This window comes from Aeromonas sp. QDB11 (assembly GCF_027705265.1).
Lineage (GTDB): Bacteria > Pseudomonadota > Gammaproteobacteria > Enterobacterales > Aeromonadaceae > Aeromonas > Aeromonas allosaccharophila.
On the sequence record NZ_JAPDBM010000043.1, the window covers coordinates 1 to 42,633 of the forward strand.

The window sequence follows — 42,633 nt, forward strand, 5'->3', positions numbered from 1 at the left end:
CTCCTGCATGGAGACGCGATTAGATCACAGACGATCTGCCTGTTCAAATTTCATTAACAAAGTGCGATCCCGCCCTGTCATAACCATGGGGGCTATAAACCAACTCGGGCACCACCCGCAGCCGGTTGGCTTGATAGCGAGCCAGCAGTTCTGGATTCAAGTCATGATCAGGCTTGAAGCTGGCGACCTTGAGTCGATGGCCGCGATCTTCAATCTGGTTACGCAGCAACCACAGGGTTCCCCCTTCGCTGCGTTTCAACTGACGTACCGCACCATCCAGCAGGTGGCGTTCCGGCTGCTCGCCGTAGGTCTTGCAGAATTTCTGCCACCCATCAGGCTGGCTATCTTGCACAAAGGCGATCAAGTCTTCCGGATAGAGTGCTCGCTCTTTGTCGTAGTGAGACGACTCACCCACCAGCCAGCCCGAAGCAGCCAGCTGTTCGATAATATGGTCTTGAAATGCCTTTTCCCGTGCTTTGTTATCCATTGTTATTCCAGTCATAAATAAAGATGGTCAACCAATATCGCTTAATCGTTCCTTCCCCAAGCGTCGTATTCCATGTTTGACAAACCATAAGTGCCGTGCCGAATTTTGGCTTGTGGTTTACCAAATCGGCCGATCTCTTCAGGTGCAGCGGTACGTGCCAAATAAGCGGCAATATCGGGATCGTGACAGGTATTTGGCAGCTTCACACCTGATGCACCCACAGGCCTTTTCGGGCAGCGTTGTTCCAGATGCTGTTTGTATTTCTTTTTACCAACGCTGACTTTGCAGTAAGGACAGATACATTGGCCCGGTGCAGCCTGGGACAACGAAGGGGCTGCCACCTCTTTCTGACTTTGGGTTGCGATAGAGGGATGCATCTTTTTGATATGTTTGTTGAGGTTCTTTTTGCCGACCTCAGTTTTGCAGTGCGGGCAAAGCATTCGGTCATTCGCAATAGGTGCCAAACTCTTGCTTTTTCTCGCTGCTGCTTTCGCCTTTTGGCTCTTTTCGCACTCCACTAGATGCTGCACTAACTGGGCGGGATCTACCGGTCTTTGGCAAAACTTACACTTTTTCGGAACAAACGCAGCAGAGCTAATGCTGGGTTTCATCGGCCCTAATCGGGGGGCAAACGTCCGCGGCTCACGAGTGGTGAGTGGTATTGGTTCGTTATGACTGGGAGAAAGCTCTCGGCGAGCGGCTTTCCAATTGTGTTTGGTCACCAAGTGGACAAACAACTCATCCTCGCGAACAACCTGTTGGCATTGATTGCAAACCAGCTCCCGTATCATCGCATCCCTCTCTACTCAACTAATCAACTCGTATGCCCATCACGACAACGTCTCAATCGCCTTGTCCATGGTCACTTTCAGCAAGGGCCAGTCGTGTGACCAAAAATGCTGTAGCTTCTTGCTGATCTGCTTTGTGCATTCCTCCTCGTCAGGGTCATCGCCAAGGTACTTTTTATCGAGCAAAGGCAGTGAATAAACTTGGCTCCATTGTTGGCTGTGTCGTAGTTTTCTCTTCGCCAGAGAAGCAACCTCGCTCTGCTCTACGCAGTTAAACAGATGCTCTCGTAATGCCGCATCACTGCTTGGGCCAATCAGCAGTTTCAGCACCAATTTGTCGGTATCGCTAAAAATCTCAAACAACACCACACGACCACTCTTGGTCCAGCCAGATGACAGCATTCCTTTACCATCATCCCAAGGTAAGTAGGCGTAGCGTACTAATGACCGGGTCTCACTATCGATCTCCCAACCGTGCTGCTCTGCAACAAGAGCGATAACATCTTTCGCCCAATCCCGGCGCTCGGTTCGGCCATCGCCATCAGCAGGTCTGTGCTCAAAAATCAGATCCAGGGCTTTCTGGTGCTTCTTGTAAATGCGGCGGCAGAGCTCCGCAATCTCGGTATCTTCCATAAAATATCGCTTGAATAGGGTGATGTAGTGCTCAATGCCGATACGGGCTGATGGCGGGATCTGGTGGCCATAATCGGTGACCAGTTCGCTCAGGCATTCAATTACCTGGGCATAGCTCAGGTTTAACCAGCCATTACGACTGGCCTCGCTGCCGTCAAGAGTCAAGAAGACAAAGACCTTGCGATGCTCGGGATAGCGGCGATGTACGGTCTGCTCATAACGTTCCAGCTGATTGCCATGCTCACCGGCATCAATCTTGTTCTCGATAACAAAGACCTGACGGTTTTGCTCGCTCACCAGCAGTAGATCGATACGATCTTGCTCGCGAAATACCTGCAGGTCGTCGTAATCGCAGAGATCGATATCTAGCAGAGAGACTTCGCCACCACGCCGATCCGGCAAGTCATAGAGCAACCTTGAAAGCAGCGACTCAAAGAAGTGAGAGCCCAAACCATGAGGCTCGCGGGGATTGAAGAGAGTGCCGAGAAAATGGGAGTGGCGGATCTCCTGACGCACCATCCCCATCGCTTCAAACAGATTGAACTCGGAGACCATCCCCCCCAGCTTATCGAGCTCCTTGCTATCGAAGATCAGCTCGGTCAGCCAGCGGTACTGCTCGTCATTGCTGGCTGGAGCAATGGCATCAGTCGCCTCGGTTGGCGGCATTGAACTCACGCTGCAGCCTCTTCTGCTGGCGGTGTCCAGCCCCGCAGATCGATCTTGCCGGTCACAGCGGCGGAGATCAGGGCGATGCGGCGTTCTTTTAGTAACTCAACTTGCCTGAAGGCAATATCCTGCCCTTTATCATAAAGACATAGTTGCCCAGATACATATATCTCCACTTTTCTCTGTTCATCTAGTGGGGGCACAGGAATAAACATCTCCCTTATGTGGTCTTGACCAATATTAGGATCTTTTCTAGTACCTTCAGCTGAAGCCATCCAAAAGGGTCGATAATATTCAGCAAACAAATTTAAATATTCAGGTAACAATCTGGAGTTTGGCAACACAGCACAAACTGCTTGGTTTGTTGTTGCAAGAGTTTTCAACAATGCATGTTTCCCAATACTTCCTGCGCCACCATACATTGAGATAAGCACACTTCCTATTGGTAGAAGTGTACAAGCAGTGTCTTTAATTGCCCTTTCGGTTATTTTCACTGGAACATCAATCAGTGTGCCATTGTTTAAGTCCGTAGTTCTAACCCACGGATACTCACCACCATCATAATACTTTTCTGGTTCAGAGGTATTCGGTGTTGACCCACTTGTAGTTTGAGCCACCCACTTCAACTTTGTTAGTTGCCAATGCTTCGGTACTTGGCCGAGCCACTCGATGCCGGAGTCTTTCATGGGGGCATCGGGGTTCAGTCCCTTGGTGACGGCGTGGGAGATCACCGCCTGCTGCTTCTCTTTCAGCAGTTCGATCAGCCGCTGCTGCTTGGCAATAAGTTGATCAATCCGAGCGGTTTCGTAGTCAAGGAATTCAAAAATCTTACTCTGCTCCTGTTTGCTGGGTAGCAGTAGTTCAATCAACTTAAATTCATCAGGATCTAAATCCCACTGATTTACTCTAATCCCCTTTGAACGACTCATATACTGAGTGATATAAATTGGGTTTCTCAGCAGGTAATGAACATATCTCGGGTGTGCCAACTCAAATAATTTATTGTTTGGCTCGTAGACAAAGTATGCAGGGCTAATGATCCCCTCATACTCCGAGATTGCGATGGAACCTTGCCAGGCCTTCATCTTATTCATAACCAAGTCGTTAGGACGAACCAGTTGATATGGCGCAAGATCATCCGATTCTTTATTATTATTGTCATCTCGGCTGGATTTTGGAATAACACCATAATCTCGATATACGGAGAGCAACTCTTTCTCGCTATGCCCCGTTCTCTTGATACGTGAAAACAACCGGCCCACCGGAATAGTGAGCCACTCGTTCGGAATATATTCCAACCACTCCACTCCCGAATCCTTATATTTCGGATAAGGATGATACTTGCCAGCCAACTCTTTCTGCTGGGTTTCCACTGCCTGACTCATGAATGCACCTCCGCCAGCAGCTGCATAATCTCTTTGGCAACAGCATCGAGATCTGCATCGATAGCCGCCAAATCGCGGGGCGGCTGATACTGGTAGAAGTGGCGGTTAAAGGGGATCTCGTAGCCAACGATACCTACCTGCCCGTCCAGCGGGTCGGTCTTACTAGTGTCGATCCAGGCATCCGGCACATGGGGCAGCACCTCACGCTGCAGATATTCGTAAATGTCTTCCCCCAGCGGCACATTTTCGTTATCCCGCAGATCCGGGTTGGCTTCAGGCTCACCTTTGCTTTTACACACTTCGGCGGCGTCATCCTGCTCAGCCAGATGGTTCACCAGCAGCTTAAAGGCCGGTGCTGGCAGCTTGGCCTCACCCAGCAGCTTGGTCAGCTGCTTTTTGAACTTGTCGCGGGAGAGCAACTTGGCTTCTGGGAACTGGCCCAAGGCAGTCACGATGGCGGACTGCAAAGTGCCATCGAGCTTGGCCCATCCTTTGTCGGCAGTGAGGCTGGCAAGGCGCTCGGCATCCTGCGGATAGAACGCCAGTTTCAGCGGCCGCTCGATGGTCAGGCGGCGATAGCCAAAGGCCGTGGTGGGGAAGATTTTGGCGATCGTACTCTCTTCGTAGCGGCTGTAGAGGCTAACGATCTCGCTTAACGCCTCATCGCTCAGCTGCTTGCGTTTGGAACCCAACGATTTACGCATCGGGCTGTGCATATCGCTGGCATTGATCAGCAGCACCTTGCCCTTACGCTCGGCCGGTTTGTGGTTGGAGAGCACCCAGATATAGGTGGCGATGCCGGTGTTGTAGAACATATCGGTGGGCAGGGCCACCAGCGCATCCAGCAGGTCGTGCTCGAGGATATAACGGCGGATCTCGCTCTCGCCACTGCCTGCCCCACCGGTAAAGAGCGGTGAGCCGTTGAGGATAATTCCGATCTTGGAGCCCACACACTCGGCCGAGGGTTGCTGCATCTTGGCGATAAGGTGCATCAGGAACAGTAAGGAGCCGTCAGATACCCGTGGCAAGCCTGGGCCAAAGCGGCCGTTAAAGCCCAGCTTGGTCGATTCATCCCGCACCTGTTTTTCGACCTTTTTCCAGTCCACCCCGAATGGCGGGTTAGAGAGGCAGTAATCGAAGGTCTTGAAGGGCAGCTGATCATCGGAGAGGGTATTGCCCAGCTTGATGTTGCTGATCTCCTGCCCCTTGATCAGCATGTCGGCCTTGCAGATGGCGTAGGACTCGGGGTTGAGCTCCTGACCGAAGGTGGCCAGCCGTGCGGCGGGGTTCAGTTCGTGCAGATACTCCATGCCGCAAGAGAGAAAGCCACCGGTCCCCGCGGTGGGGTCATAGATGGAACGCACAATGCCCGGCTTGCCGAGAGCCTCATCATCACCGGCAAACACCAAGGAGGTGGTGAGCCGCACGATATCGCGAGGGGTAAAGTGCTCACCGGCTGTCTCGTTGGAGCTTTCCGCAAAGCGGCGGATCAGCTCTTCAAACACCAGACCCATGTGGTAGTTGTCCACCGCTTCCGGGGAGAGATCCACGTTGGCAAAGGAGCGAACCACCTTGTAGAGCAGGTCGGCATCTTCCAGCAGGTTGATGCTGGCATCGAAGTTGAAGTGCTCGAAGATCTCACGAGCATCCTTGGAGAAAGCCCGCACGTAGGCATCTAGGTTATCACCCACATGGGTTTCACCCAGCTTGGCCAGTTCCAGCGGGGAGCTGTTGTAGAAGGCGTGGCCGCTGGCATTGAGCAGCAGCTTCTCTTTGGCCAGCTCCGGCATGGCTTTGGTGGTATCTACCATGGCCAGCACCTGGGCCTTGCTTGGTGCAAGCACACACTCAAGACGACGCAGTACGGTAAAGGGCAGGATGATGCGGCCATACTGGGACTGTTTGAAATCACCGCGAAGCAGGTCGGCAACCGACCAGATCAGGCTAGCCAGGGAAGAGATATTGGTGGTCATTGGGATTCTCAAAACATGGGGAACTGCCGAGGCATATTCAGGACCAAACGGAAATGCGGGCAGTTTACCACAGGGGACTGGCTATGGGCGTGATCCCAACCGTTATCCTCAACCCTTTCTTCCCCACTTTGGTCACCAAACCGAATACCCTGCCGTATTTTCATACTGACACGCCGATTTTGTGCTGACCTACATCCCCATTAACAAAGCGAAATCAGCCTTAAAAGACATACCCTCTGCCGATTTTTGGGCTGATTAAGAGAACCTTTCATTTAGTTAACCACATGAAAAAGTTAAGAAATATGCTTAAAAACTGGCACATAAACCTGAGGGCTTACATCTCGTTTTGGCACGGGGAGAGTGTCGAATACATGGATAAAGCAGAAGGGACTCATAGGTGTAAGTTGAGGGGCTTCTACGGCTAAACCCTTACCCTAACTAGAACGCTGCATCTCGTTTTTGTATATGCAGCTTTTTTGAAGCCGAGCGAAGAAGGCTAGGATTATCAAATCTGACCTCAAATTGCAAACCCTCCGTTTCGGAGGTTTGATCTCAAAAACAGTATAAAGGCAGCAAAAGCAATGCTTTCACTCTTGTTGTGTATCCATCCCTGAGTATATTTCGACCTTGTGTTGGGTAATTTACGTCCCCGTGGCCATGAAGCCAGCTCCCATGATGGATTCCTGGTGGCCACTACCTCAGCATCTGGCAACCCTTTGTTCGAACGTAGACGGACCGCCGATCAGCCTTTGAGATGGCAGATCTAGCCAGTCAAACAATGAGTTATTAATTGATTGTCAAACTGGAGAGAAATCATGTCTCAACATACAAATTGCGATCTCGAGTTCGCTTTGGCCGAAGCTGGCTACCCGCTCAACTTCGAACTTGCCGATATCAAGGCTAAATTCTCTATTCTTGATGTCACTTCAGCCCTTACAGGGCAAGACGTAGAACAACTTGGTGAGATCTATCGACTGGATGATCGCAGTTGCCCACTGTGCGGACATAACGATTGTTTCACCTTATATCCTGAAACAAATAGCTTTCACTGTTTTAGCTGTGAAGAGAATGGTGATGTCCTCGACCTCATCGTCAAATACAAGCAAGCCCCAAATGTCTACGATGCTGCTCGCCTGCTGCTACTGGGAGAACTGGAGGCTAGTCCCACTACACCCAAGGTCGTACCTTTGGAACAACCGGTCTACACAGCTCCACCAGCTCGCCTGCAGGAGCTATTCAATCTGGCTGCCCGCCACTATCAAACTCGTCTGGACATTGAGGAGCTGGTGGAACTCCGTGGCCATTCTGAGGAGGTGCTAGTAGGGCTGGACATCGGTTTCTCCGGTGGCCTGAACAAAGCGTTGCGGGATGCTGGCTTTTCCCAAGAAGAAAGGCTGGCATCCGGTCTGGTCAAGCCCCGCAAGAATGCCCCTGACCAACTTCATGACTTCTTTCCGAGCGGTGTCTATGTGTTCCCGCACTTCGACCGCAACGGACAAGTCAGTCGCTTCACCTTCAAGGACCCAAACAAGCAGCACCAGTTCCAACTGCCGAGCCGAAACTGGCTTAACGGGGTTCAGTTCTACGGGGAAGAGAGTCTAAATGCCCCCGGCCCTGTCGCCCTGGTCGAGGGAGAGAATGACCGGCTGTCGCTGGTGGATGCCGGTTGGCCAGGTCCCGCACTAGCAACCATCGGGACACTGTCACAGGCCCAGTTGGAATGGCTTGGACGTGAACTGGCCGACCGAGATGTCATGACCTTCTTCGACACTGACGAAGCTGGCGACAAGTACCGCACCAAGGTGGCTCGGCTCGGCCTCAAACTGACTCAGGTCAAACTGCCAGATAGTGTGAAGGACATCGACGAGTATCTGCACGGCGACAATCCACTCCCTCTGCAGGAGCTGGTAGCAGCATTTACTCTGAGAGAACCTGTAGTTGAAGCCACGGGTACACAAGATGATGATCTGCAACCAGAATCCGTCACTATTGTCCCCCGTCAGTCCATCTTGGCAGTCGAGTTCCACGACAGCCGAAACGCTGAACGGCTTGTTGAACTATGCGGCCATGACCTCAAGTATGTGCCCGAGTTTGGCAGTTTCCTCTGTTTCAATGGGACCTACTGGGAACTAGACAACCAAACCCCTTTGCTCATGGCCAAACAAGTAGGAGAAGAACTCCACCAGATTGCAAAGCAGCTACTCGATACAGCCAAAGAGAAGGATGACGAGAAGGCTATGGAATGGGGCAAGATGGTTCGCAGCTATGGCACCCGTTGCCTCAGTCGGGCGAGCATCCAGAACATGCTGGAGTTAGCCAAACCGATGCTGCAGATAAAACTCGCCGAGCTCAACGCCAACCCCATGCTACTTGGTGTCGGTAACGGGGTTATCGATCTGAACTCTGGATGTTTCCTTGCTGCTCGCCGAGCCCATTTGCTGACCAGTGCCAGCCCTGCTGTCTATATCTCGGGGGCTACTTGTCCACGCTGGGAGCAATTCATCAGTGAAATCACCTGTGGAGATACCGAACTGGCCACCTTCCTGCAACGCTGTGTGGGCTACTGGATAACGGGCCGTACCGACGAGCAATTGTTGTTCTTCCTCTATGGTAATGGCTGTAATGGTAAGAGCACCTTCATGTCGGTCATCCAGCAACTGCTCGGGGACTATAGTCGGCAGATCAACAGTAACGTCTTGCTATTTAACCGCAATGCCAGCACCGGCCCGAACCCATCGTTGACCAAGCTGGTGGACGCCCGACTGGTAGTAGCTAATGAGCTACCAGAGGGCTCTCGCATGGATGAGAACCTAGTGAAAGCCATGACGGGTGACGACATCATTGTCGCTCGGGCCCCTTATGCCAAGAGCGAGATGGAGTTCCGTCCCCGCTTCTCACTTGTAATGGTGGGGAACCACAAGCCTGTGATCCGGGATACCAGTCCCGGCATGTGGCGACGGATGATGATGATCCCCTTCAATGCAGCATTTACGGGAGAGCAATTAGACCCGTACTTGATGCAGAAGCTTCAGGATGAACTGCCAGGTATCTTGAACTGGGCCATCCAAGGCACCCAGATGTGGCTGGCACAAGGGCTGAAACGGTCGATGCCAGCAAGCATCAAGGCCGATGTCGAGAGCTACCGTGCCGAATCCGATCTGGTGGGAAGCTTTTTGGAAGAGTGCACTCAGCCAAGCAGTGACTACAAGTGCACAATGGACGAGATCTACGCTTCTTTTAGCCGCTGGGCTCAGCAGAACGGAGAGTGGACCATGAGTAAAATCATCCTCAAGAAAAAACTTGTGGATAAGGGGTTCGAAGCAACACGCTACCGTAACAAGGCTGCAATTATTGGGATTGTGTTACGGGATGATGCATTTGATGCTTATCCAAGTGCATCCCCCACGCTCCGTCTTGCATCAAATCAATAATATTTTCGGGGCCTGCGGGCCCCTTTTCGTTGTCGGTTATGGTCCACATCACTACCCCATACTGAGGCGGTACTCCGTGATCCTTCACCGTCATAACGTAAGCTATGGAAATCTGTATCGATGGGATGATTGTTGCTAAACCATCATTGCTATATCAATTTAGGTTCGGCGTGTGCGATACCAAGTCACTCCACCTGTGGGAGATAGCCGCTTGTCTACTTCGAAGAGCTGGGAACAATGAATGACCTCCCGCCAACTACTACATCCGTACAGCTTTGGAGATAAGTCTGGCCACCGTTGACCAATGCTATAAATGGCTTCGTTTAACTGTACCCAGCCGTTCTTGGCTAAGGAATGCTCTGCAAATTTTAGCTGTTGGATAATGGTGGTATTTTCCCAATTCTCGACAGGTTCACCCGGGATGATGCCGTACAAATAGAGACTCTCTCCGACAGGTGAGTTAATAAATTCAAGCAGTCTCTTCTTACTTTCTTCAAAAGCGATCAGGAGGGATTGTAGCGTATCCCTATTGCTCTTGATGGTGCTTGCTGCAGTAGACAGATAACTGATTGCCTCTTGGCAACTGGCCTCCGAGTTCAACGTAAAGCGTGACAGGAAATGATGCACCAGCTCATTTCGCAACTCGACCAATTGTTTGAGCTTTTCGCTCATCCATTCCCCGTCTTCCAGACCAACGCTGATGCTGATGTACGCTCGGTTGTGTAGGGCATCATCAATTTCTTGCTCATCGCCCAGCGTAATTCTCTGGCTCCACTGACCAACCAAATGCCCCAGCGTCTTTCCAACTAAAAACTGGCGATAGCGTTCAATGTTGCCAACCAGCTCATCCGAAAATCCGCTCACCTTCATAGTGGGCAGGGCTGCTTTGAGCATCAATTCAAACTGCTGTAGCTGGAGGAGACATCGCCCGTACTCCAACGCAATTTGCTCTTTCAAGTCATTCAAATCAGATTGTGCCGTGTCAGGCCTATTGTGTTCCAACGGAGCTCTTCCTTGTGCTCATTAGCATCCAGCTAATAGTGGCTATTTGAGTTGAAGTACCTATTAGATGTTCACCAATGTAACGCGTTCATAGTGCAGCTTCGATAGCGGCTTGTAACTTCTCAACTGCTACCCCACCACCATATCGGTCATAACTGATCGCTCCGTTGGTATGACCCAAGATCGCGGCAGCAAATTGAAGAGGAATACCTTTATCTTTCAGAATTGTCGCTACCGTATGTCTCAAACTGTGGAAATCTTTAGGCACCGGCCGGTTGCGGCTGAACCACTGCCCCCAAAGGTGGCTGTAGCCGTCTTGGCGATGGGGCAGTTCGACGAAGAGCCTTCCCCCCACCCTCTCTTGCACAAATGCTAGGAAGCCAGCCTCCAGCACCGCCGAATGGATCGGAATGAGCCGTTTGCTGTTGTCTGTCTTGAGCTTCTGGTCTGGTCTACCTGCCTGCACTTTGATACACCAGATGTTATCCACCAGCACAACATCATCGGCATAGAGCTGGCAGATCTCGTTGGCTCGTGCCCCCGTGTAGAGCCCCAACAGGGCTATCCAGCGGCGATAGGGCTCCTGCCTTTTCGCCCATTGGACGAACCTCTGCCTCTCCTCCATCGTGTAACCACTTCTGGCCTTGGTCTCTTTGACCCGCTGCAACTTGAGCCCAGCGAAATGGTTGACGATCCCCTCCTGATGGTTAGCCAGCCAGCTAAACAACAGGGAGAGCTTCTGGAGGTACTTGTTGATGGTGGCCGGACTCTTACCCGAGTTCAGTAGCCCATCCTTGAACATGACCACGTCAGCCTTGCTGTAGCCGGTCACAGGGCGATCCCCCAGTGCCTCGATAAAGGAGCCGAGATAGTTTTTCTGGTTCTTTCGCTCTTTGGGAGCCCAGGATAGGGCCTTCTCCTTCTGATAGCGGTCACTCAGGACTGACAGGAGCGAAGCAAGCGGTTTAACCGCCCGAGCTACCGGCTTGGTGCTCGATTGATTTGGTGGGGTCTCTGATGCCTCAGCAGGCTCAACGCCAGATTTCGGTCTGGAACGCACGCAGGCAAGCAACTGGGCAACCTTGCTTCGTGCACAAAGCTTGTCTCGGGTATGGAGGGATTTTTTGATCTCTTTACGACGACCACAGGGGAGCGTGGTGACTTTCCGGTAATACCAGATGCCGTGGGGACTGAGCCAGAGATTCATCGATGAGCTCCTCGTCGTCCACACAAAGTGGATGACCAAGGGCTTTAGGAAGCTAACTTATTGAATTGCAGAAACAAGTGGTGGCCCTACCAGCCACATCCCGGCACTCGAGTCCCCCGCCTTGGCTGCTACCTTCCGGTCCTGACCAGGTTGACGAGTTATCAATGCGAGAGGACCAATAGGACCACCGGCGAGGAGAATAGGCAAACTAGCCTCTCAATGCAATGGCTTTCTGCCCTCCAACAGTTCGTTTGCCTTATTTTTCAACAATCTGCCGAATGAATCAGCTAAACAGCATAAATTTGGCACCGACCAGCAGCATCAGCAGGGCAAATGCCTGCTTGAGGCGTTTTGGTGACAGGCGGTGTGCCAGCTTGGCGCCAATGCGGGCGAACTGGGTACTGGTCAGCACAATGCCCAGCAGAGCGGGCAGATAGATGTAGCCAACACTCCACTCGGGCAGATCGGCATGATCCCACCCCGCATAGAGGTAGCTCAGGCTCCCCGCCAGGGCGATAGGCATGCTGCAAGCCGCAGAGGCCGCCACCGCATTGCGCATCGGCACCGAGTTCCAGCTCAGATAAGGGACGGTGAGCGAGCCACCGCCAATGCCAAACAGCGCCGACATCCAGCCGATAAGGGTGCCGGCGATGCCTGTGCCGAGCGGCCCCGGCATATGGCGCTCCGCTTTGGGCTTGAGGTTGAGCCCCATCTGCAGCGCCATGCTCCAGGCGAAACAACCGATGATGACATTAAGGGTGCTGGTACTGAGCAGATTGGCAGTCATGCCACCAAGCCAACCCCCGATCAGCATGCCAGCGCCGAGTCGGCGGATCATCACCCAGTCGACGGCGCCCGCCTCCTGATGGGCTCGCAACGAGCTGAAACCGGTGAAAATCATGGTGGGCAGCGAGGTGCCGAGAGCCAGATGGGTGATGATGTCCGGGTCGACGCCCTGGGCGTGAAAGGTCATGACCAGCACGGGCACAATGATGAGACCGCCGCCGATCCCGAACAGTCCCGCCAGCATTCCGGCGAATGCCCCCAGCAGGAGGTAACCCATAAACAGCATAAAAATTCCTGTCTTAAACGGAAAATGGCCACACCGGCCAGATAACAGATCAATATCAGCATGAAAAAAAAGAGATGGCGCGAGGGCCATCTCTTCATTGTGCCGGTTAGTGCAGTGGAATGGTACCGTCCATCACCTTGTAGAAGGCCAGCACGGCGCAGCCGAGCAGGGCCGCCGTCATCCCCTGCTCCAGCCGGTTAAGGCCGCGCAGACCGTGATGCTGACGCGCCTTCCAGTAGATGAAGATGCCCGGGCTATAGAGCAGCGCCACCAGCAGCAGGTATTCGGCACCGGCAGCATAGACCAGCCAGCAGCCGTAGACGGTTGCCAGCAGGGCCAATAGCAGATCACGCTTGCGCTGATGGGGTTGACCCTCATAGGTCTCCCCTTTCAGTGCTAGCTTCAGGCCATAAGCGCCGGAGAAGACATAAGGCACCAGCGCCGCCGAGGTGGCGATGTTGACCAGCGCCAGATAGGTGCTGTTCTGGAAGTAAATGATGATGAGGAAGGTCTGCACCAGACAGGTGGAGCACCACAGCGACACCTGCGGCGAGCCGTTCTTGTTCTCCTTGGCAAACCAGCCCGGGAACACGCCGGTCTTGCCTGCGATGTAGGGCACTTCCGCGGCCAGCACGGTCCAGCTCAGCAAGGCGCCCATCACCGACACTACCAGACCGATGTTGATAAGCCAGGCGCCCCAGGGGCCGACCACGGCTTCGAGGATCATGGCAGTCGAAGGGTTCTTGAGCGCCGCCAGTTGCGGCTGACTCATGACACCCAGAGAGAACAGGGTCACCATCACATAGAGCGTCAAGGCGCCGAGCAGCGCCAGCACGGTAGCGCGGCCCACATCCTTGCGATGACGGGCTCGGGCGGAGACCACCACGGCCCCTTCAATCCCGATAAAGACCCAGAGGGTCACCTTCATGGTGGACTTGACCTGATCCATCACGGAGCCCAGCTCCATGTTGTTCTGGCCCCAGATATCCAGGGTGAAGGTATCCATGTTGAAGGCCAGCAGGATCGCGACACAGAAGACGATGAGCGGCACCATCTTGGCGATGGTGGTGACGATGTTCACCAGCGCAGCGACCTGTACCCCGCGCAGCACCAGCGCATGCACCGACCAGATCAGGATGGACGCGAGAGTGATGGCGACCGGCGTATTGCCATCGCCGAAGATGATGTTGTCCGGCGTATCGAAGAAGTAGCTCAGGGCGCTGAACACCACGATGGCGTAGGAGACGTTGGCCAGCAACTGGCAGAGCCAATAACCCCAGGCGGCGTTGAAACCGATGAAATCGCCGAAACCGGCTTTGGCATAGCTGAAGATACCGCCATCGAGATCAGGGCGGCGCATGGAGAGGTTCTGGTAAACCAGTGCGAGACAGATCATGCCAAGGCCGGTGATGGCCCAACCCAGGGCGACCGCCCCGGCACTGGCATGCGCAGCAATGTTTTGTGGCAGACTGAAGACCCCGGCGCCGACCATAGAGCCGATCACCAGCGAAATGAGGGCGCCCAGCCCTAGTTTCTTGTCCATCTCAATCCTGTTTATTTAGGCGGCGGCAGAGCGTCCGTATTCATACTGCACGCAATATGGGAGGGGCTAGAAATCCTGACCCCGTGAAAAAGGCGGCAACTATATTGCATGACTATTCCGACCGCAATCCCTCGTCCCGTCAATCATGCACCGCCTTGACCGCGCGCAATTTTACAGCACTGACCCACATGGCCTGTGAGCTGGCTCAAATTAACCAAGACCCGTTGATATTTCTCATTTTTCTGCCAACGAGACCTGACTCGCATGGTCCCCATGCATCCCCATTCAGCCCCTTGCTGTATAAATAATCTGCATAAAAAAGCCCCGGTGGAAACACCGGGGCCCATGGTGTAAATCTCTATAAACGCAAACCGCCATCCAGTTCTATCATCCGTCCCGACAGATAGTCGTTGCCAAAAATAAAGCTCACCGTCTCGGCCAGCTGCTGCGCCTCGCCAAGGGTGCCGACCGGGATGGCCTGCTGCATCCGCGCCATCGCCTCCGGCTTCATCGCCGCCGTCATGTCGGTGGCAAATACCCCGGGGGCGATCCCCATCACCCGAATACCGTGACGGGCCAGCTCCCGCGCCCAGGTCACCACCAGCGAGGCAACCCCCGCCTTGCTGGCGGCATAGTTGCTCTGGCCGATATTGCCGGCGCGGGCGATGGAGGAGATGTTGATGATAACGCCCCCCTGCCCCCCATGCGCCATCAGCGCCGCCCCTTCACGACCGCAGAGGAAAGTTCCGGTGAGGTTGACGTCAATCACGCTCTGCCACTGGGCCAGCGTCATCTTCTCCACCAGCTCACCCTCTTTCACCTTGATCAGCATGCCGTCGCGCAAAATACCGGCGCAGTTGATGAGGCCATGCAGCACGCCAAAGCGCCCCTTGATGGCGGCAAAAACCGACTCAACCTCGACTTCGCTCGCCACATTGCAGACAAACAGCTCGCACTGGCTATCTTGATCGCACTGATCATTCTGACTGCGCACCATGGCGGCGGTCGCCTCCAGATCGGCGCGATTGATGTCGAGCAGCGCCAGCGTCGCCCCCTGTGCGCCCAGGGCCAACGCAATGGCCCGTCCCAAGCCACGTCCGGCGCCGGTAATAACGATGACCTTATCTTTGATATCCATCAATGCTCCTGTAGCTGGTCGAGGGGAGATGCTTTGAAGAGAGGTGGCCCGTCAGGCGGGATCCTGTTTATCGAGATAGAGTTCGACGATGCTGGAGAAATCCCGACTCCCCTGCCCCTGGGCGGCATGCAGGTTGAACAGGTTGCGCGCCAGCGCCCCCATGGGCACCGCACTGTGGCCATGCTCGGCCAGCGCCATGGCCAGCCCCAAATCTTTCACCATCAGGCGGGTCATAAAGCCCCCCTGATAGTTACGGGCGGCGGGCACATTCTCCATCACCCCGGGCCAGGGGTTGTAGCGCTCCAGACTCCAGTTGTTGCCCGAGCTCTTGCCCATGATGGTGGAGAGCACGGCGGGATCCAGCCCCTCCTTCACCCCGAGGGCCAGCGCCTCGGCGGTGCCCGCCATATGGATCGCAAGCAGCATGTTGTTGCACATCTTGGCGATCTGCCCTGCCCCCAGCGCCCCGGCGTGAAACAGGTTCTGCCCCATACAGGCGAGCAGAGGTTTTGCTGCCTCGAAATCCGCCCTATCGCCGCCGACGATAAAGGTGAGCGTCCCGGCGGCAGCACCGCTAACACCACCCGACACGGGAGCGTCGATAAAGCGCAAACCACGCGCGCGGGCCACCTCCCCGACCTGACGGGCAGAATCGACATCGATGGTGGAGCAGTCGATCACCAGTGCGCCAACCGGCAGGGCAGCCAGCAGATCCTGCCCGCCTCGCTCACCGGCGCTCTCGCCCAGCCAGAGGGCGCGCACATGCTCCCCCGCAGGCAGCATGCTGATCACCACCTCGCAGCCGGTCAGCGCCTCGCGGGCATCCCCCGCGGCGATGCAGCCAGCAGCAATGGCACGATCAATGTTTTCGGCAACCAGATCAAATACCTGCACCGTATGCCCGGCCTTGGCCAGATTGGCCGCCATGGGGCCCCCCATGTTGCCGAGCCCGATAAATCCTATCCTTGTCATCCCGCTTGCTCCTTGCGTTGCTGATGGCGGTGTGCGCCAGTTGCCAACCTGTTATTCCTTGCAGGTCAACGGATTGCTCCCCTGCGGCCAGCGGTAGAACTCGTCCAGCCACTCCCCCTCCGGTGGTAGCTGCTGCCAGCGGGGATCTTTATCCTTGTCGATCAGCAGTGCTCGCACCCCTTCCACAAAATCGCCCTTGAGCACGCAGTTGACCGAGAGGGTCAGCTCCTCGGCAAATACCTCGGCCAGGGAGTGGCGGCGAGCCTGCCAATATTGGCGCCACAAAATGGCGCGGCTGATGGGGCTGCCGGTGCGGCAGATCTGCTGCGCCTGCTGGAGCACAGCTTCATGTTCATCGAACTGGGCATCGAACAGTCGATCCAATACCCCTTGCAGCGCGCGCCCCGCCAGCAGGGCATCGATCCTCTGTTGATGGGGCAACAGCACTGGCGCTGGCAAGCGGGCCACCACCTCACGGTGCAACCCCCTCAGCAGCAGATCGATCTGCTCACGGGGATCACCATTGCCAGCCCAGTCGAGCACGGCGAGCCGTGACAGCAGCGCACTGCGCTCGCCACTGGCGATGGCGTGATCCGCCAGCCCAACCCCAAGGGCATCTGCGCCATTGAAGCGGGCACCAGTCAGACCGAGCCAGAGCCCGAGCCGCCTCGGCATCCGGCTTAAAAACCAGCTCGCCCCCACGTCGGGGTAGAGGCCGATGGTCACCTCCGGCATGGCGAACAGGCTTCGTTCGGTCACCACCCGAAAATCGGCTCCGGCAAACAGGCCAATGCCGCCCCCCATGCAGATACCGTCCGCCACGCAGATCAGGGGTTTGCGATAACTGTGGATGTGGTGGTCGAGCCGGTACTCCTGCTCGAAAAAGTCGCGGGCATAACCAAACAGTTCCGCCTCGCTCGCCTCCTGCTTGCGGTAATAGAAGGAGCGGATATCACCACCGGCACAAAATGCCTTTTCACCCGCCCCCTGCAGCAGCACACTGACGATGGCGGGATCCTGCTCCCAACAAGTCAGCGTCTGTTGCAGGATCTGGATCATCGGCAGGCTCAATGCGTTGAGAGACGCAGGGCTGTCGAGGGTCAACACCCCGATATGATGACCATCTTCGGTGGGATAGTAGCTAACCTTGACCAGCTCACTCATAAACGGCTCCGTATGGATTTATTCTGTTGGGCCATATTGCCAGCGTGGTGAGCGCTTCTCCAGGAAGGCAGCCACCCCTTCACGCTGGTTGGCATCGGTAAAGAGATCGAGAAACAGCGCCTGTTCAAGGGGCAGGGCCGCATCGCGCGGGCCACTGCGGCCCTGATTGATCAGGGTCTTGCAGGCGCGCAGGGCGCTCGGGCTCTGACGCTCCACCAGATGGGCCATCTGGTGCGCCGCCTCCCACGCCTGACCAGTTTTCACCACCTCCTCCACCAGCCCCATCTCGTAGGCCAGCGAGGCACTCACCTTCTCGCCGCAGAGGATCATCCGCTTGGCCCAGCCTGGCCCCACCAGCTCGGTCAGGCGCTGGGTGCCACCGGCACAGGGGAGCAAGCCGACCGATGCCTCCGGCAGTCCCAGCAGCGCCTGCTGCTCGGCGATGCGGATATCACAGGCCAGCGCCACTTCCAGCCCGCCCCCCATGGCATAGCCATTGATGGCGGCGATGCTGACCCCGTGAAAACGGGTCAGCGCCTCGAAGGCCTTGCCAAAGGCGTCGACCACCTGACGCGCCCGCTCGAGATCCCCCTCGACAAACATATTGAGGTCAGCACCGGCGCAGAAAAATTTGTCGCCCGCGCCGCGGATCACCAGCGCCACCACGTCGGGGCGGCTGTCGAGCTCCACCATCATCTGCAAAAAGGCCTGCAGGCTGGCGAGGGTCCAGGTGTTGGCAGGGGGATGGTCGAGGGTGATATAGGCAACGTGGCCATGATATTCGAGTCTGATCCTTGTCATAACATTGTCCTTGTCGATGAAGCTGCAGCCATGATGACAGGCTTGAATGACACCAACCTGTGGCTGGCTCACAAAGCCGAAACCGGCATGGTGCAAATCGGGTGGCAGGCAACACACCCTTGATGCGACCACCGGTTAGCCCAGCGACAAACCGGGCTCGGTCAGCAGACGGCGCGCGATGATGAGGCGCATCACCTCGTTGGTGCCCTCCAGAATGCGGTGTACCCGGGTATCGCGCAGATAGCGCTCGAGCGGATACTCGCGGATATAACCATAGCCGCCAAAGAGTTGCAGAGCCTCATCGCAGACTCGATAACCCACATCGGTGGCAAAACGCTTGGCCATGGCGCACCAGGCACTCTTGTCGGGCGCCCCACGATCCAGCTTGTCGGCGGCCTGACGTACCATCAGGCGAGCCGCCGCCAGCTCGGTCGCCATGTCGGCCAGGCGAAACTGCACACTCTGGAATTCGCTGATCGGGCGACCAAATTGCTGACGCTGCTGCACATAGGCCAGCGCATCATCCAGCGCCTGCTGGGCGGTGCCCACCGAACAGGTGGCGATATTGATGCGCCCCCCATCGAGGGCCTGCATGGCAAATTTGAACCCTTCCCCCTCCTCACCCAGCCGGTAGCTGGCGGGAATACGCACCCCGTTGAATACCACTTCCCGGGTCGGCTGACTGTTCCAGCCCAGCTTCTCTTCTGCCTTGCCATAACTCACGCCGAGGGTATCTGCCGGTACCATAAAGGCAGAGATACCTTTCGCACCTTCACCACCGGTGCGGGCCATCACCACCAGCACGTCGGTACTGCCCGCTCCCGAGATAAAGACCTTGGTTCCCTCGACAAGATAATTGTCGCCCTCACGCACCGCCCGGGTCTTGAGGGCCGCCGCATCAGAGCCCGCCCCGGGCTCGGTGAGGCAATAGGAGCCCAGCAATTCGCCGCTGGCCAGTTTGGGCACCCACACCTTGGCAACCTCGATGGGCAGCCAGCTACCCAGCATCCAGCTCACCATGTTGTGGATGGTCAGATACGCCGTGGTCGAGGTACAGCCCATAGCGAGGCGCTCGAAGATGAGGCTCGCATCGAGACGAGGCAGCCCCAATCCGCCAAACTGCTCCGGGGTATAGAGACTGCAAAAACCGAGTTCGGCCGCCTGCTTGATGGTCGGAATAGGAAACTCGTGCTCCTTGTCCCAGCGCGCAGCATGGGGTTTGAGCGCGTCGTCGGCAAAGGCGGCGGCCGCCTCCACATACGCCTGTTGATCATCGGTCAGGGTAAAATCCATCTTGTCGTTCGCTCCCTTGTTGCCCCGCGCTTATTGTCCCGCGCTTATTTTCCTGAGTTCGTGCTTTATGACGCGGCGCCCACACACTGGTCATTCGGATCTGCCACTATGGCGCTGTTGTCGTGGTAGCTGATGACACTCTCACTACCATCTCTCTATCGACACACAACAGATTAACAATTGATTTACGTTTACGCTAACGTAAACTTAAGGCAGAAGTGAAGTACAACAATGGACCGACCACTGCCAGCCGTGACGCCGAGTCAGCAGGTCGAGTCAACCTCCTACCCGACTGTCATATCCGCAAGGAGAGCATGGATGCAGATGGATGAGACCCTGAATGCCCTGACCGAACAGGTTGCGGCCTTCTGCCAGAAAGTGATCGCCCCGCGCGCCAGCGAGATCGATCAGAGCAACGCCTTCCCCCGTGATCTCTGGCCCCGGATGGGTGAGCTGGGTCTGCACGGCATCATGGTGGCAGAGGAGTATGACGGGGTGAACCTCGGCTATCTGGCCCACGTGCTGGTGATGGAGCAGGTAAGCCGCGCCAGCGCTTCGGTTGGCCTCTCCTACGGCGCCCACTCCAACCTCTGCATCAACCAGATCCACCGCCACGGCACGCCGGAACAGAAAGCCCGCTACCTGCCGCCGCTGGTGAGCGGCGAGCATGTGGGGGCGCTGGCCATGAGTGAGCCGGGCGCCGGCTCCGACGTGGTGAGCATGCGCCTCACCGCGGTGCGCGAAGGGGATCACTTCGTGCTCAATGGCAACAAGATGTGGATCACCAACGGCCCGGATGCCGACACCTTCGTCATCTATGCCAAGACCGATACCAGTGCAGGCCCCAAAGGAATTTCCGCCTTTATCGTCGAGGCAGGCACTTCCGGTTTCACCACCGCCCAGAAGCTCGACAAGCTCGGTATGCGCGGCTCCAGCACCTGCGAGCTGGTGTTTGACAACTGCCGGGTGCCGCAACAGAACCTGCTGGGCACCTTGCACGGCGGGGTCAAGGTGCTGATGAGCGGGCTCGACTACGAGCGGGTAGTGCTGGCGGCCGGTCCCCTTGGCATCATGCAGGCCTGCATGGACGTGGTGCTGCCCTATGTGCGCGAGCGCAAGCAGTTCGGTCAGGCTATCGGCGAGTTCCAGCTGGTGCAGGGCAAGCTCGCCGACATGTACACTCGTCTGGCCAGCAGCCGGGCGCTGGTCTACTCAGTAGCGAGTGCCTGCGATCAGGGTCGCACCAGCCGCAAGGATTGCGCCGCCGCCATCCTGTTTGCCGCCGAAAACGCCACCCAGATGGCGCTCGATGCCATCCAGCTGCTCGGCGGCAACGGCTACATCAACGAATACCCCACCGGCCGCCTGCTGCGGGACGCCAAGCTCTACGAGATCGGCGCCGGCACCTCGGAGATCCGCCGCTGGCTGATTGGTCGCGAGCTGATGGGAGAGAACGCATGAGCAGGATCCACTCCCGTCTCGACACGGCGAGCCCGGAATATGCGACCAATCGGGCAGCCATGCAGGGGCTGGTCGACGATCTCCATGCCCGCATTGCCGAGATCGCGCAAGGGGGGGGCGCGGCCAACAACGCCCGCCATCAGGCCCGCGGCAAGCTGCTGCCCCGCGAGCGCATCAATCAACTGCTGGACCCGGGCTCCCCGTTTCTCGAACTGTCGGCGCTGGCTGGCTGGCAGGTCTATGACGAGCCGGTGCCCGCAGCCGGCATCATCACCGGCATCGGCCGGGTCTCTGGGCACCTGTGCATGTTGGTGGTGAACGATGCCACAGTGAAGGGCGGCACCTACTACCCGCTCACGGTGAAAAAGCACCTGCGCGCCCAGGCCATCGCCGAGCGGCTGCGCCTCCCCTGCCTCTATCTGGTGGATTCCGGCGGTGCCTTCCTGCCGATGCAGGACGAGGTGTTCCCCGACCGGGATCACTTTGGCCGCATCTTCTACAACCAGGCCCGCATGTCGGGCCAGAACATTCCCCAGCTGGCGGTGGTGATGGGACTCTGCACCGCAGGCGGCGCCTATGTGCCCGCCATGGCGGATGAATCGATCATGGTCAGGGAGCAGGCCACCATCTTTCTGGCGGGCCCACCGCTGGTCAAGGCTGCCACCGGTGAGGAGATCAGCGCCGAGGCGCTGGGCGGCGCCGAGGTACACTGCGCCCACTCTGGGGTGGCGGATCACATGGCCCGTGACGATGCCCATGCGCTGGCCATCGCCCGCACGCTGGTTACTCATCTGGGTAACGAGCCGTTAGAGAGTAGCCCCGGCTACGAGCCCCCCTGCTACCCGATAGAGGATCTCTACGGTCTGGTAGGCACCAGTCTCAAACGCCCTTACGACGCGCGCGAGCTGATCGCCCGATTGGTGGATGGCTCGGACTTTGACGAATTCAAGGCGCTGTTCGGCACCACACTGGTGACCGGCTTTGCCCGCATTTGCGGCATGGAGGTGGGGATCCTCGCCAACAACGGCGTACTGCACAGCGACAGCGCCCAGAAGGGAGCGCACTTTATCCAGCTCTGTAACCGTCGCGCCATTCCGCTGATCTTTTTGCAGAACATCACCGGTTTTATGGTGGGAAGTAGCGCAGAAAAAGAGGGGATCGCCAAGCACGGCGCCAAGCTGGTCACCGCCGTGGCCTGCAGCCGGGTGCCCAAGGTAACGATCATCGTCGGCGGCAGCTTTGGTGCCGGTAACTACGGCATGTGCGGCCGCGCTTATGAACCCGATTTTCTCTTTAGCTGGCCCAACAGCCGCATCTCTGTCATGGGGGGAGAGCAAGCTGCCGGGGTGCTGGTGCAGGTACGTCGGGACAAGCTGGCAGCCGAGGGCAAGAGCCTGAGCGAGCAGGAGGCTGCCGCCATCCGCGCCCCGGTGATCGAGCAGTATGAGCGCCAGGGTCACCCCTACTACGCCAGTGCCCGCCTCTGGGATGATGGCGTCATCGACCCGGCCCAGAGCCGCACCGTGCTGGCATTGGCACTGGCCGCCTGTCAGGGTGCCCACATTGAACCCGAGCAGTACGGCATCTTCCGGATGTAAGGAGAAAAACTATGTCAGATCCACTCACTTCCTCCCAGAAACCGTTTCGGCTGGAACGGCATGGCCCGCTGGCCGAGCTGGTGCTGTCGCGCCCGGCCCGCCACAACGCTTTTGATGCCGAGCTGATGCTGGGGCTGCTCGACTGCCTCGATGATCTGGCCCATCTCCATGGTCATGATCTCGCCGAACGCCCTCATGTCCTGCTGCTGCGGGCCGAGGGCAAGCATTTTTGCGCGGGCGCCGATCTCAACTGGATGCGCAATCTGGCCCACGCCGATTTCGAACATAACCGGGAGGATGCCCGGGTATTGGCGCGGCTGATGCAGACCCTCGACGAGCTCCCCTTCCCCACGGTGGCGCTGGTACAAGGGGCCGCCTATGGCGGGGCACTTGGGCTGATCTGTGCCTGCGATCTGGTGCTGGCCAGCGATGATGCCCGCTTCTGCCTCTCCGAGGTGAGCCTGGGCCTGGTGCCTGCGGTGATCAGCCCCTACGTGGTGCGCACCATGGGGATGCGTCAGGCGCGCCGCTACATGCTCAGTGCCGAGCCGTTCGATGCCATCACCGCCTGTCGGCTCAATGTGGCGCATCAACTCTGCAAACCGGACCAACTGCTGGCGGAGGGGCGGGCACTGGCCCTGCGTCTGTGCCGCAACGGGCCGGAGGCGATGAAAGAGACCAAACGGCTGCTGGCGGCCATAGAGGCCCACCCTTCCCGCCTGCATGAAGAGAAAACCGTCGAGACCATCGCCCGGGTGCGGGTCGGTCTCGAAGCTCAGGAGGGGATGCAAGCCTTCTTCGACAAACGCCCTCCCGCCTGGCGTCCCCGTTTCAAGGATGATACATGACCCATCACACCCCGATTACACGTCTGCTGATCACCAACTGTGGTGAATATTACTGGCGTGTGGATCAACACGCTTTGCACTTGTGCACCTTGAACAGCAGGGGGTCCGAATGACCCAGTACACTCCCATCAAACGTCTGCTAATCGCTAATCGCGGCGAAATTGCCGTGCGTATCATCAAGACAGCGAAACGCCTCGGCATCCACACCATCGCGCTCTACTCCGATGCCGACGCCCATGCCATGCACACCCGTCTGGCCGATGAGGCTTGGCATCTGGGGCCCGCACCGGCCAGAGAGAGCTATCTGGACACCGGCAAGGTGCTGAAGATTGCCAAAGAGGCGCGTGCCGATGCCATCCATCCCGGTTACGGTTTTCTGTCGGAAAACAGCGACTTTGCCACCGCCTGCGAACAGCGCGGCCTACGCTTTGTCGGCCCAAGCGGCGGCGCCATTCTCGCCATGGGCGACAAATCGGGCGCCAAGGCGCTGATGCAGGCGGCCGGTGTACCTGTGCTGCCCGGCTATCACGGCACGGATCAGCGGCCGGACTTCTTGCGCGATCAGGCGAGCCAGATTGGCTTCCCGCTGCTTATCAAGGCCGCCAGTGGCGGTGGTGGCAAGGGGATGCGCCGGGTCGATCAGCTGGCTGACTTTGACGAGTCACTGGCAGCAGTAAAACGGGAGGCCAAGGCCGCCTTTGGCGACGATCTGGTACTGCTGGAGCGCTATCTGCCCCGGGCTCGCCATGTTGAGGTGCAGGTCTTTGCCGATAGCCTCGGCAACGCCATCTATCTGGGGGACAGGGACTGCTCCTTGCAGCGACGCCACCAGAAGGTGATTGAAGAGGCGCCCGCCCCCGACATCCCTCCGGCTCTGCGCCGCGCCATGGGGGATGCAGCCGTGGCCGCTGCCAAGGCCATCCACTATCAGGGGGCGGGCACCATCGAGTTCCTGCTCTGCAAGGATGAGTTCTTCTTTATGGAGATGAACACCCGGCTGCAGGTAGAGCATCCCGTCACCGAAGCGGTGACCGGACAGGATCTGGTGGCCTGGCAACTAGCGGTGGCCGAAGGCAAGCCACTGCCACTCACCCAAGAGCAAGTTGTGCTGCGCGGCCACGCGGTGGAGGCGCGCCTCTACGCCGAGGATGTAGCGGCCGGTTTTCTGCCCGCCAGCGGGCCCATCCACTGGCTGCACTGGCCGGATGGCGTGCGCATCGACACCGGCGTCACCGCCGGTGATGAGGTTAGCCCCTATTACGATCCCATGATCGCCAAGCTGATCGCCCATGGCCAGAGCCGCGCCGAGGCGTTCGCCAAACTGGCCGATGCGCTGGCAGCGCTGGATCTTGGCCCGCTGATCCACAACGGCCCACTACTGCTGCGCCTGTGCGAAGACCCCGAGGTATTGGCCATACGCCACCATACCCAGTGGCCCATCCCCACCGAACCGCAACCCATTCCTGATCTCGCCTGGCCGCTGGCGACCCTCTGGTTGGCGAGCCGCCCTGCGGGCACCTCCCCCTGGCAGCAAGACTGCGGATTTCGGCTGGGGCCGGATCGTTGCTGGACGGCAGCGGTGCGCATCGGCGATGAACACCGGGTATTGACCCTTCACGATCATGGCAGCCAGTTTGAGTGGCAAGGGGAGACCCGTTGCTACCAGAGCGGCGATGACCATATCCGGCTGCAACAGAGTGGCTACTGGCAGCAGATCCCCATTCAGACGGTCGCAGGCTCGGAGGCAACCTTCATCATGACCCTAGGGGGCCAGCGCATCCGCTTCGCGGCTGCTGATCAGCAACACAGTCACCACCATGATCAGGCAAACGAGAAGGCGCAGGGCGCCATCGCCCCCATGCACGGCATCGTGGTGGCCGTGCTGGTCGAGCAGGGACAAGCAGTCAACAAGGGGCAACCCCTGCTGGTGCTGGAGGCGATGAAGATGGAACACCAACTGCGTGCAGAGCAGGACGGGGTAATTGAAGCCCTGCAGTGCAAGCAGGGCGAGCAGGTGAGCCAGGGGGCCGTGCTGGTACGCTTTGCCGAAGAGATAGCCATACAGGAGGATCACCCATGAACCGATCACAGGATGTCCGTGACGACAGGGTCAGTCTGGTGGAGATGGGGCCACGCGATGGCCTGCAAAATGAAGCCAGCCCGCTGGCACTGATCCAGCGGCTGGAGCTGATCCAGCGCCTTACCGACAGCGGCCTGCAGCGCATCGAGGTCGGCGCCTTTGTCTCTGCCAAAAAGGTGCCACAGATGGCGGACTCCGCCGCCCTTTTTCAGGCACTGCCGCGCAAGGGGTCAACCCGTTACGGCGCACTGGTGCCTAATCTGCAAGGCTTGCAGGCCGCCATCGCCGCCCGCGCCGACGAGATTGGCCTCTTCACCGCCTGCTCCGACGGCTTTACCCGCGCCAATATCGGCATCAGCGTGGAGGAGTCGCTGGTGCGCTTCGCCCCGCTGGTACAGGAGGCGCGCAGCCTCGGCATCAAGGTGCGCGGTTACCTCTCCACCGTCATCGCCTGCCCGTTCGATGGCCCGACCCGCCCGAAACGGGTCGCCGCCATGGCCGAGCAGTTGCTGGATCTCGGCTGCCACGAAATTTCGTTGGGGGACACCATCGGTGTCGGCACCCCGGGCACGGTGGCGCCCATGCTGGATGCGGTGCTGCACGAGATCCCGGCGGGGCGGCTGGCGGTCCATTTTCACGACACCTACGGCCAGGGGTTAGCCAACCTGCTGCCCGCGCTGGAGCGCGGTATTCGCACCATCGACTGCTCGGTGGCGGGCCTTGGCGGCTGCCCCTATGCACCGGGCGCCTCTGGCAATGTGGCGTCAGAAGAGGTGGTCTATCTGCTGCATGGCCTTGGCATGACGACCGGGGTGGATCTCGACAAACTGGCGGCCACCGGCCAGTGGGTCAGCGAGCAGCTCGGTCGCCCCAACGGCTCGCGGGTCGGTCAGGCCCTGCACGCCAATGCCGAGCGGCTGCGTGCCCGCCTCTGCCAGCCACTTGCCCACCCACAGGAGTCATGACCATGTCCCGTTCCCTGCCCGGCAAGGAGATCACCTACAGCATTTCGGAATTGGCCCACGAGTTCGATGTCACGCCGCGCACTATCCGCTATTACGAGGACGAGGGGCTGCTCACCCCGCTGCGGGAGGGGCAAACCCGCATCTACAACCACCGGGACAAGATCCGGCTCAAGTTGACCCTGCGCGGCAAACGGCTGGGGTTTAGCCTGGCCGAGATCCGCGAGCTGTTCGAGATGTATGACACCGACCGCTCGAGCAACACCCAGCTCCACTCCATGATCCAGCTCATCGAGGAAAAGCGCGGCGCCCTGCTCCAGCAACTGGAAGATATCCAGATGGTGATGACCGAGCTGGAAGCGGCGGAACAGCGCTGTGTTAATTCCCTTAACAGCTTGAAAAGCGGCGCAGATTAACCGAATCTGGGAACAAGCTATTGCCCTGGGGATCCCATGAGATATTGGTGCTGGTTTTTGCTCTTGTTCAGCCTGTCTGGCTGGAGCCATCCCCTCATCAAGGTTGGCGGATACCCCTATGCCCCCTTCGTGGTCAAGATCTCCGATTCCCACTATGAAGGGCTGACCCTGGATCTCATTGACCAGCTCAACGAGATCCAGCAGGAGGTGAAATTTATCTTTGTCCCCACCTCGGCCGCCAACCGCTACAAGGCACTCGATCTGGGCCGCTTCTCGCTGATGCTGTTTGAAGACAGCAAATGGGGCTGGCAAACTGCCAAGTTGAAGATGACTGCCCCCTTTCTCGGCGGTGGCGAAGTCTATGTGGCCCTGAACAAAGCGGGCCGGGATCAACGCTTTTTCGATGACCCCTCCCAGCACCACCTTATCGGGGTGACCGGCTACCACTACGGCGTCGGCCAGTTCAATGCCGATCCCGTCTACCTGCAGCGCAAGCTCAATATCACCCTGGTCAAGGACAACATCAGTGCCCTGCAAGCCCTGCTCAAAGGGCGCGGTGAGGTGGCCATTATCAACGTCTCTTACCTTAACCAGTATCTGCTGGCCCATCCCGGCACCGCTGAACAGCTGCTGATCTCGCAAAAATGGGATCAACATTACCAGCACCGCGCGATTCTTCACCCCGCGGCCCCCATTACCCCTGCCCAGCTGGAACAGTGGCTGGCAGCGCTGCAACAAAAGGGTGAACTGGATCGCCTTTGGACAAAGTACGGCGTACAACAGCACGCAACCCCATGATTACTATCCAGCTTTTCTGTACCATGGCGGGAACCAAATGGGAGTGCACCAAATGAACACCACCGAGCCCGCGTCCCCCAAGCCCCGCTTGCTGCGCTACCTTGCCTACGCTTTCCTGCTGTTTCTTATCCTGATCACCCTGCTGCTGTGGCAAACCCCTCGTCTGATCCAGCGCTATCTGCCCGGCTGGCTGGCCGAGCACTACGGCCTGCAGCTGACGCTGGGGGAAATTGACGTAGGACTGAGAAACCCATCTCTCACCCTCGGCGCGACTGCTCTGCTCGATGCCAAACAGCAGCCCATCATCCGTTTTGAGCAGCTCTTTATCAGCCCCGACCTGCAAGCCAGCTGGCAGCAGAAAGGGGTCGTGCTTTCCACCGTCACCCTGACCAAACCCGTGGTGTTGCTGCAGCGGCTGGCAGACAAAAAAGGGGACGTTCGACTCAATCTGACCGATGCGCTGGCCACCCTGCTCGCCCCTGCGCCCTCCCCCGAGCCCGAGGCCGCCAGCGCACCGCTGCTGGTCGACATCGCCAGCATCGCAGTCACTGACGGGCATGTACGCTATCAGGATCAGCGCAAGGAGAGCGAACCCGGCTGGTTGCCGCCCCTCAATCTGGAAAAAGTGACCCTTAAGCTCGATAACCTGCGCACAGAGGCAAACCACCCGACCGCCTATCAGCTGAGCGCCGCCATCAATGGCAACAGCAGCCTCGCCGCTCACGGCAAACTCGATGTGATGAGCGGCATGGGTCAGGGCAAGGTGAGCCTCAAGCAGGTCGAGCTGAAACCCTTCGCCCCACTCTGGGCCCCCTACCTCAAGCTGGATCTGGCCAAGGGCCACGCCAATGCAGAGGTGGAATACCAGCTCAAAGAGGGCAAGCAAGAAGTGCAGTGGCAATTGTCCAAAGGCAAGCTGACGCTGGACAACTGGCAGCTTAAAAAACGCAAGGGCGACGAGTTTGCCCGCTTCAGCCAGCTGGCCCTGAGCGAACTGGCGGTCGATGGCCAGAAACAGTCACTGCAGATCGGCAAGGTGACCCTGCAACAACCCCTGCTCAAGGCCACCCTCAACGCGCAGCAAGAGCTGGATCTGGCGGATCTGCTCATTGCACAGGCCCCCGCCAAACCCGTCAAAGGGACCAACCCAGCAAACGAGGCGGCCAAGAATGCGGCGCCCAAGTCGGCACAACAAGCAAAGGCGGCCGGTAACGGCAAGAAACACACGGCAGACAAACCCTGGCAGTGGCAGATCAGGCAGATCGCCATCGACAAGGGCGATCTCACCCTTACCGAATCGAGCAGCGGCAAACCGCTGGCACGCCAGCTCTCCGGCCTCAAACTGGCGCTGGGGCCACTGGGCAGCAAGGGGGAGCAACCGAGCAAACTGACTCTGGCCACCCACTTCAACCAGAACACTCCACTCACCTTTGATGGCCAACTGACCCTGACCCCTTTCGCCCTGAGCGGCGACATCAACCAGCAGGGGCTGCCCCTGACGCTGGCGCAGCCCTATCTGGCTGATTTGGTGCGCATCAAGGTGCAAAACGGGCGGCTGAGCAGCAAGACCCGCCTCGATCTTGCCACCACAACCCAGGGGGATCTGAGCAAGCTGACCCTGCAAGGGGGGCTCGATGTCAACGGGCTCAAGGTGGTCGATCGGGCAGACAATCAGCGGCTGCTGGAGTTCAACACCCTGGCTCTCACCGGTCTGACGTATGACGGCATCAGCCAGCAGATGCGGATCAAGGAGATTGCCCTGAACAAACCCTTCGCCCGCATCGAAATACACGAGGATGGCACCACCAACCTGCAACAGCTGCTGTTGCCGCAACCGGCTGCGACCAACAGCACTCAAGCGGCTGCAGGCCGCAAGGGCCCCGACTTTCGTTTCACCATCGACCAGCTGCGCACCGAGCAGGGCAACCTGCGCTTTGCCGATCGCAGCCTGAGTCAGGATTTCGTGGCCGATATCGCCTCGCTGGGCGGCCAGAGCCGTCATATCAGCAATATTCCGGGGCAACGCTCCGATCTCGCCTTCAACGGCAAGGTGGATCGCTATGCGCCGGTGACCATCCGCGGCGGCACCAACCTGCTGGTCGCCAACCCGATCCTCGACATCGCGGTCGCCTTCCACAATCTGGAACTCACCACTTTTACCCCCTACTCGGGCACCTATGCCGGTTATGCCATCGACAAGGGCCAGCTCTCCATGAAGCTGCACTACAAGCTGGAGGGCAACCGGCTGGAGGGGGATAACGACATCACCATCAAGAAGCTGCAGTTGGGCGAGAAGATCAAGAGCGAGCAAGCCAAAGATCTGCCGCTGGGGCTGGCCATCGCCCTGCTGAGCGATGCCAACGGGGTAATACAGATGAACCTCAAGGTGAAGGGGGATCTCGATCAACCGGACTTCAGCATCGGCAATATCTTCTGGGATGTGCTGGGCAACACCCTGAGCAAGGCGATCACCTCCCCCTTCTCCCTGCTCGCCTCGCTGGCCGATGGCACCGACGATCTCGACGAACTCCCCTTCCTGCCGGGGGATCCCGATCTCACCCCCACCCAGCAGGAGAAACTGGTCAAGCTGGCGCAAGCCCTCAAAGACAGACCCAAGCTCAGCATGAATATTCGCGGCAAGGTCAACTTCAACGAGGAGCGCCCCATCCTGCAACGGCAAAAGCTGGAACGGGTACTGGCCAAACTGACCGGCAATCAGGCGGATCTCGACCTGCTGGAACAGGACCCCGCCCTGCAAGAGGCGCTCGCCCAGGCCTATGAAGAGCGCTTTGGTGAAGATCTGGAAGATCTGGCCGATCGACTCCATCTGGATGAAGAGAGCGCGGCACTGCGGGCCCAGGCAGTGATCCTGCTGCGGGATCAGCAGCTCATCACCGCCAAATCCCTGCGCAATCTCGCCATGCGCCGGGCACAAAATACCAAGGAGTTTCTGGTCGACAGCCAGGGGATCACCCCGGAGCGGCTGTTCGTGCTCGACAGCCAGGTCAAGGAAGAGGACAAGGAAGCTAAAGTGATCCTGACGCTGGATCAATAACGCCGCCGCACTGCGTAAAAAGCGTAATAAAAATACAACCCCTCAACTATTTTGACACCTTTTGCTCACCAAACAGCCTGTCTTGGTGAGCATTTGGCCTCTGATGCAAATAATCACGTAGTTTTTTTACGATTTATCCCCCTTGCCCCCTTGCGGGCGCGCCACAGCCTGCCTAAAATCGCGCGTCTTTTGTTAACCCCCCACCTCTATTTTTGGAGAACGCCACGTGAGCGAAAAATTGGCCAACCCTGCCCCTCTGGGTCTGATGGGTTTCGGTATGACCACCATCCTGCTGAACATCCATAACGCAGGTTTCTTCCCCATCAGCGCCATGATCCTGGCCATGGGCCTGTGCTACGGCGGTATGGCCCAGATCGTCGCGGGTATCATGGAGTACAAGCGTGGCAACACCTTCGGTGTGACCGCCTTTATCTCCTACGGTTTCTTCTGGTTGAGCCTGGTGTTCCTGCTGGTGATGCCGACCATGGGTCTGGCCGAAGCCACCCCGCACGCCTACATGGGCTGGTATCTGCTGCTGTGGGGTGTCTTCACCCTGTTCATGCTGGTCGGTACTGTCAACTACCCGCGTGCCAAGCAGTTCGTGTTCGCCTCCCTGACCGTGCTGTTCTTCCTGCTGGCCGCCCGTGACTTCACCGGCAGCACCCTGATCGGCACCATTGCCGGTTTCGAAGGCATCATCTGTGGCGCCAGCGCCATCTACCTGGCCATGGCCACCGTGATCAACGAGCAGTTCGGCCGCACCGTGATGCCGATCGGCGATCACAAGAAAGCCGCCGTACAGCTGAAAGCGGCTGCCTGATAGGCAAGCCATTCAGATTGTAAAAAAGCACCCTCGGGTGCTTTTTTACTATTGCGAATAAACCATCTGCTGATCGGTTATCAGATAAGTGACTCGGAGTCCGTCTCGCCCGCCAACAAACGGGTTGCGGGGAAACGCAGGGCAGGATCCTGACTAAAGAACTGACTCAGTTGCCGGTATACCGCGGGATAAACCTGCTGCAGCCGCAGCGGATCGGTAAAAAAGCACTCGCAGCTGACGGCGAAAAACTCCGCGGGATGTTCGGCCGCATAGGGATCGATGGCGGTCACCTCGTCTCTGTCCAGCTGTTGGTGCAACTCATCGAATGCAGCCTGGAACGCCTGCTGCCACAACTGGCGGCTCATTGACCTCGGCAACGGCGGTGCACCATCCGCCTCACCGCCCAACATGTCGAGCTTGTGGGCCAGCTCGTGGATCACCAGATTAAAGCCGTCCCAGTCGCCATCCTGCTGCAGCTCGCTCCAGGCCAGCACCAGCGGCCCTTGCGGCCAGGATTCACCGGCGTTCTCCTCTTCAAACTCGCTCACCAGTCCGAACTCATCCTGCACCTCCTGCCGCCGCGTGACAGGTTCGGGAATGATGATGATTTCGTGAAAACCACGATACCAGTCAACGCCGAGGTGCAAGATGGGCAGCGCCGCCTGCAGCGCCAGCACCGCCTGTTGACGGGTGCTGAGATCTACCCCGATAAGAGTCAGGGTCTTGCGTTTGAGCAGCTGTTGCCCCAGTCCGATGAGCGAGGTCTGCTCGGTGTCGCTGAGCCCTTGCAAGATGGGCACAGCCGCCAACCCCTGACGCCACAGCGCCAGCTCATCGTCACTCATGGGCGTTTGCGGGCGACCACCCAGCCATTTGAACCATCCCAGCACGCCGACTCCTTCTTTTGATGCAAAAAACAGGTCACAGCAGTTTGACGAACCGTTTCGGCCGCTCCTGATACGCCTGCGCCAGATAAAAACGGTGAGCCGCCTCGCGCTTGAGGCTGCTGGAGAGCTCCAGCTGGGCGCAACCTGCGGCCCGTGCCATCTGTTCGGCTCGCTTGAGCAAGGCCGCGCCCACCCCCGCCCCTCTTGCTCTTTCATCGACAACCAGCGCCGAGATCAGGCCCCACGCTGGTGCAACATGCAGCGGTGCCAGCCTGTGCCACACCAGCACGCCGACCACCTTGTCAGCCAGGGAGGCGAGCAGTACAAAACTGGCGGGATCCGGCGTCAACAGGCGCGCCGTCACGTCACCGCCTTCGGCAGGATACCCCAATTGGGTGAACAGCTGGGCGATGGTGCTCCCGTCGTTGGCCTCAGGTGGACGGATCGTCAACTTGTCAGGGTCGTTTTTCATTGTTGGCCTTATGTTTGCTTTCCATTGTGTTACGCCCGTCACATTGTCCGGCGCAGATAAACAAGGAGGATCTCATCTTTACTCATAGAAAACGCTGCCTGCCATTATCTCCCCGCCCTTGTCAATTCACAAATTTGCAACAAGGCAACATTTTTCGCTGGGAAGCGCCGATACAACTCGATATGTTACACCCCATGCATGGCGCGTGTTTGCGCCCTGCTTAACCCCTCAACCTCGCGCTCATTTGTTAACCGGATTGTTAACAGATAGGGCCGAAAACAGTGACAGAGAGCGAGGCCAAGATCTCGCCAAAAGAGCGCCACAAACACAACAAAGGAGTTGTTGTACATGAATGAAATCGTCAATGCCATCAACGGTGTGATCTGGAGCCCTGCGCTCATCTACCTGTGTCTGGGGGTCGGTCTTTACTTCTCCCTGCGCACCCGCTTTTTGCAACTGCGCCACATAAAAGAGATGGTGCGCCTGATGTTTGATGGCAAGAGCACCGATGCCGGTGTCTCCTCCTTCCAGGCGCTGGCCATGACCCTGGCCGGTCGCGTGGGTACCGGTAACATCGCCGGTGTGGCCACCGCCATCACCTTCGGTGGCCCGGGTGCCCTGTTCTGGATGTGGATGGTCGCCTTCCTCGGCGCCAGTTCCGCCTTCGTGGAGTCCACCCTGGGTCAGGTTTACAAAGAGAAGATCAACGGCGAATACCGCGGCGGCCCGGCCTTCTACATCGAGAAAGGGCTCGGCATGAAGTGGTACGCCTGGACCTTCGCCATCGCCACCATCTTCGCCTGCGGCGTGCTGCTGCCTGGCGTGCAGGCCAACTCCATCGGAGCCAGCCTGCAGACCGCCTTTGATATCGATCCGAACGTCACTGCCGCCGGTCTGGCGCTGCTGCTCGGCTTCATCATCTTCGGTGGCGTCAAGCGTATCGCCAACTTCGCCAGTACCGTGGTGCCCTTTATGGCGCTGGGCTACATCATCGTGGCCTGCGTCATCATCGCCCTGAATATCGGCCAGCTGCCGGGCGTGATCCTGCTGATCTGGAAGAGCGCCTTCGGTCTGGATGCCGGTTTCGGTGCAATTTTGGGTCTGGCCATCATGTGGGGGGTTAAACGCGGGGTCTACTCCAACGAAGCGGGTCAGGGTACCGGGCCGCACGCCTCCTCTGCGGCGGCAGTGAGCCACCCGGCCAAACAGGGTCTGGTGCAGGCGTTCTCCGTCTATATCGACACCCTGTTCGTCTGCTCCGCCACCGGCTTTATGTTGCTGATCACCGGTCTCTATAACGTACAAGGGCCGGACGGAGCCGCCATCTACACGGGTATTGCCGGTATCGCAGCAGGCCCGGGCTATGTGCAGACCGCCATGGAGAGCATGATGCCGGGCTTTGGCAGCATTTTCGTGGCCATCGCGCTGTTCTTCTTCGCGTTCACCACCATCGTTGCCTACTACTACATCGCCGAAACCAACATCGCCTACATCAACCGCAAGATTAATCGCCCCTGGCTCACCTTCTTGCTGAAGATTGCGCTGATGGCTGCCACTGTCTACGGCACCGTCAAGACTGCGGATCTGGCGTGGGGCATGGGTGATATCGGGGTTGGCCTGATGGCATGGCTCAACATCATCGCCATTCTGCTGCTGCAAAAGACCGCCTTCACCTGTCTGAAGGATTATGAAGCGCAGCAGGCACAAGGTATTGACCCCGTATTCCACCCGGAGAAGCTCGGCATCAAGAATGCCGATTACTGGGTGGGCAAACGCTCCGAAGAGAACCTGGAACTGGAGAAATCAGGCCATCAGTTCGAGCCGGATCAGGATCGCAAGACCTCCTGAACCAGAACGACATAAGACATCAATAAAAATGGCAGCCTCGGCTGCCATTTCTTTTTCCTGTCACCTCATCTCAGAGCGGATTGCGGCGCGGCCCGAAGGGCAGACGCCAACGAAACAGGCTGTTAAGGGTGGCCCGCCACTGATTGGGTCGCCCCAGGATCTGCTTTTGCAGCCGAGTCTCCTCTTTGAGCATCGCCTCGTCACTGCGGGCCCAGGCCTGGCTGTAGAGCTGCTTGATCCCCGCCAGGGCATCGGGCGACTTGGTGATGAGGGTACGGGCAAACTCTCGCGCCTCCACCAGCGGAGCGGCGCAGACCCGGCTCACCATCCCGAGAGCTTTGGCCTCGACGGCATCCAGTTCGCGCCCGCTCATGGCCAGCTCCATGGCGGTATCCAGCCCCATCAGGTTGCGCATGGTAACGCTGCCGCTCATATCGGGGATGATCCCCCACTTGATCTCCATCACCGAGAAGCGGCAATCGGGGGTAGTGAAACGAAAATCGGCACCAAGGGCGATCTGCAAGCCACCGCCAAAACAGACTCCCTGGGTGACTGCAATTACCGGTACCGGCAGCTGGTGCCAGCCATAAGCAACCCGCTGGGCCAGATTGGTCGCCTCGTCCGCCTCGCGCTTGAGGATATCGAGCGCCGCCACTGGCTGCTTGAGCATGGACTTCACATCCAGCCCGGCGCAGAAGGCCCGCCCCTCGCCATGCAGGATCACCGCCCGCAACCCCTTGTGCCGGGCGAGCTGCGTCAGCGTCTCGTCGATGGCACTGAACATGGCGCGGTCCAGCGCATTGAGTTTGTCCCCCCGCGTCAGCATCACTTCGGCAATCCCGTCGTGGATCTCGCACTTGACCCTTGGTTTTTCCATCTCCCTTGTCCTCTCCTTGATCCCTAAAACTGACTCACTGGTCATACCACCACGTTATCAGAGTGTGAACAGGCGGTACAGCTGAGACTAAAGTCGGCTGGTCGCCTCCCCCTCCCTTTGTCACACTGGGAGCTGCATGAGTGCCGCAAGCCAGCAGAGGACGCTGTCATGTCAACCCTGTTCAATTTTGCCAGACCACCGTTCGACCGACTGGATGAGGAGGCGCGCGAGCGGCTATCCCGTCACCTCTCGCTCTGCTATTTTCGGGCCGGGGATCTGCTGCTCAAGGAGGGGGACGAGCCTCCCGGCCTCTATCTCATCATCAAGGGGGCGGTGGAAGAGTCTGCCCCTCACCACCAGTTTGGTGATTACGGGGTTGATGATCTGTTCGATGTGCGCGCCCAGTTTGATGGCCGCTGCCGCCACCGCTTCACCGCGCTGGAAGATAGCCTCTGCCAGCTCATCCCTCGCCACACCTTTCTGGCGCTCTGTGAACAGGATCCGCAGTTTGCCAGCTACTTCACCGCCAATCTGGCCGAGCGCCAGCGCCAGCAGGAGCAACGCGAACAACTGGGTCAGAAGAATCTGGCGGAATTTATCCTGACCCGCATCGAACCCGGCCACCTGCAAGAACCGCTTATCGTCGACAACAAGCTGTCACTGCTGGTGGCGACCGAAGCCATGGTGAGCAAGGGGACCGATTGCCTGCTCTACCCTGCCCACGATGGCTCCCTCACGCTGGCAACCCGCAAGACCTTGCTCCACGCCCTGACCCTCAAGGGATTGCCGCTGACGGCGCCCCTCTCGGTGCTGACCCCTACACCGCTGATTGGTCTGCCGCTGGAGAGCTATCTATTTGATGCCCTGCTGCTGATGACCCGCCATCACATCAAGCGACTGGTGGTGTGGCGCGGCAATGAGGTGGCGGGCATCTTGCAACTGACCCAGGTGCTGGGGCTCTTCTCGACCCACTCCCACGTGCTGACGTTGCGTATCGCCCGCGCCGACAGCCTGCCGGCACTGGAGGCGGTGGCCCGCGAGCAGCAGCAATTGACCCGCTCGCTGTTTGCCCAAGGGATCCACACCGCCTTTTTGATGAAGCTGATCGCCACCATCAACGAACAGCTGATCGCCAAAGCCTTTGCGCTGGTGATCCCCCCCGAGGTGCAGGATAAGGTCTGCCTGCTGATGCTGGGCTCGGAGGGGCGCGGCGAGCAGATCCTCAAAACCGATCAGGACAACGCCCTGATCCTGCCAGAGGGGCTGACATGGCCCACCCAGACAGCCGATCTGGCCGAATTCAGCGGTCTGCTGGAGCGACTCGGCTACCCGCTGTGCCCCGGGCAGGTGATGGTGAACAATCCGGCCTGGGTGAAAACGGGCAGCGAGTGGCAAAGCGCCATTGCCTGCGCCTGCACCACGGCAAAAGAGGATGAGCTGCTCTGGCTCGCCACCCTGGCCGATGCTCACCCCATCGCGGGGGATCGACAGCTCCATCTGCCGGTGGCCAGAGCGCTGCGCGAGCAGTTGGCGGACAGACGGGATCTGCTGGCGGAGATGGTGCGACCGGCAGTGGCCTTTCATGCCCCCCTCACCCTGTTTGGCCGGCTGGAGCAGCCACCGGAAGGGCTGGATCTGAAGCGGGGCGGCCTGTTCCCGCTGGTGCACGGTATCCGCATGTTGGCCCTTGAGGCAGGCATTCTGGAGACTTCAACCCTGGGGCGTATCGATGCACTGGTGGCCGCCGATCGGCTCAGTGCCGACTATGGCAGCAATCTGGCAGAGGCGTTCCGTCTCTTTATCCGGCTGAGGCTGCGCAGCCAGCTCAAGGGGAGCGGTAGTCGGGTGCAGACAAGCGAGCTCAGCCACAGCGAGCGGGATCTGTTGCGTCAGGCGTTGCATCAGGTGAAGAAGTTCCAGCAGTGGCTCACCTTGCACTTTCGTCTGAGACAATAGCCATGTTGAGACGCGTTCGACGCTACTGGTATGGCCGTGCGTTCCGAACGGGCGAGTTCGCGCCGCTCTTTGCCACCCCACCGGAAGATGAACGGATCGCCCTCGATTTCGAGACCACCAGTCTCGATCCCGAGCAGGCCGAGATCGTCTCCATCGGGGCGGTGCGCATTCAGGGTAACCGGCTGCTGACCGGCGAGGCCCTAGCCATCAAGGTACAGCCACCGGCCAGCCTGACCAGCCAATCTGTGGTGATCCACGGTCTGCGCCATCAGGATCTGCAACAGGGAATGGAGCTGGAAGCCGCGCTGCGCCTGCTTCTGGCCTTTATCGGCCCCCGTGAACTGGTGGGCTATCACATCGCCTACGACCTGCGCATTCTCAATCTCGCCTGCCAGAAATTGTGGGGATTAACCCTGCCCCAGCGAGGGATCGAGGTGAGCCAGCTCTATCACGACCACCTCTATCGCCGCTATCCCGATGCGGCCATCGACCTGCACTTGAGTGCCATCTGCCGTCACTTGGCGCTGCCCCCCCTGCCCGCCCACGATGCCCTTGCCGATGCCACCACGGCCGCGCTCATCTACCTGCGCCTCACCTGCGGCTCGCCGCTGGCTTATCCCAAAGTCTAATTGCCCGCAAATAACATTTAATTCACATTTTGCTTACATGAGCAGGTTCCCTGCTCGTCGGGGTTACCCCATCCACCGCTGACACTTATGTCATGGAGAACTGCAATGGAACAGCAAAGCTACCTGAGGATCCAGCAAGATCCCAACTTCCAGGAGCTGGTCGCCAAGCGCCAGCGTTTTGCCTGGGCCCTCTCGGCTCTGATGCTGGGACTCTACCTGGCGTTTATTCTGCTCATCGCCTTTGCCCCCGGTTGGCTCGGCACCCCACTCAGCGACAGCACCACCGTCACCCGTGGCATTCCGGTCGGGGTGGGACTGATCCTCTCCTCCTTCGTGTTGACCGGCATCTATGTGTTTCGGGCCAACGGCGAGTTTGACGAGCTGAATCAGAAGATCCTCAAGGGAGTGCAGTCATGAGCGCAAAACGCATGAAAGGCAACTTGCTGTTGTTGGCCTCACTGGCCTCCTCCCCCCTGATGGCTGCGGATGCGCTGACCGGCGAGGTACAACGCCAACCCCTCAATGTGTCGGCCATCGTGATGTTTGTGGTTTTTGTGGCCGCCACCCTGTTCATCACCTACTGGGCCTCCAAGCGCAACCGCTCGGCCTCGGATTACTATGCGGCCGGTGGTCGTATCACCGGCTTCCAGAACGGTCTGGCCATCGCCGGTGACTATATGTCTGCCGCCTCCTTCCTCGGGATCTCCGCGCTGGTCTACACCTCCGGCTACGATGGTCTGATTTACTCCATCGGTTTTCTGGTGGGCTGGCCCATCATTCTGTTCCTGATCGCGGAGCGGCTGCGTAACCTCGGCAAATACACCTTCGCCGATGTCGCCTCCTATCGCCTCAAGCAGACTGAAGTGCGCACCCTCTCCGCCTGCGGCTCACTGGTGGTGGTCGCCCTCTACCTGATCGCCCAGATGGTCGGTGCCGGCAAACTGATCGAGCTGCTGTTCGGTCTGCAATACCATGTGGCCGTGGTGCTGGTCGGTATCCTGATGGTGCTCTACGTGCTGTTTGGCGGCATGCTGGCCACCACCTGGGTGCAGATCATCAAGGCGGTTATGCTGCTCTCCGGTGCCAGCTTCATGGCCATCATGGTGATGAAGTCAGTCAACTTCGATATCGGCGCCCTGTTTAGCGAAGCGGTGAAGGTGCACGAGAAAGGGATCGCCATCATGAGCCCAGGTGGTCTGGTCGCTGACCCCATCTCCGCCATCTCGCTGGGTCTGGCATTGATGTTCGGTACCGCCGGTCTGCCCCATATCCTGATGCGTTTCTTCACCGTGAGTGATGCCAAGGAAGCGCGCAAGAGCGTCTTCTTCGCCACCGGCTTTATCGGTTACTTCTACATCCTCACCTTTATCATCGGCTTTGGCGCCATCCTGCTGGTCAGCACCAACCCGGCCTTCAAGGATGCCACCGGCACCCTGCTGGGCGGCACCAACATGGCGGCAGTCCATCTGGCCAATGCGGTGGGTGGCAGCCTGTTCCTCGGCTTTATCTCTGCCGTGGCGTTTGCCACCATTCTGGCGGTGGTTGCCGGACTGACCCTGGCGGGTGCCTCTGCGGTCTCCCATGACCTCTATGCCAGCGTGCTGAAGAAGGGCAAGGCCAACGAGACCGATGAGCTGCGCGTCTCCAAATACACCACTGTGGTATTGGGTGTGGTGGCCATTGGTCTGGGGATACTGTTCGAGAAGCAGAACATCGCCTTCATGGTGGGTCTGGCCTTCTCCATCGCCGCCAGCTGCAACTTCCCGGTGCTGTTCCTCTCCATGTTCTGGTCACGCCTGACCACCCGTGGCGCCGTCTACGGTGGCTGGCTGGGACTGGTGAGCGCGGTGACCCTGATGATCCTGGGCCCGACCGTGTGGGTGAAAGTGCTGGGCCATGCCCAGGCTATCTTCCCCTACGAATACCCTGCCCTCTTCTCCATGGGATTGGCCTTCGCCGGGATCTGGTTCTTCTCCATCACCGACAGCTCCCAGAACGCCGCTGACGAGCATGCCAAGTTCCTGCCGCAGTTCGTTCGTTCCCAAACCGGGCTCGGTGCCTCTGGCGCCACCTCCCACTGATGATGGGATGACACACGTAAGCCGGCCTCGTGCCGGCTTTTTTCATGGTGGATCCCTCTGCGGCCAAATCGCCATCTGACCGATCCAGATCACAGTTCTTGCTAAAACTTTTTGGGGATCTGTGCCATAATGCGCGCCATTTGACAGACCAACCGGGACACTTATCTTGTTAAGCAGCAATAACACTATCAATTAAGCTGCATCCCGCGAAAGCCGCGCCACTCCTGTGTTTTTCCTCGTTTTTTCCATCACGCCACCACTCAACACCACCTCATTTACCCGCAAAACCCCTCTCGATTTGCCCCAAAATTGCCCCAAGAATGCAGCCCAACCACTCGACCAAATCGCAGGCATAGAAAAGCCCGCTCAATGGCGGGCCAATCCGAACCGGCTGCATCACTTATGAAGCAGCGTTCAGCTCATCGCGAAGTCTTTCAAGAATGCGCGCGATTTTCTCTTCCTCCACCCTTGTCAGGTCCAAAGTCTCAAGAACGTGTTCTAGCTCAGTTAATGAATCCATCCGGTCTGGTCCCCGCTTATCTGCTCTCAGTCTCTCGACTGTGAAACACTGTATACCCATACAGTACCAAAGCGAATTTACCACTTTTTGAAGACCGAGTGGAGCACTATCTTTGCTCACCACTCCCACCCATATCAGTTCAGAAAACAAACCCCGTACTCTATTGCTCGTCATACAACCGCCACACTCCGTCATTACAGGTGATGCGCGGTGATCTCGTTGTGCGTTCTACTCGTTATTATTCACCTACAATTTACATGACCCGCATGTGCCATTACTGAGCAATTGCACTATGTGCGTCCCAGATATGGGACAAAGACAAAAACATGATCCAGAGCACGGTTGGCCACCACGGATAAGGAATGCCTATGAAGCGGTATCTGACCAGCTCCAGCCTCGAGTATGTTCATCGCACCAAAAAGAAGGTGCGCTCGCTGATGGTCGAGCGAAAACTCAGCCAGACCAAGATCAGCAGGCTGACCACCATCCCCCGCTCCAGCCTCAGTAGATGGCTATCGCCACACCACGACGACTTCATGGGGCTGGCCGAGGCTGTCATGGTCTCAACGGCGATGGGGCTCTCCGTCCAGGCAATTCTGGCGGACCCGGATTGGAGCGTGTCAGATGATGAACATATGGGGTTAATCAACCGCGCAGCGCGACTACCGAAGCCGCATCTGGCATCGATGCTGAACTGCTACGCTGAGATTCTTGGTGTGCGAGTTGGATAGCTTCGCTGCGAATTGCAGCAAGCAAATCATCGGCAAGCCGGCGCTCAGTCTGCGACAGGTCGAGATGAAGAAGCATATCTTCGAGGGAGTAGATGTTGGCAAGAATGGTCATCGTGAAAACTCCATAACACAAATTACCGCCGCGCGTGGATAGGCCACTTGCAGGCAGTTGTTTAAAGGTTATGGTTCACGTCTGGCGCACAGGTGGCGTCATAATTAAGTAAATTAGGTACTGCTCACCACAACCAAAAAAGGCAATCTCCAGGTTATGGTTTTAAAAAAACACTCATCCGAGCGGCATCATTCGATGCCCGTGCACATTACGCCTACCTACCACATCTCGTCAATAGACACTAACAAACAAAAACACCTTGCCAGCATCGTGATCTGTGTCATTGATGAGTGGAAGCAAACGAGACAGAATTAGTGCTTCGCAGATAACACAAGGAATTTTTTGATGCGCTCAATCATTGCAATCGCAACGTCACTACTTATCTTTTCCAGCGCTGCATCAGCAGAATGTATCGGGTCTGGCAGCCTAAAAACCTGCTATGACGATAACGGCAATACTTATACAGTGCAAAAGTTTGGCAATTCAACATATGTAGATGGCCAGAACGCCAGAACTGGATCGACATGGAGCCAGCAAAGCCAGAAGCTTGGCAATAGCACTTACACTACAGGGCAAGATGCTGATGGGAACTCATGGAATAGCACAGCCACAAAGATGGGCAGCACCACCATAATCAACGGAACTGATAGCGACGGCGATTCATTTTCAACCACTTGCAATGAGTATGGCTGCTATTAAATCAGCTGAGCAATTGCCATAACAGCAAATCCAACCAGGACAAAGAAAAAGCTGAATGCCATAAAGTCATCCAGATCGCTCCGGCTGGATTTGCTAAAACACCAACACCCTGCGGCAAAGGGTATCAGCGCCATGGTAAAGCTAAAGCTGAGAGCCTGTAAATCCAATTGTGTAACCGCCCACGAATAAGTAACTTTTTCAAAAGGATACCTTCGTGGGTAAGCAAAT

General features: G+C 58.0%; 35 protein-coding genes and 1 other RNA gene. 17 read left to right on the top strand and 19 right to left on the bottom strand.

Features of this window, described 5'->3' with window-relative positions:
• Positions 1-43 precede the first annotated feature (43 nt).
• From OKC40_RS14690 to OKC40_RS14710, 5 genes are all read right to left on the bottom strand, one after another.
• Positions 44-487 carry a hypothetical protein gene (locus OKC40_RS14690; RefSeq protein WP_270795692.1) on the bottom strand — a complete coding sequence of 148 codons (444 nt, stop codon included), beginning with the start codon at positions 485-487 and terminating at the stop codon, positions 44-46.
• A 41-nt stretch (positions 488-528) separates the two neighbouring features.
• Positions 529-1,098 carry a hypothetical protein gene (locus tag OKC40_RS14695; RefSeq protein WP_139730305.1) on the bottom strand — a complete coding sequence of 190 codons (570 nt, stop codon included), beginning with the start codon at positions 1,096-1,098 and terminating at the stop codon, positions 529-531.
• 219 nt (positions 1,099-1,317) lie between these two features.
• Complete coding sequence (locus OKC40_RS14700) at positions 1,318-2,574, bottom strand: PDDEXK-like family protein (protein WP_182969088.1); 1,257 nt, start codon at positions 2,572-2,574, stop codon at positions 1,318-1,320.
• Positions 2,575-2,579: 5 nt separating this feature from the next.
• Entirely contained in the window at positions 2,580-3,959 is a 1,380-nt protein-coding gene (locus OKC40_RS14705) for a restriction endonuclease subunit S (RefSeq protein ID WP_270795693.1), read from the bottom strand.
• Positions 3,956-5,932, bottom strand: coding sequence for a type I restriction-modification system subunit M (locus OKC40_RS14710; protein WP_182969090.1), 1,977 nt, complete (start codon positions 5,930-5,932; stop codon positions 3,956-3,958). The genes OKC40_RS14705 and OKC40_RS14710 overlap by 4 nt, the downstream gene beginning before the upstream one ends.
• Positions 5,933-6,747: 815 nt before the next feature.
• On the opposite strand from OKC40_RS14710, the gene OKC40_RS14715 reads away from it, so the two are divergent.
• On the top strand, positions 6,748-9,363 hold the full coding sequence (locus tag OKC40_RS14715; protein ID WP_182969091.1) for a phage/plasmid primase, P4 family: 2,616 nt from the start codon (positions 6,748-6,750) through the stop codon (positions 9,361-9,363).
• Positions 9,364-9,522: 159 nt separating this feature from the next.
• On the opposite strand, the gene OKC40_RS14720 is transcribed toward OKC40_RS14715, so the two are convergent.
• The 10 genes from OKC40_RS14720 to OKC40_RS14765 all read right to left on the bottom strand — a co-directional run bounded on the left by OKC40_RS14720 (position 9,523) and on the right by OKC40_RS14765 (position 19,555).
• Complete coding sequence (locus tag OKC40_RS14720; protein ID WP_182969092.1) at positions 9,523-10,365, bottom strand: OST-HTH/LOTUS domain-containing protein; 843 nt, start codon at positions 10,363-10,365, stop codon at positions 9,523-9,525.
• 88 nt (positions 10,366-10,453) lie between these two features.
• A complete protein-coding gene (locus OKC40_RS14725) occupies positions 10,454-11,572 on the bottom strand; it encodes a site-specific integrase (protein WP_182969093.1) in 1,119 nt (372 codons plus the stop codon).
• An 84-nt stretch (positions 11,573-11,656) separates the two neighbouring features.
• An RNA gene (gene ffs / locus OKC40_RS14730) (signal recognition particle sRNA small type) lies at positions 11,657-11,753 on the bottom strand.
• A 102-nt stretch (positions 11,754-11,855) separates the two neighbouring features.
• On the bottom strand, positions 11,856-12,644 hold the full coding sequence (locus tag OKC40_RS14735; RefSeq protein WP_270795695.1) for a sulfite exporter TauE/SafE family protein: 789 nt from the start codon (positions 12,642-12,644) through the stop codon (positions 11,856-11,858).
• Between the two features lie 106 nt (positions 12,645-12,750).
• Entirely contained in the window at positions 12,751-14,187 is a 1,437-nt protein-coding gene (arcD, locus tag OKC40_RS14740; protein ID WP_270795696.1) for an arginine-ornithine antiporter, read from the bottom strand.
• Positions 14,188-14,545: 358 nt separating this feature from the next.
• Positions 14,546-15,325, bottom strand: coding sequence for an SDR family oxidoreductase (locus OKC40_RS14745; protein WP_270795697.1), 780 nt, complete (start codon positions 15,323-15,325; stop codon positions 14,546-14,548).
• A 51-nt stretch (positions 15,326-15,376) separates the two neighbouring features.
• Positions 15,377-16,297, bottom strand: coding sequence for a 3-hydroxyisobutyrate dehydrogenase (mmsB, locus tag OKC40_RS14750; RefSeq protein ID WP_270795699.1), 921 nt, complete (start codon positions 16,295-16,297; stop codon positions 15,377-15,379).
• Between the two features lie 51 nt (positions 16,298-16,348).
• Entirely contained in the window at positions 16,349-17,461 is a 1,113-nt protein-coding gene (locus tag OKC40_RS14755; protein ID WP_270795701.1) for an enoyl-CoA hydratase/isomerase family protein, read from the bottom strand.
• An 18-nt stretch (positions 17,462-17,479) separates the two neighbouring features.
• A complete protein-coding gene (locus OKC40_RS14760) occupies positions 17,480-18,262 on the bottom strand; it encodes an enoyl-CoA hydratase (RefSeq protein ID WP_042062702.1) in 783 nt (260 codons plus the stop codon).
• Positions 18,263-18,397: 135 nt separating this feature from the next.
• A complete protein-coding gene (locus OKC40_RS14765) occupies positions 18,398-19,555 on the bottom strand; it encodes an acyl-CoA dehydrogenase family protein (protein WP_270795703.1) in 1,158 nt (385 codons plus the stop codon).
• Positions 19,556-19,873: 318 nt separating this feature from the next.
• On the opposite strand from OKC40_RS14765, the gene OKC40_RS14770 reads away from it, so the two are divergent.
• From OKC40_RS14770 to OKC40_RS14810, 9 genes are all read left to right on the top strand, one after another.
• On the top strand, positions 19,874-21,016 hold the full coding sequence (locus OKC40_RS14770) for an isovaleryl-CoA dehydrogenase (protein ID WP_270795705.1): 1,143 nt from the start codon (positions 19,874-19,876) through the stop codon (positions 21,014-21,016).
• Entirely contained in the window at positions 21,013-22,614 is a 1,602-nt protein-coding gene (locus tag OKC40_RS14775) for a carboxyl transferase domain-containing protein (RefSeq protein ID WP_270795707.1), read from the top strand. The genes OKC40_RS14770 and OKC40_RS14775 overlap by 4 nt, the downstream gene beginning before the upstream one ends.
• 11 nt (positions 22,615-22,625) lie before the next feature.
• On the top strand, positions 22,626-23,462 hold the full coding sequence (locus tag OKC40_RS14780) for an enoyl-CoA hydratase-related protein (RefSeq protein WP_270795709.1): 837 nt from the start codon (positions 22,626-22,628) through the stop codon (positions 23,460-23,462).
• 109 nt (positions 23,463-23,571) lie between these two features.
• Positions 23,572-25,542: an ATP-binding protein gene (locus tag OKC40_RS14785; protein ID WP_270795712.1), complete on the top strand. Its 1,971-nt coding sequence runs from the start codon at positions 23,572-23,574 to the stop codon at positions 25,540-25,542.
• Positions 25,539-26,507 (top strand): hydroxymethylglutaryl-CoA lyase, encoded by a 969-nt coding sequence (locus tag OKC40_RS14790; RefSeq protein ID WP_270795714.1) that lies wholly within the window; start codon positions 25,539-25,541, stop codon positions 26,505-26,507. The genes OKC40_RS14785 and OKC40_RS14790 overlap by 4 nt, the downstream gene beginning before the upstream one ends.
• 2 nt (positions 26,508-26,509) lie before the next feature.
• Entirely contained in the window at positions 26,510-26,920 is a 411-nt protein-coding gene (locus OKC40_RS14795; protein WP_270795715.1) for a MerR family transcriptional regulator, read from the top strand.
• Positions 26,921-26,956: 36 nt separating this feature from the next.
• Positions 26,957-27,718: a substrate-binding periplasmic protein gene (locus tag OKC40_RS14800; protein WP_234664445.1), complete on the top strand. Its 762-nt coding sequence runs from the start codon at positions 26,957-26,959 to the stop codon at positions 27,716-27,718.
• Positions 27,719-27,770: 52 nt separating this feature from the next.
• The gene (locus OKC40_RS14805) at positions 27,771-30,773 is read left to right on the top strand and encodes a DUF748 domain-containing protein (protein ID WP_270795717.1); all 3,003 of its coding nucleotides are present in this window, start codon (positions 27,771-27,773) and stop codon (positions 30,771-30,773) included.
• A gap of 226 nt (positions 30,774-30,999) precedes the next feature.
• Positions 31,000-31,593 (top strand): acetate uptake transporter, encoded by a 594-nt coding sequence (locus OKC40_RS14810; protein ID WP_270795718.1) that lies wholly within the window; start codon positions 31,000-31,002, stop codon positions 31,591-31,593.
• Between the two features lie 80 nt (positions 31,594-31,673).
• Here OKC40_RS14810 and OKC40_RS14815 read toward each other — a convergent pair whose 3' ends face one another.
• Entirely contained in the window at positions 31,674-32,438 is a 765-nt protein-coding gene (locus tag OKC40_RS14815; RefSeq protein WP_270795732.1) for a zinc-dependent peptidase, read from the bottom strand.
• 76 nt (positions 32,439-32,514) lie between these two features.
• Positions 32,515-32,952 carry a GNAT family N-acetyltransferase gene (locus OKC40_RS14820; RefSeq protein ID WP_270795719.1) on the bottom strand — a complete coding sequence of 146 codons (438 nt, stop codon included), beginning with the start codon at positions 32,950-32,952 and terminating at the stop codon, positions 32,515-32,517.
• 348 nt (positions 32,953-33,300) lie between these two features.
• Here OKC40_RS14820 and OKC40_RS14825 point away from each other — a divergent pair, with 348 nt between their 5' ends.
• The gene (locus OKC40_RS14825) at positions 33,301-34,800 is read left to right on the top strand and encodes an alanine/glycine:cation symporter family protein (protein WP_270795721.1); all 1,500 of its coding nucleotides are present in this window, start codon (positions 33,301-33,303) and stop codon (positions 34,798-34,800) included.
• A 70-nt stretch (positions 34,801-34,870) separates the two neighbouring features.
• Here the strand turns inward: OKC40_RS14825 and OKC40_RS14830 are convergent, their stop codons facing one another.
• On the bottom strand, positions 34,871-35,677 hold the full coding sequence (locus tag OKC40_RS14830; protein ID WP_270795723.1) for a crotonase/enoyl-CoA hydratase family protein: 807 nt from the start codon (positions 35,675-35,677) through the stop codon (positions 34,871-34,873).
• A gap of 168 nt (positions 35,678-35,845) precedes the next feature.
• Here OKC40_RS14830 and OKC40_RS14835 point away from each other — a divergent pair, with 168 nt between their 5' ends.
• The 6 genes from OKC40_RS14835 (at position 35,846) to OKC40_RS14860 (ending at position 42,405) form a co-directional block, all read left to right on the top strand.
• Positions 35,846-37,633, top strand: a complete 1,788-nt coding sequence (locus OKC40_RS14835) for a putative nucleotidyltransferase substrate binding domain-containing protein (protein ID WP_270795725.1) — start codon at positions 35,846-35,848, stop codon at positions 37,631-37,633.
• Between the two features lie 2 nt (positions 37,634-37,635).
• A complete protein-coding gene (locus tag OKC40_RS14840) occupies positions 37,636-38,262 on the top strand; it encodes a 3'-5' exonuclease (RefSeq protein ID WP_270795726.1) in 627 nt (208 codons plus the stop codon).
• Positions 38,263-38,367: 105 nt separating this feature from the next.
• The gene (locus OKC40_RS14845) at positions 38,368-38,679 is read left to right on the top strand and encodes a DUF485 domain-containing protein (RefSeq protein ID WP_005336970.1); all 312 of its coding nucleotides are present in this window, start codon (positions 38,368-38,370) and stop codon (positions 38,677-38,679) included.
• Positions 38,680-38,690: 11 nt separating this feature from the next.
• Positions 38,691-40,343 carry a cation acetate symporter gene (locus tag OKC40_RS14850; protein ID WP_163130793.1) on the top strand — a complete coding sequence of 551 codons (1,653 nt, stop codon included), beginning with the start codon at positions 38,691-38,693 and terminating at the stop codon, positions 40,341-40,343.
• A gap of 888 nt (positions 40,344-41,231) precedes the next feature.
• Positions 41,232-41,594 (top strand): helix-turn-helix domain-containing protein, encoded by a 363-nt coding sequence (locus tag OKC40_RS14855; RefSeq protein ID WP_182939542.1) that lies wholly within the window; start codon positions 41,232-41,234, stop codon positions 41,592-41,594.
• 457 nt (positions 41,595-42,051) lie between these two features.
• The gene (locus tag OKC40_RS14860; protein WP_182969097.1) at positions 42,052-42,405 is read left to right on the top strand and encodes a hypothetical protein; all 354 of its coding nucleotides are present in this window, start codon (positions 42,052-42,054) and stop codon (positions 42,403-42,405) included.
• Here the strand turns inward: OKC40_RS14860 and OKC40_RS14865 are convergent.
• The coding region (locus OKC40_RS14865; protein ID WP_270795731.1) for a hypothetical protein at positions 42,402-42,633 on the bottom strand (232 nt) is incomplete at its 5' end. The genes OKC40_RS14860 and OKC40_RS14865 overlap by 4 nt on opposite strands.

What these genes read in the sequence shown, in the direction of transcription:
- mmsB (WP_270795699.1), bottom strand. Translation starts at nt 16,297, where the DNA reads ATGACAAGGATAGGATTTATCGGGCTCGGCAACATGGGGGGCCCCATG.
- OKC40_RS14775 (WP_270795707.1), top strand. Translation starts at nt 21,013, where the DNA reads ATGAGCAGGATCCACTCCCGTCTCGACACGGCGAGCCCGGAATATGCG.
- OKC40_RS14710 (WP_182969090.1), bottom strand. Translation starts at nt 5,932, where the DNA reads ATGACCACCAATATCTCTTCCCTGGCTAGCCTGATCTGGTCGGTTGCC.
- OKC40_RS14805 (WP_270795717.1), top strand. Translation starts at nt 27,771, where the DNA reads ATGAACACCACCGAGCCCGCGTCCCCCAAGCCCCGCTTGCTGCGCTAC.
- OKC40_RS14760 (WP_042062702.1), bottom strand. Translation starts at nt 18,262, where the DNA reads ATGACAAGGATCAGACTCGAATATCATGGCCACGTTGCCTATATCACC.
- OKC40_RS14745 (WP_270795697.1), bottom strand. Translation starts at nt 15,325, where the DNA reads ATGGATATCAAAGATAAGGTCATCGTTATTACCGGCGCCGGACGTGGC.
- OKC40_RS14700 (WP_182969088.1), bottom strand. Translation starts at nt 2,574, where the DNA reads ATGCCGCCAACCGAGGCGACTGATGCCATTGCTCCAGCCAGCAATGAC.
- OKC40_RS14845 (WP_005336970.1), top strand. Translation starts at nt 38,368, where the DNA reads ATGGAACAGCAAAGCTACCTGAGGATCCAGCAAGATCCCAACTTCCAG.
- OKC40_RS14800 (WP_234664445.1), top strand. Translation starts at nt 26,957, where the DNA reads ATGAGATATTGGTGCTGGTTTTTGCTCTTGTTCAGCCTGTCTGGCTGG.
- arcD (WP_270795696.1), bottom strand. Translation starts at nt 14,187, where the DNA reads ATGGACAAGAAACTAGGGCTGGGCGCCCTCATTTCGCTGGTGATCGGC.
- OKC40_RS14770 (WP_270795705.1), top strand. Translation starts at nt 19,874, where the DNA reads ATGCAGATGGATGAGACCCTGAATGCCCTGACCGAACAGGTTGCGGCC.
- OKC40_RS14850 (WP_163130793.1), top strand. Translation starts at nt 38,691, where the DNA reads ATGAAAGGCAACTTGCTGTTGTTGGCCTCACTGGCCTCCTCCCCCCTG.
- OKC40_RS14785 (WP_270795712.1), top strand. Translation starts at nt 23,572, where the DNA reads ATGACCCAGTACACTCCCATCAAACGTCTGCTAATCGCTAATCGCGGC.
- OKC40_RS14825 (WP_270795721.1), top strand. Translation starts at nt 33,301, where the DNA reads ATGAATGAAATCGTCAATGCCATCAACGGTGTGATCTGGAGCCCTGCG.
- OKC40_RS14715 (WP_182969091.1), top strand. Translation starts at nt 6,748, where the DNA reads ATGTCTCAACATACAAATTGCGATCTCGAGTTCGCTTTGGCCGAAGCT.
- OKC40_RS14725 (WP_182969093.1), bottom strand. Translation starts at nt 11,572, where the DNA reads ATGAATCTCTGGCTCAGTCCCCACGGCATCTGGTATTACCGGAAAGTC.
- OKC40_RS14820 (WP_270795719.1), bottom strand. Translation starts at nt 32,952, where the DNA reads ATGAAAAACGACCCTGACAAGTTGACGATCCGTCCACCTGAGGCCAAC.
- OKC40_RS14695 (WP_139730305.1), bottom strand. Translation starts at nt 1,098, where the DNA reads ATGAAACCCAGCATTAGCTCTGCTGCGTTTGTTCCGAAAAAGTGTAAG.
- OKC40_RS14840 (WP_270795726.1), top strand. Translation starts at nt 37,636, where the DNA reads ATGTTGAGACGCGTTCGACGCTACTGGTATGGCCGTGCGTTCCGAACG.
- OKC40_RS14705 (WP_270795693.1), bottom strand. Translation starts at nt 3,959, where the DNA reads ATGAGTCAGGCAGTGGAAACCCAGCAGAAAGAGTTGGCTGGCAAGTAT.
- OKC40_RS14855 (WP_182939542.1), top strand. Translation starts at nt 41,232, where the DNA reads ATGAAGCGGTATCTGACCAGCTCCAGCCTCGAGTATGTTCATCGCACC.
- OKC40_RS14860 (WP_182969097.1), top strand. Translation starts at nt 42,052, where the DNA reads ATGCGCTCAATCATTGCAATCGCAACGTCACTACTTATCTTTTCCAGC.
- OKC40_RS14815 (WP_270795732.1), bottom strand. Translation starts at nt 32,438, where the DNA reads ATGAGTGACGATGAGCTGGCGCTGTGGCGTCAGGGGTTGGCGGCTGTG.
- OKC40_RS14835 (WP_270795725.1), top strand. Translation starts at nt 35,846, where the DNA reads ATGTCAACCCTGTTCAATTTTGCCAGACCACCGTTCGACCGACTGGAT.
- OKC40_RS14690 (WP_270795692.1), bottom strand. Translation starts at nt 487, where the DNA reads ATGGATAACAAAGCACGGGAAAAGGCATTTCAAGACCATATTATCGAA.
- OKC40_RS14830 (WP_270795723.1), bottom strand. Translation starts at nt 35,677, where the DNA reads ATGGAAAAACCAAGGGTCAAGTGCGAGATCCACGACGGGATTGCCGAA.
- OKC40_RS14755 (WP_270795701.1), bottom strand. Translation starts at nt 17,461, where the DNA reads ATGAGTGAGCTGGTCAAGGTTAGCTACTATCCCACCGAAGATGGTCAT.
- OKC40_RS14780 (WP_270795709.1), top strand. Translation starts at nt 22,626, where the DNA reads ATGTCAGATCCACTCACTTCCTCCCAGAAACCGTTTCGGCTGGAACGG.
- OKC40_RS14735 (WP_270795695.1), bottom strand. Translation starts at nt 12,644, where the DNA reads ATGCTGTTTATGGGTTACCTCCTGCTGGGGGCATTCGCCGGAATGCTG.
- OKC40_RS14790 (WP_270795714.1), top strand. Translation starts at nt 25,539, where the DNA reads ATGAACCGATCACAGGATGTCCGTGACGACAGGGTCAGTCTGGTGGAG.
- OKC40_RS14795 (WP_270795715.1), top strand. Translation starts at nt 26,510, where the DNA reads ATGTCCCGTTCCCTGCCCGGCAAGGAGATCACCTACAGCATTTCGGAA.
- OKC40_RS14765 (WP_270795703.1), bottom strand. Translation starts at nt 19,555, where the DNA reads ATGGATTTTACCCTGACCGATGATCAACAGGCGTATGTGGAGGCGGCC.